Raw genomic sequence first — 55,539 nt, 5'->3', positions numbered from 1 at the left:
AGATCCGCGCCCTCACCGGCAGGCAGGGCGTCGACGTCGCCATCGAGTGCGTCGGCCGCGCCGTCACCATCCGCGCCGCCTGGGACGCCACCCGCCGGGGCGGCCGGACCACCGTCGTCGGCATCGGCGGCAAGGACCAGGAGGTCACCTTCAACGCCCTGGAGATCTTCCACTGGGGCCGCACCCTCTCCGGCTGCGTCTACGGCAACTCCGACCCGGCCCGCGACCTGCCCGTACTCGCCGACCACGTCCGCGAGGGCCGCCTGGACCTCTCGGCACTGGTCACCGACCACATCTCCCTGGATGACATCCCGACCGCCTTCGACACCATGCTCGCGGGCAAGGGCGGCCGGGCCCTGGTCGTCTTCTGAGCCCCCGCGGCCGCCCTGCTCCGCCCCCTGCCGAAACCGCCCCCGCCCCCCAGCGGCTCTGCCCCCTAAACGCCCTGCCCCGCCCGCCCGTACTGCTGCGCAAGCCCCTCCAGCAGCGCCGACAGCCCCGCCTCGAAGGCCCGCTCGTCGATCTTCTCCTGCTGCTCGGCGAGCAGATGGGCCTGCCCGAGGTGGGGATAGTCGGCGGGGTCGTACGCGCTCGCGTCGTCCACGAAGCCCCCGGCGAACGAGCCGAGCGCGGAGCCCATGATGAAGTACCGCATCAGCGCGCCGATCGAGGTGGCCTGCGCCGGCGGCCAGCCCGCGTCGACCATCGCGCCGTACACCGCGTCCGCGAGCCGGAGGGCGGCCGGGCGGCGGCCGGGCCCCCGGGCCAGCACCGGGACGATGTTCGGGTGGGCGCGCAGCGCGGCCCGGTAGGAGACCGCCCAGTCGTGCAGCGCGGTCCGCCAGTCCCGGCCGCCGTCGAACATCGACAGGTCGACCAGCGCGCTCACCGAGTCCGCGACCGCCTCCAGGATCTCGTCCTTGGTGCGGAAGTGGTTGTAGAGCGAGGGCCCGCTCACCCCCAGCTCGGCGGCGAGCCGGCGCGTGGAGAGTGCCGCCAGGCCCTCGCGGTCCACGAGTTCCCGGGCCGTCTCGACGATCCGGTCGGTGCTGAGCAGGGGCTTGCGCGGTCGGGCCATGGCGCACATAGTAGGGTCCCGAACTGAAACTAGCAGTGCTAATTTAAATGTACGGCTTTCAAAGACGTACCGCTGCCAAGAACCGTCCGTGTGGGGTGATCACGTGGTGAACCTGGGTCTCAGCGAGGAACAGGCGGCCGTACGACGGCTCGCCCGGGACTTCGTGACGCGCGAGATCGCCCCGCACGTGATCGCCTGGGACCGCGCCGAGGAGGTCGACCGGGGCATCGTGAGAAAGCTCGGCGAGGTCGGCTTCCTCGGGCTGACGGTCCCCGAGGAGTACGGCGGCTCGGGCGGCGACCACCTGTCGTACTGCCTGGTCACCGAGGAACTGGGCCGAGGCGACTCCTCCGTGCGTGGCATCGTCTCCGTCTCGCTCGGCCTCGTCGCCAAGACCATCGCCGCCTGGGGGAGCGAGGAGCAGAAGCGGCGGTGGCTGCCGGGGCTGACGTCCGGCGCGTACGTCGGCTGCTTCGGCCTCACCGAACCGGGCACCGGCTCCGACGCCGGCAACCTCACCACCCGGGCCGTACGCGACGGCGACGACTACGTCCTCGACGGCACCAAGATGTTCATCACCAACGGCACCTGGGCCGATGTGGTGCTGCTCTTCGCCCGCTCCACCGACGCCCCCGGCCACCAGGGCGTGACCGCCTTCCTGGTGCCCGCCGACACCCCCGGCCTGACCCGCCGTACCGTCCACGGCAAGCTCGGGCTGCGCGGCCAGGCCACCGCCGAACTGGTCCTGGAGGGCGTGCGGATACCCGCCTCGGCGATGCTCGGCGAGGAGGGCAAGGGCTTCTCGGTCGCCATGTCCGCGCTCGCCAAGGGCCGGATGTCGGTGGCCGCCGGCTGCGTCGGCATCGCCCAGGCCGCGCTCGACGCCGCCGTCGGCTACGCGGGGGAGCGCGAGCAGTTCGGCAAGCCCATCGCCCGCCACCAGCTGGTGCAGGAGCTGATCAGCGACATCGCCGTCGACGTGGACGCGGCCCGGCTGCTGACCTGGCGGGTCGCCGACCTGATCGACCGGGGCGAACCCTTCGCCGTGGAGTCCTCCAAGGCCAAACTGTTCGCCTCCGAGGCGGCCGTGCGCGCCGCGAACAACGCGCTCCAGGTCTTCGGCGGCTACGGCTACATCGACGAGTACCCCGTCGGCAAACTCCTGCGTGACGCCCGCGTGATGACCCTCTACGAGGGCACCAGCCAGATCCAGAAACTGCTCATCGGCCGCTCCCTGACCGGGGTTTCGGCGTTCTGAGTACCCCGTCTGAGTACCCGCGCGGATGTGCGGCGCGCTCCGGCGGCGGATGCTCGGTGCCATGAGTGAGACACCGGTCAAGCAGCAGAGCACGGCCGCCTTCTACGGCCAGTCCGTCGCCTCCTTCGCGGTCGCCATGGCCGCCGCCGCCATCGGCATCTACCGGCTGGACGCCAACGCCTGGGTGCGGGCCTTCCTCGCCATCGCCGTCCTCTACCTCGTCACCTCCGCCTTCACCCTCGCCAAGGTGATCCGGGACCGGCAGGAGGCCGGCCAGATCGTCAGCCGCGTCGACCAGGCCCGGCTGGAGAAGCTGCTGGCCGAGCACGACCCCTTCGAAAAAACCCCTGAGCGGCCACACTAAGCGCTCGCTCACCGTCGGCGGTATGGTGGTGCCTCTGTCAAGTGGTGCTTCTGTCACCGAGAGGGGCCGAGCGAGCGATGAGTACGGCGGAGGAGACGACCGGCGGCGAAGTGGAGCCGTGGGAACAGGTCACCCCTGACGCGGCCCGGCGGCTGCTGGTCGCCGCCGTGGAGGCCTTCGCCGAGCGCGGCTACCACGCGACGACCACCCGCGACATCGCCGGCCGGGCCGGGATGAGCCCGGCCGCGCTCTACATCCACTACAAGACCAAGGAAGAGCTGCTCCACCGGATCAGCCGGATCGGGCACGACAAGGCGCTCGACATCCTGCGCACGGCCGCCCGCCGCGAGGGCACCGCCCGGGAGCGGCTGGCCGACGCCGTCAGCTCCTTCGTCCGCTGGCACGCCGGGCGGCGCACCACCGCGCGGGTCGTGCAGTACGAGCTGGACGCGCTCGGCCCCGAGTCCCGCGCGGAGATCGTCGCGCTGCGCCGGCAGGTGGACGCCGAGGTGCGCGGGATCATCGAGGACGGCGTCGCGGCCGGCGAGTTCGACGTGCCCGACGTGAAGGGCACCACGCTCGCGGTGCTGTCACTCTGCATCGACGTGGCCCGCTGGTTCGACGTCAACGGCCCGCGCACCCCCGAGCAGGTCGGCGAACTCTATGCCGGCCTGGTGCTGCGGATGGTGGGCGCGCGCTGAGACGCGCCCGCGCTCTGACGTATCAGAGGTAGTAGCGGGAGACCGACTCCGCGACGCACACCGGCTTGTCGCCGCCCTCGCGCTCCACGGTGAAGGCGACGGCGACCTGGACACCGCCGGTGACGTCCTCGACACCGGTGACGGTCGCGGTGGCGCGCAGCCGGGAGCCGACCGGGACGGGGGCGGGGAAGCGGACCTTGTTGGTGCCGTAGTTCACGCCCATGCGCACGCCCTCGACCCGGATCAGCTGCGGGCCGAACAGCGGGAGCAGGGACAGCGTGAGGTAACCGTGCGCGATGGTCGTCCCGAACGGGCCCTGGGCCGCCTTCTCCGGGTCGACGTGGATCCACTGGTGGTCCCCGGTGGCCTCGGCGAACAGGTCGATCCGCTTCTGGTCGACCTCCAGCCAGTCGGTGTAGCCCAGCTGCTCGCCGACCGCCGCCTTCAGCTCGTCGGGGGAGGTGAAGGTCCTCGGTTCTGCCATGTTCCCGGCCTCTCGCTCGCGTCTCTAAGCAACTGCTTAGCATGGTCGGGCGGGAGGGCGATGTCAACGGATGGCACGGGTGAGCGGATCGGTAGGCTCTGAGGAGTGCCCCAGATCCCCGAGAAGATCCACGAGCTGACCGTCGGCCAGCTCTCCGCGCGCAGCGGCGCCGCCGTTTCCGCCCTGCACTTCTACGAGTCCAAGGGCCTGATCAGCAGCAGGCGCACCACCGGCAACCAGCGCCGCTACACCCGTGACACCCTGCGCCGGGTCGCCTTCGTCCGGGCGGCCCAACGGGTCGGCATCCCGCTGGCCACGGTCCGCGAGGCCCTCGCGGAACTCCCCGAGGAGCGGACCCCGACCCGCGAGGACTGGGCCCGCCTCTCCGAGAAGTGGCGCTCCGAACTCGACGAACGCATCCGCCGCCTCAACCGACTCCGTGACCACCTCACCGACTGCATCGGCTGCGGCTGCCTCTCCCTGGCTACCTGCGTCCTCTCCAACCCCGACGACGCCACGGGCGCCCGCCTGACAGGCTCCCGCTTGCTGCCCGAGGGCCACTGAGGGCTGCGGGGCTCGGGCGGCGGGGTTCTGCCTGGTTCCGGCAGCGGTCCCGCCGCGAGCATGGACAAGGGCACCGCCCGCAAGACCGAGCGGGACGGCAGGGACGGAGGGGATCCCACAGCTGGCCACGTCCTTCGCGAACAAGAGGCAAGCGGATCAGCCGCTGGTAGAGTCGCGATCTTCGGCCGGCGGCGACGCCGTGCGCGGAGTACCGACGGGACCGAACTCCCTTGCGCTCACCCGCACTCACCGCGGCCCTCGCGGATATCGACACCGTCTTCGCCGGCTGCGTGAGCCCCGGCGAGAGCGGCTGTGGCCGCTGTCACCTCCCCGAGGAGGTCGCCTATCTGCGCACGCCGGACGTATCCGTCCCGGTGGACGTGGTCGAGATGTTCATGAGAGAGGTCTCCGACCACTTCGACGACAACGCGGCGGCCATGCGCCGCCTGCTTCCCCCGGCGGCACGCGCGCTGGCCGACGGCGCCTTCGACCGCCTCGGCTGGGAGGCGCAGGGCCTGCACCAGGTCGACTGGCGCTCCTGGCCCGCCGAGCAGGCCTCGGCCGTGGAGAACTTCGTGTTCGCCTGGTGGCAGGAGACCCTGGCCACCCCCGAGCCGCCGTACCCCGTCGCCGACGTCTTCGAGACCTGCACCGGCATCCTCTCCACGATGACCCCCCTGCTCGACCGGTGGCCCTCGGCTCCCGTCGCCGACGCCCACCTCGTCAGCTGTGCGGACTCCTGGCTCTACGACCTCCAGTGCGACGACTGGCCGTTCTCCTGGTGGCACGCCGACCAGGACGCCGGTGTCGCCGAACTCCAGGCGTGGTTCGCCCGGCACGCCGCGCCCCGGCTGCGCGCACGGGGCGAGCACGACCTGGCCAAGCGGGCGGAGCTGGTAGGGCTGCCCGATCCCCTCCGGTGGGACGACCCCTACTGGGCCAGCGCCTGAGCGACCAGCTCGGCGTTGGAGGCGGCCCGGCGGCCGTCCGGCAGCAGCAGGGTGTCCTCCACGCCGATACGGGTGTCCAGGCCCAGCCGGCCGGCCAGCCGCAGCACCGGCCAGGTGCCGCCCTCCTCGCCGTGCAGCAGCACCGGGCGGCCGAACGCCCGGCCCAGCTCGGCCAGCAGCGCCCACGCGGACTCCTCGGCGGTCGCCGGGTCCGGGTCGGTCACCTCGGCCAGCACCCTGAGCACCCGGGGCCCCAAGGGGGAGGCCCCGAAGCGGGCCGCGCCGTCCGTGCCCGACCAGATGCCCGCCTCCACACCGACGCCCATCTCCAGCAGCTCGGCGGCGATCGCCTCGGCGCCCTCCTCGTGCCAGTTGACCGAGGCGAAGTCGGGCCGCACCGCCCAACCGCGCACCCGCGCCAGCCGGTCGGCCGGATCGGGTTCGGCCCACGCGCCCGTGGTCACCCCGACGGGGACCCGCACCCGGGCGCGCACGGCCTCCAGCACCGGCGCCAGCACGCGCGGGGAGAGACTGTCCTCCCCGCACGGGTTCTTCGGATGGACGTGGACCGAGGTGGCACCGGCCGCGACCGCTTCGGCCGCCGCCCGCGCCAACTCACCCGGGGACGTCGGAACCGCCGCGCCGTCCGCTGCCGAACGCCGCCCGTTGAGACAGACCTGCACCATCCCTCGATGGTGCCAGCCCGCACCGCCCCACGGCCATGAGCCATGAGCCAGGAGCCACAAGCCCCCGAGCGGCCCACGCCCCGAGCCCTCAAGCCCCCGCAGCCCGAAGCGCACCCCCAGTCCGAAACGCGCCCCCAGCCACAGCCGCGCGCCCCCAGACACAGTCACGCGCGCCTCTCGCGCACCCCCTCCCACCAGCCCCGCACGGGCCCGTCACGCCGACATGAGCAACCGTTCCCGCCGAGCGAACGCCAGCGCCCGGTCCGTCAGCACCGGACGCGGGACCAGGATTCCGCAGTCCGCGCAGACCGGGCCGGAGGACGGATCGTGGTCCAGGCCGTACCGCCAGACCAGGTGCTCGCCGGCGCAGACCGGGCAGCAGGAGCCCGGGGCCCGCTCCAGGGCGGCGATCAGCCGGCGCAGGACCTCGGCGAGCGGCGCCCTCGGGTGCACGCGCGGGTCGTCGCACCAGGCGACCCCGAAACCGCCCCAGGTCATCCGGTGCCAGTCGTCCACACTGCCCGGCCGCCGCAGCCCGTCGTGCTTCTCCTTCCTGCGCCGCTCGGTGAACTCCGTCTCGTACGCCTGCCAGACCGAGCGGGCCTCCTCCAACTCCTCCAGCGCGGCCACGAGCCGCGCCGGTTCGGGGGAGCGGTCCTCGGGGCCGAACCCCGCCCGGGAGCACAGATGGTCCCAGGTCGCCCGATGCCCGTAAGGGGCGAACTTCTCAAGGCACTTGCGCAGTGAGTACCGCCGCAGTGCCAGGTCACAGCCCGGATCGCGTACCTGTCTCGCCAGACTCCGGAAACCTGCCATCGCCCTGCACCTCCGTCACACCTGCACCTGTACTCCGGTCACTTCGGCTTCGTCGCGCGGACGTCGTCGAGTAGACGTATCGACAGGCGAATCGGCTCCATCTCTTCTCGGGTCGTCCTGGGTCACGCTTCTTGAAAAGTGACGCATGTTCACCTTTTAACGTGGGGATACCGGCGGTAACGTTCGCGCACCCTTGTCCTAGGAGCTGCCATGCAACGGCGAACCCCACGTAACGCCTTCGACAGAGTGAGAACGTCCCGCAGACTCTTCGGGTTCCTGAAGACGGCGTCGGTATGCGTACTGATAACCGGTCTTCTCGTCCCGCTCACCCAGACGGCCGCGTCGGCGGCCGGCACCGCCGCCTCCAACGACTACTGCGGCGGCCAGTGTTCGGACATCCTGCCGCCCGGTGAGAACGGCAACGCCACCCTCGCGCAGATCCTCCTCAACCAGGCCTTCGGCACCCAGCCCGCGCACGCCGAGGACCAGCTCGGCCCGTACGCCAACCTCGCCACCGGCTACCCGGCCCTGACCGACGCGAAGATCAACACCTTCTTCAACGACGCCTCCTTCGGCGTCCCCGCCGACCAGATCGCCTCCACCGAGAAGCCCGGCGGGCGCTCCGACGTCACCATCGTCCGCGACAAGAAGACCGGTGTGCCCCACATCACCGGCACCACCCGCTACGGCACCGAGTACGGCGCCGGATACGCCGCCGGCGAGGACCGGCTGTGGCTGATGGACGTCTTCCGGCACGTGGGCCGCGGCCAGCTCACCGGCTTCGCCGGCGGCGCCGCCGCCAACCAGGGCCTGGAGCAGCAGTTCTACCGCAACGCCCCCTACACCGAGGCCGACCTCCAGGCGCAGATCGACAACGCCGTGGCGAACAGCGGCGACCGGGGCGCGCAGGCCCTCGCTGACGTCAAGGCCTACCTGGACGGCATCAACGCCTACATCGACGCCTCCGACAGCGGCCGCTACTTCCCCGGCGAGTACGACCTGACCGGGCACAAGGACGCCATCACCAACGCCGGCACCATCGAGCACTTCAAGGTGACCGACCTGGTGGCGCTCGCCTCCGTGATCGGCTCGCTGTTCGGCTCCGGCGGGGGCGGCGAGGTCGACAACGCCCTGTCCCTGATCGCCGCCCAGTCCAAGTACGGCGTCGAGGAGGGCACCAGGGTCTGGGAGTCCTTCCGTGAGCGCAACGACCCCGAGGCGGCCCTCACCGTGCACGACGGGCAGAGCTTCCCCTACGCCACCAAGCCCGCCGACGCCCAGGGCGAGGCCCTGCCCGACGCGGGCAGCGTGACCCAGGAACCCCTCGTCTACGACCGCACCGGCAGCGCGGCCACCGCCGCCGCCAAGGGCATGTCCACCTCGGCGGCCAAGGCCACCCTCGGCTCGGCCAGGCGCGGCATGTCCAACGCCCTGGTGGTCAGCGGCAAGCACACCGCGAGCGGCCACCCCATCGCCGTCTTCGGACCGCAGACCGGCTACTTCGCGCCGCAGCTGCTGATGCTCCAGGAGATCCAGGGCCCCGGCCTCAGCGCGCGCGGCGCCTCCTTCGCGGGCCTGAGCATGTACGTCGAACTCGGCCGCGGCCAGGACTACTCGTGGAGCGCCACCACGTCCGGCCAGGACATCATCGACACCTACGCCGTCGAACTGTGCCAGGACGACTACCACTACCTGTACCGCGGCACCTGCACGGCCATGGACAAGGTCGAGCAGAAGAACTCCTGGAAGCCCACCCTGGCCGACGGCACGGCGGCCGGTTCGTACACCATGCGGGTGTGGCGCACCAAGTACGGGCCGGTGCAGTACCGGGCCACCGTCGGCGGCAAGAAGGTCGCCTACACCACCCTGCGCTCCTCGTACCTGCACGAGGCCGACTCCATCATCGGCTTCCAGATGCTCAACGACCCCGACTACGTCAAGGGCCCGGCGGACTTCCAGCGGGCGGCGCAGCACATCAACTTCACCTTCAACTGGTTCTACGCCGACTCCCAGCACACCGCCTACTACAACAGCGGCGACAACCCGGTCCGGGCGACCGGCGTCGACGCCGAGTTCCCCGTCTGGGCGCGGCCGGCGTACGAGTGGAAGAACTGGAACGGGGACGGCAACACCGCCGACTACACCCCGCCCGCCGCGCACCCCAACTCCGTCGACCAGGACTACTACATCTCCTGGAACAACAAGCAGGCCCAGGACTACACCACCGCGTCCTGGGGCGACGGCTCGGTGCACCGCGGCGACCTGCTGGACGACCGGGTCAAGAAGCTCGTCGCGGCCGGCGGCGTGACCCGTACCAAGCTGGTGCAGGCCATGTCGGACGCGGCCGTCGCCGACCTGCGCGCCGAGGACGTGCTGCCCGAACTGCTGAAGGTGGTCGACTCGGCGGCGGTGACCGACCCCACGGCCGCCGCCGCGGTGAGCAAGCTCCAGGCGTGGGTCAGCTCGGGCGCCAAGCGCACGGAGACCTCGGCCGGCTCCAAGACCTACGCGAACGCCGACGCCGTCCGCATCCTGGACGCCTGGTGGCCGCTGCTCGTCAAGGCCGAGTTCGAGCCGGGTCTCGGCACCGACCTCTACACCGCCCTCACCCACAACCTGCCGGTCGACGAGGCACCCTCCGCCGGTCACGGCCCGACCGGCTCGCACGCCGGAAGCTCCTTCCAGTACGGCTGGTGGAGCTATGTCGACAAGGACATACGGGCGGTGCTCGGCGAGAACGTCCAGGGCGGGCTCGCGCACACCTACTGCGGCGGCGGGAGCCTCACCGCCTGCCGTGACACCCTGATCAGCACCCTCAAGCAGGCGGCCGGACTGACCGCCGCCCAGGTCTACCCGGGCGACGACCAGTGCTCCGCCGGCGACCAGTGGTGCGCCGACTCGATCGCCCAGCGCACCCTGGGCGGCATCAAGCACGGCAAGATCAGCTGGCAGAACCGGCCGACCTTCCAGCAGGTCGTGGAGTACACCTCGCACCGCTGAGGCGACCGATGAGGTGACCGCCGGCGGACACCGGCGTGACACCGGCGGCGGGCCGTCCGGCACGGCCCGCCGCCCCGCGCCTCACCGGTACAGCAGGTACTCCTTCCGGACCCGCCGGAACGCGTCCAGCTCCGCCCGCCAGGCGCCGGTCACCTCGTCGGTGCCGGCGCCCGCGTCGATCATCGTGCGCACCCGCGTGGAGCCGGTGAGTTTGTCGATCCAGTCGTCCGAGCGCCACGCGAAGCCGTCCCACACCTCGCGGGCGGTCACCAGCAGCGCGATCCCGGTGCGTACGGGGTCGAAGGCCGCCCGGTCGTGCACATGGACCTGCACCCCGCCGACCGTCTTCCCCGCGAACTTGGAGAAGGTGGGCGCGAAGTACGCCTCCCGGAACCGGACCCCGGGCAGCCCCAGCCCGTTCGTGGCGGCGGCCCAGCGCCCGTCGATCCCCTCGGCGCCGAGCAGTTCGAAGGGCCGGGTGGTGCCCCGCCCCTCGGAGAGGTTGGTGCCCTCGAACATGCCGGTGCCCGCGTACACCAGCGCCGTGTCCGCGGTGGGCATGTTCGGGCTCGGCGGCACCCACGGCAGCCCCGAGGCGTCGTGGAAGTCGCCGCGCCGCCAGCCGGTCATCAGTACGGTGTCCAGCTCGGCCGGCGTGCCCAGGAACTCCCCGTTGAACAGCCGGGCCAGCTCGGCGACCGTCATCCCGTGCGCCTGCGCGATCGGCTGCCGGCCGACGAAGGTGGCGAACTCCTTGTGCAGCACGGGCCCTTGGGCCGCGCGTCCGGTCACCGGGTTCGGCCGGTCCAGGACGACGAAGCGCTTGCCCGCGAGCGCCGCCGCCTCCATGCAGTCGTACAGCGTCCAGATGTAGGTGTAGAAGCGGGCGCCCACGTCCTGGATGTCGAAGACGACCGTGTCGACTCCGGCGGCGGTGAACACGTCGGCCAGCGGACGGCCGCTCTTGAGGTAGGTGTCGTAGACCGGCAGCCCGGTCGCCGGATCGTCGTAGCGGCCCTCGGAGCCGCCGGCCTGGGCGGTGCCGCGGAAGCCGTGCTCCGGGCCGAAGACCGCCGTCAGCCGGACCCGGGAGTCGCGGTGCATGACGTCGACGATGTGCGCGGAGTCCCGGGTGACGCCGGTCGGGTTGGTGACGACACCCACCCGGTCGCCCGCCAGCAGGGCGTAGCCGTCGGCCGCGAGCCGCTCGAAGCCGGTGCGCGGTCCCGTGCGCGGTGCCGCGCGGTGCCGGGGCTGCGGAGCCGCCGCCAGGGCGGAGGTGGCGAGCACACTGCGTCGGGACAGGTCCATGGATGCCTCCGATGGGGGGAAGGTGCCGTGCGTGACCCGGGCGCGCCCGCGCTGAGGCGCCCCTTGAACGTTGGTGCGGTCGGCCTTCCTTTACACATACCGACTGGTTAGTCTGTCGGGGCTGAGCCGAGTCGCGTCGTGTCGACGTCGCGTCGACGCCGTGTCGAAGGAGACCGATGGTGGAAGCCGTGCGGGATGCGGGAGTGGTCGTCACCGGGGCCGGAGGCGGGATCGGGGCCGCGCTGGCCCGCCGGTTCGCCGCCGAGGGCGCCCGGGTCGTGGTGAACGACCTGGACGCCGAGAAGGCCAAGGCGGTGGCGGCGGAGATCGGCGGGACCGCCGTACCGGGCGACGCCTCCGCGATCGTCGCCGAGGCCCGCGACGCGCTCGGCGGCACCGTCGACGTCTACTGCGCCAACGCGGGCGTCGCCTTCGAGGACGGCGGCACCGGCGGACCGCTGGACGAGCGGTCCTGGGCCCTGTCCTGGGACGTCAACGTGATGGCCCACGTCCGCGCCGCCCACGAGCTGCTGCCCGGCTGGCTGGAGCGTGGCAGCGGCCGGTTCGTGTCCACCGTGTCCGCCGCCGGCCTGCTCACCATGATCGGCGCCCCCTCCTACAGCGTCACCAAGCACGGCGCGCTGGCCTTCGCCGAGTGGCTGTCCCTCACCTACCGCCACCGGGGCGTCAACGTGCACGCCATCTGCCCGCAGGGCGTGCGCACCGACATGCTCGCCGCCACCGGCAGCGCGGGCGACCTGGTGCTCCAGCCCACCGCCATCGAACCCGAGGCCGTCGCGGACGCCCTCCTCAAGGGCATCGAGCAGGACCGCTTCCTGATCCTGCCGCACCCGGAGGTCGCCGAGTTCTACGAGGCACGGGCCGCCACCCCCGACCGCTGGCTGGCCGGCATGAACCACCTCCAGCGGAAGTGGGAGCAGGCCCGGTGACCGCCGCCCCCGCCCGCTACGCCGACAAGCCCTGGCTCGCCCTCCTCGACGACGCCCAGCGCGCCCCCGTCGCCCCCGCCGACTCCCTCGTGCACGCCCTGCGCCGCGCCGTCGCCGAGGCACCCGGGCGGACCTTCCTCGCCTACTTCGACGGCCGGCTGACCTACCGCGAGGTGGACGAGCTGAGCGACTCCGTCGCCGCCCACCTCGCCGCGCGCGGACTGGAGCCCGGCGACCGGGTGGCCGTACTGCTCCAGAACTCGCCGCACTTCGTGCTCGCCGTGCTCGGCGCCTGGAAGGCCGGGGCGACCGTCGTCCCCGTCAACCCCATGTACAAGTCGGCCGAGGTCGCCCACGTCCTGCGCGACGCGGAGCCGGCCGCGCTGGTCTGCTCCGACCGGGCCTGGGAGTCGTACCTCAGGGACACCGCGGCCGGCTCCCCGGTGCGGACCGTGCTCACCGCCTGCGAGCGCGACCTCCAGACCCGCGACGACCCCCGGGTGCTGTCCTTCGCACGGCTGCCCGAGGCGCCCGACGCCGACGACCTCGTGACCGTCGCCCGCCGGGGCGGCACCGCACCCGGGGGCCGCGCCCCGCGCCCGGACGACATCGCGCTGATCAGCTACACCTCGGGCACCAGCGGCACCCCCAAGGGCGCCACCAACACCCACCGCAACATCATGTACAACGCCGAACGGCAGCGCACCGGACTGCGACTGCCCGAGGCACCCGTCTACTACGCGCTCGCGCCCCTGTTCCACATCACCGGCATGGTCTGCGAGTTCGGCGCCTGCCTGAACAGCACCGGCACGCTGGTGCTGACCTACCGCTTCGCGGCCGGTGTCGTCCTGGACGCCTTCGCCGAGCACCGGCCGCACTACACGGTCGGCCCCTCCACCGCGTTCATGGCCCTGGCCGCCCACCCGGACGTCACCCCGGACCACTTCGCCTCCTTCCGGGCCGTCTCCTCCGGCGGCGCCCCGCTGCCGCCCGCCCTCGTGGAGAAGTTCCGGGCGGGCTTCGGGCCGTACATCCGCAACGGCTACGGCCTCACCGAGTGCACCGCCCCCTGCGCCTCCGTACCGCCCCATCTGGAGGCCCCGGTCGACCCGCGCTCCGGCACGCTGGCCGTCGGGGTGCCCGGTCCGGACACGGTGGTGCGGATCGTGGACGACACCGGCGCCGAGGTGCCGTTCGGCGAGCAGGGCGAGATCGTCGTCGGCGGACCGCAGGTCGTCCCCGGCTACTGGCGGCGCCCCGACGCCACCGCCGAGACCTTCCCCGGCGGCGAACTGCGCACCGGCGACATCGGGTTCATGGACGAGCACGGCTGGCTGTACGTCGTCGACCGCAAGAAGGACATGATCAACGCGTCCGGTTTCAAGGTGTGGCCGCGCGAGGTCGAGGACGTCCTCTACACCCACCCGGCGGTCCGCGAGGCCGCCGTCGTCGGCGTCCCCGACGGCTACCGCGGCGAGACCGTCCGCGCCTACATCAGCCTCCGCCCGGGCGCGGCGGCGGACCCGGACGAACTCGCGGTGTACTGCGAGGAGAGACTGGCCGCCTACAAATACCCGCGCCAGGTGGAGATCCTGCCCGACCTGCCGAAGACGGCGAGTGGCAAGATCCTCCGACGGGAACTGCGTTCCCGCGCGCACGACGACAACGACGCCGGTCAGTAGGCGACGAGGAAAGGCAGGTGGCGGCTGTGCCCAGGACCACGGACAAGGACGGCACGCCCGTCCCGCAGCGGCTGCTGGCCGCCGCCACCCGGCTCTTCGCCGAGCAGGGCTACGACCGCACCTCCGTGCAGGAGATCGTGGAGGCGGCCGGCGTCACCAAGGGGGCGCTGTACCACTACTTCGGCTCCAAGGACGACCTGCTGCATGAGGTGTACGCCCGCATGCTGCGTGTCCAGCAGGAGCGGCTCGACGCGCTCGCCGACGCCGACGAGCCGGTGGAGAAGCGGCTGCGGGCGGCGGCGGCCGACGTCGTCGTCACCACCATCGAGCACCTCGACGACGCGATGATCTTCTTCCGGTCCATGCACCACCTCAGCCCGGAGAAGAACAAGCAGGTCCGCGCCGAGCGCCGCCGCTACCACGAACGCTTCCGCGCCCTGATCGAGGAGGGCCAGCAGGCCGGTGTCTTCGCCACGGCCACCCCGGCCGACCTGGTCGTGGACTACCACTTCGGCTCGGTCCACCACCTGTCGACCTGGTACCGCCCCGACGGCCCCCTCACCCCCCAGGAGGTGGCCGACCACCTCGCCGACCTCCTCCTGCGGGCACTGCGCCCCTGAGGGCACCGGCTCCTACCTCAGACGTACTTCTTCAGCTCCCGGCGCGCCAGCGACCGCTGGTGCACCTCGTCCGGACCGTCGGCCAGCATCAGGGTGCGGGCGCTCGCGTACAGCTCGGCCAGCGGGAAGTCCTGGCTCACCCCGCCCGCGCCGTGCAGCTGGATCGCCCGGTCCAGGATGCCGACCACCGCGCGCGGGGTGGCGATCTTGATGGCCTGGATCTCGGTGTGCGCGCCCCGGTTGCCGACGGTGTCCATCAGCCAGGCCGTCTTGAGTACCAGCAGCCGCAACTGCTCGACGGTGACCCGGGCGTCCGCGATCCACTCCTGCACCACGCCCTGCCGGGCCAGCGGCTTGCCGAACGCGGTACGGGAGACCGCGCGCCGGCACATCAGCTCGATCGCCCGCTCGGCCATGCCGATCAGCCGCATGCAGTGGTGGATGCGTCCCGGGCCGAGCCGGGCCTGGGCGATGGCGAAGCCGCCGCCCTCCTCACCGACCAGGTTCGCGACCGGCACCCGCGCGCGGTCGAAGACGACCTCCGCGTGCCCGCCGTGCGAGTGGTCCGCGTAGCCGAAGACGTGCATGGCGCGCTTCACCGTGACGCCCGGGGTGTCGCGCGGCACCAGCACCATGGACTGCTGACGGCGGATGTCCGGGCCGTCCGGGTCGGTCTTGCCCATCACGATGAAGATCGCGCAGTCCGGGTTCATCGCCCCGGAGATGTACCACTTGCGGCCGGTGATGACGTACTCGTCGCCGTCCCGCTCGATCCGCGTGGTGATGTTGGTGGCGTCCGAGGAGGCCACCTCCGGCTCGGTCATCGCGAACGCCGAGCGGATCTCACCCGCCAGCAGCGGCTCCAGCCACTGCTTCTTCTGCCGCTCGTCACCGAACTGCGCCAGCACCTCCATGTTCCCCGTGTCGGGCGCGGCGCAGTTCGTCGCGGGCGGCGCCAGGTGCGGGGAGCGGCCGGTGATCTCGGCGAGCGGCGCGTACTGGAGGTTGGTCAGCCCGGCGCCGTACTCGGCGTCCGGCAGGAACAGGTTCCACAGGCCCTGCCGGCGCGCCTCCGCCTTCAGCTCCCTCGCCACGGCCGGGGTGTCCCAGGGCGAGGCCAGCGCGGCCCGCTGCTCCTCGGCGACCGGCTCGGCCGGGTACACGTACTCGTCCATGAAGGCCAGCAGCCTGGCCCGCAGTTCCTCGGTGCGCGCGTCGAACGCGAAGTCCATGGGGCTCAGCCTTCCTGGAGGGTGGTCAGTCCGTGGTCGATGAAGACGGGTACGAGTTCGCCGATGCGGTCGAAGCCGCGCCCGACCGTCTGGCCCAGCGTGTACCGGTAGTGGATGCCCTCCAGGATCACGGCGAGCTTGAACCAGGCGAACGCCGTGTACCAGGAGACCTGGGAGACGTCGCGCCCCGAACGCGCGGCGTACCGCTCGATCAGCTCGCGTGGGGCGGGATGGCCCGGTGCCTCGGCGGTGGTGGAGACGGGAGAGGTGGGCATGCCGAGCGATTGGCTGTACATCACCAGCAGGCCGAGGTCGGTGAGCGGGTCGCCGAGGGTGGACATCTCCCAGTCGAGGATCGCGTTGATCCGGTCGTCCTCACCGATCAGCACGTTGTCGAGCCGGTAGTCGCCGTGCACCACGGTCGCGGCGGGGGAGGGCGGCAGGTCCCGGCCGAGCGCCGCGTGCAGCTCGTCGATGCCGGGCAGCTCGCGGTCGCGGGAGGCGTCGAGCTGCTTGCCCCAGCGGCGCAGTTGCCGGTCGAGGAACCCCTCCGGGCGGCCGAAGTCAGCGAGGCCCACCTCGGCGGGGTCCACCGCGTGCAGCTCGACCAGCGTGTCCACCAGCGACAGCACCGCGTCCCGGGTGCGCTCCGGGCCGAGCGGGACGAGCTGATCGGCGGTGCGGTACGGGGTGCCCTCGACGAACTCCATCACGTAGAACGGCGCCCCGAGCACCTCCTCGTCCTCGCACAGCAGCACCGGCCGGGGGACCGGTACGGAGGTGGGGTGCAGGGCGCTGATCACCCGGTGCTCGCGCCTCATGTCGTGCGCGGTGGCCAGGACATGGCCGAGCGGAGGGCGCCGTACGACCCAGCGGCCGGTGCCGTCGGAGACCGCGTAGGTGAGGTTGGACCGTCCGCCCTCGATCAGCCGGCCGCTCAGGGGGCCGGCGACCAGCCCGGGGCGTTCCCGGTCGAGCAGGGCGCGCAGCCGGTCCAGGTCGAGGCCGGGCGGGTGGTCGGCGCTCATACATCACTCCTACGAACGGGTGAACACGACGCCCCTCATGATGCCGACCGGTCGGTATGTCGTCCAGTGGGTGACGCGAACGCGACCGGAAACGTGACCGGGGCCACCCCGGCCGGCCGCCCCTGGGGGAGCCGGCCGGTGCGTTCCGGGCGGGTCAGTGGTCGTCCCAGTGGTCCCCGTGCTCGGCGTGCCGGTGCCCGTCGTGCAGATAGTCGACGTGGTCGCCGTGCGGCACCCACGCGTGCCCGCACTCGTCGTGGTGCACGTGCTCGTGACCCTCGTGCGCGCTGTGCCCGGCCGGCTCGCACTCGTCCCAGTGGCCGCCGTGCTCCCGGTGCAGATGACCGTCGTGCGCGTAGTCGACGTGGTCGCCGTGCGGGACGGCGGTGTGCCCGCAGTCGGGGCCGTGGCGGTGTGTCCCGTGGTCCGTGTGTTCCTGGTGCGGGGCGGTCATGGTGCTCACCTTCGGGGTACGGGGAGTTGGCACGCGGAGTTGACGACGCACAGGCTGCCACGCGAAAGGGATGTATCGGGGCACCCTGGTTGCGTGGCGGTCGCGTACCCGCGAGGTCTCGCCGATCCGCTCGCCCCCGAGGGCCGTCACCATGGCGTGGTCGGACGCCCGGGACCCGACGGCCTAGCCTGCGGCTCCCGCCGCGCGTACCTCGGCGAGCGCCTGTCGTGCCAGCGGGCCGAAGCCCTCGCCGTTGCCGGCGTCGATCCACTGGTCGAAGGCGATCTCCCAGGTGAGCGTGCCCAGTTGCGCGGCCACGCGCGCGGTCAGGTCCGGGACTCCCCGGTGCCTGAGGGCCTCGATCATCGAGGCGGTGAGGCCGATCCGTTTCAGGGCTTCGCGTTCCCGCAGTTCCGTATGGGCGTTCAGCACGGCCTGGCGCCGGCGGCTGAAGTCGCGGTGGTCGGCGGTGAAGAACGTCCGGCCGAGCGCGTCGAGGGCCTCCGCCACCGTGTCGAGCGGCCCGGCCCCCGGCGGCGCCGAGGCGATCCCCTCGACGAGCAGGCCGGCCACCGTACCCCCGCCGAAGAGCACCTCGCGCTTGTCCGGGAAGTGCCGGAAGAACGTGCTCTTGGTGAGCCCCGCGCGCTCCGCTATCTCGATCACGGTCGTGTTCTCGTAGCCGTTCTCCTCGAAGAGGTCGAGGGCGGCGGCAGCGAGTCGTCCTGGTGCGTCGGGTTGCCAGCGAGCCATGCGAACAGTGTACGGGACTTGGTCCCATCGCTTGCTGTAGGGTCGATGAGACCAAGTCCCATCACTGGCCAGGAGAGGTCATCGATGAGTAAAGCTGTGCGTTACGAGCGGTTCGGCGGTCCGGAAGTACTCGAAGTGCGGGACATACCCGAGCCGCACGCCGCGCCGGACGAGGTGCGCGTCCGGGTCACCGCGGCCGGGCTGAATCCGATGGACTGGCAGATCACCACGCAGCCCGACATGGCGGCGCGGTTCGGCATCACCCTGCCGGCCGGATTCGGCAGCGACTTCGCGGGAGTGGTGGACGAGGTCGGCGCCGAAGCGACGGGATTCGCGGTCGGCGACCGGGTGTACGGGGCCGCGATCGGCCGCTCCGTCGCCGATTTCGTGCTGGTCGAGACACCCGCGCCGAATCTGTGGCACACCCCGGAGGGCATCGCCGACGAGGTGGCGGCCACGCTTCCGGTGTCCGGCCTGACGGCCTCCGCCGCGCTCGCCGCGATCGGGCTCCGCGCCGGGGACACCGTCCTGATCGGTGGAGCGGCGGGCGGCGTAGGCATCTTCGCCGTGCAGCTGGCGAAGCTCGCCGGCGCCCGGGTGCTCGGCACCGCCTCCGAGGGCACGTTCGGATTCCTGCGCGGGCTCGGCGCCGAACCCGTGGCGTACGGCCCCGGCCTGGCGGACCGGGTGCGGGCCCTGGCCCCCGAGGGGATCACCACCGCCGCCGACCTGTTCGGAAGGGAGGCGGCCGAGACCGCGCTCAAGCTCGGCGTGGCACCCGACCGCGTCACCGTCGTGGCCGACGGCCCCGCCCCGCCGCCCGGTGTGCACAAGGCGGGCGCCGTCGACGCGGGTCCGGGCGCCATGGAGCGGATCGCCGAATTGATCAACTCCGGCGAGATCACGGTGCCGATCGCGGCGACCTACCCGGTCGAGCGGATCCGGGAAGCCGTGACCACGCAGGCCGAGAGGCACGCGCACGGCAAGATCGTGATCGCGCTGTGAACCGGCGCACGGGGGACTCGGCGGACGCCGCTCCAGCCGCCTCAAGGGTTTCCGCGGGATAACCCCTGGCCACCACGGATCCGGGTCGCTCGGGCGGTCACACCACCAGTACGGCCGCGCACACCGCCAGTGCCACCGCGCACAGCACCGCCGCCGTCGCCCGCCGGGCGGCCAGTGCCGGCGGCGGGGACCCGGCGGACAGCACCCGGATCCGGCCATGCGCCAGGCCCAGGAAGCACAGCCACAGCAGACAGCACAGCGCGGCCATGGTCACCCCGAGGGCCGACCCGTCGCGCAGTGCCGTCCGCACCGCGAGCACCGCGGCCACGACCGCCGACAGCGTCGTACGCCGCCACGCCAGCCGGGTCCGCTCGGGCTGGAGCCCGGGGTCCCGCCCGGCGCGCTGGAGCTCCGGGTCCCGCCCGGCCCGCTGGAGCCCCGGGTCCCGCCCGGCGCTCACTTCTCCCATCCGGCCAGCACCACGACCACCATCGCCACCGCCACCACCGCGACGACCACGCCCAGCAGCGCCGGGAACCGGGACGCCGGCAGGTCCTCGCCGCGCCGGATCGCCCGCTCGCAGCGCACCCAGTGGTTCACCGCGCGCAGCGCGCACAGCACCCCGGCCGCCAGCAGCGCGAGCGCGAGACCGGCCCGCCACGCCCAGCGCAGGTCCGGCAGGAACTGGTCCACCGCGAACCCGCCGCCGATCAGCGCCAGGGCCGTCCGCAGCCAGGCGAGAAAGGTGCGCTCGTTGGCCAGCGAGAACCGGTAGTCGGGCGTGTCGCCCTCGTCCCGCACCCGCTCCGGCGCGAACCACAGCCGGACGTTGTCCACGAATCCGCTCACGCCGCCGACCCTACCGGCGCCTCACCGCCCGGCCCGGAACGCCCGCAGCCGCTCGTACGCGGCCAGCCCGTCCGGCACCCACTCCCAGCTGCCGAGCCGCCGCTCGACCTCGTCCTCGGGCAGAAAGTCGTACCACTGGACCTCCTCCGCCTGAGGCCGTACCGGCAGCTCGCAGCGCACCTCGTAGACCGCGGACCACCAGGTGCGCCCGGCGCCGTCGTCGTACAGGAACTTGAAGAGGAACTCCGGCCGGGGCAGGCCGGACACGCCCAGCTCCTCCTCGGCCTCGCGCAGGGCGGCCTCGTCGTAGGACTCGCCCGCCCCGACGACCCCGCCGACGAACATGTCGTACAGGGCCGGGAAGACCAGCTTGGTGGCCGTGCGCCGGTGCACGAAGAGCCGGCCGGAGGCGTCCCTGACCTCGATGAACGCGCACCGGTGGCGCAGCCCGCGGGCGTAGGCCTCGCCGCGCGGATACCGCGCGATCACCCGGTCGTGCTCGTCGACGATGTCGAGGATCTCGTGTGCGGGGTCGTGTGCGGGGTCGTGTGCGGGGTCGTGTGCGGGGTCGGCTGGGTTCATGCCGTCATCCAAGCAGGCGGCGCCTCAGCGGCCGGTCCAGGACCCCGGGCCGGGGCTCAGCGGCGTTGCAGGTCCCGGGCCGGGGGCTCGGACTCCGCGCCGCCGCAGGGCATCGCCGGGTGCATCCCGAGCAGCACGATGCCCGCGACCACGGCCGCGAGTCCGGCCGCCTCCCAGGCCAGCGCCCCGGTGTCGGTGCGCAGCCGGTCGCCGAGGAAACCCACCCCGCACAGGATCCCGGCGAGCGGCTCGGCGGCGGTGAGCGCGGGCAGCGACATGCGCAGCGGCGCCGTCTCGAACGCGCTCTGCACCAGGACCAGACCGGTGACCCCGCAGGCCAGCACGCCGTACGGCTGCCAGCTGGTCAGCAGCCCGGTGAGCCCGTCGGCGCCGAAGAGCGTGCCGCTCACCCGGGTCAGCGCGTCCTGCACGCCGTAGAGCAGCCCGGCGGCGGTGGCCAGCAGGACCGGGCCCCAGCTCAGCCGGGAACGCTTGCCGTACGCCGTGAGCAGCAGCGCCACCCCCACCATCGCGCCGACGATCAGCCAGTGCCGCAGCGGGTCGGCGACGGCGCTGCCCCCGCGCGGCTCACCCGCCAGGATGAACGCGCTCACCCCGCCCGCGAGCAGCAGCAGACCGGCCCAGCCCTGACGGCCGAGCGGCTGTCTGGTCCGATACCGCGACAGGGCCAGCGCGAACAGCAGGTTGGTCGCCAGCAGCGGTTCGACCAGGGAGATCTCCCCCTTGCCGAGGGCGATCGCGCCGAGCACCATGCCGGCGATCATCAGCCCGAGGCCGCCCAGCCAGCGCGGCACGCGCATCAGGTCGAGCAGCAGCCGGAAGGACAGGAAGTCGCTCAGCGGCGCCCGCTGCGCGGCGTCCTGCTGGAGCACGAACCCGAAGCCCAGACAGCAGGCCGCGCTGACGGCGAGAAGGAGAACCAGAACGGACACGCTGCGTACCTCGATCATCCGGCCGGACCACGGACGCGCAGTGGCCGACTGTAGTGCTCCGGGGACGGCATTGACCCGGAGAGTACCCGGAACCGGCCGGTTGTCCCGGTCACGCCGCCACCGGGCGGCCGGCCGGGGGACCGTCCCGCCATGGTGGGTGCCCGGTGCGTCCCCCGCCATGGCGTACGCCACAGGGCCCGCCGGAGAGGTGCCCGGGCCGACCTGGAGTCACCTCAAGTGCCGCTTCCTCCAAGGCAGTTGAATCCAGTAACATCACCGTTCCGCTTGACGCGACCCTTGGCTCAGGGTTGGCTGTGCGTGATCGGTCGATGACAGCCCGAAAACAGGAAGACCCGCGGTGACCTCACTCCCGCCTCTGCTCGGCGCGCGCCGCGCCCCCGCGGAACGACCCGGCGGCACCACCCCGCACGACCCGGAGGCCCTGGACGACACGTCCGGCGAAGCCCCCGGCGACGTGCGCGAGGGCATCGCCGACAACGCCGCAGGCGACGTCCTCGACGACGCTCTGGACGACACCGAACTGCGCGCCGCCCGCAGCGCGTTGGCCCAGGGCAGACACCAGGCCGCCCGCTCCCTGCTGCTCCGTACGGGTGACGACTGGGACCGCCGCGGCCACCGGCTCACGGTCCTCGCCGCCCGGCCCCACGCCGCCGCCCGGGCCCGGCAGTGGTCAGCCGCCGAGCCCGAATCCGCCGACGCCGCCGCCCTGTACGCCCTCGCCCAGGTACGGCGCGCCCTGCACGGCGAGGAGGATCCGGACCTCGCCCGGGCGGCCTGCGCCACGGCGGCCGCTCGCGCCCCCGCCGACCCCACCCCCTGGCTCGGCCTGCTCCAGCTCGCCCGGGACCTCGGCACCGACCAGGAGGTGCTCGGCGTCTTCGCCGAGGTGCGCCACCGCCACCCCGAGCACCATCACGCCCACCATCTGCTGGTCGCCCGGCTCGCCGAGCGCCCCGCCGGCCGCCGTCCCGAGTCCCACGAGGTGTACGACCTCGCCGAGCTGGCCGCCGCCCGCGCCCCCGCCGACTCCCCGCTGGCCGTCCTGCCGGTCGTCGCCTACGCCGAGCGCCACCGCGTCCTCGCCGCCGCCGGCCTCGCCCCCGCGGACCCGGCCGCCGGCGGCCACTGGACCGGCCCCCGCGCCCGCCGGATGCTGCGCGCCGCCTTCGACTGGTGGCTGGAGTGGGAGCACGACGACCACCCCCGACGCCACCTCGACCTCAACCACCTCGCCTTCGCCCTGTGCCGCGCGGGCCGCCACGCCGAGGCCGCCGCCCTCTTCCGGCGCATCGGCGAACACGTCACCCCGGCACCCTGGTCGTACACGCACGACGACCCGCCGGCCGCCTTCCGCGCCGCCCGCGCCCGCGCGCTGGGGGAGGAGTGCCCCACGAGATCCGGCGGCGAGTGATGACGGAAGTCTTACCGCGCGCCCCATTTCCTGGCCCCGCCAGCTCCCGGGTGCTCGAATGGGACCGTGAACGCTGAACGACCCGAGGACCCGGGACAGTCCGAGGACCCGGAGCGACCCAAGGAACCGGAGCGACCCAAGGAACCGGAGCGACCCAAGGAACCGGAACGATCCGACGACCCGGAGCGACCCAAGGAACCGGAACGATCCGAGGACCCGGGAGGCCGCCCGATCGGCCGCCGTGTCTTCCTCGGCACCCTCGGCCTCGGCGCGCTCGGCCTGGTCACCGCGCCCGTGGTCCAGCGCGGCCTCGAAGGCTTCCTGGGCGCGGTCGCCGGCGAGGACCCCACGGGCCTGACCGGACTGCTGCCCAACGGCGGCGGCTTCCGCTACTACTCGGTCGCCGCCTCCGTCCCGCACCGCACCGCCGCCGACTACCGTCTCACCGTGGACGGCCTGGTCGACCGCCCGCGCGGCTACGGCCTCGCCGACCTGCGCGCCCTGCGGCAGACCCGGCTGGTCCGGGACGTCCAGTGCGTCACCGGCTGGCGGGTGCCCGGCACCCCCTTCGAGGGCGTCCGCCTCGCCGACCTGCTCGACGCCGCCGGGGTCCGCTCCTCCGCGAAGGCCGTCCGCTTCACCTGCTTCGACGGCACCTACAGCGAGAGCCTCACCCTGGAGCAGGCCCGGCGCCCGGACGTCCTGGTCGCCCTGCGCATGCAGGACAAGGACATCGGCCACGACCACGGCGGCCCGGTCCGCCTCTACGTCGCCCCCATGTACTTCTACAAGTCCGCGAAATGGCTGTCCGGCATCACCGTCACCGACCGGGTGCGGCCCGGCTACTGGGAGAACCTGGGCTACGACGTCGACGCCTGGGTCGGCCGCTCGAACGGACGGTCCGATGACCCCACCGGCTGAGACCCCGGCCCCGCCGGACGCCCGGATCCGCCGGTTCAGCCCGGCCGAACGGTGGGTGCACCGGCTGACGGCCGCGCTGATGGGCGTCTGCGTGCTGACGGCGGCCGTCCTCTACATCCCGCAGCTCGCGGTCCTGGTCGGCCGCCGGGACCTGGTCGTCCGGGTCCACGAACTGGCCGGCGTCGCTCTGCCGGTGCCGGTGCTGCTGGGCCTGGCCTCCCGCGCCTTCCGGGCCGATCTGCGTTTCCTCAACCGCTTCGGCCCGCACGACCGGCTCTGGCTGCGCGCCGCACTGGTCCGCGACAAGCGCCGTTCCTCGCGCCCCGCGGGCAAGTTCAACGCCGGGCAGAAGGTCTACGCCGCCTGGATCGCCGGCGCGAGCCTGGTGATGCTGGGCACGGGCCTGCTGATGTGGTTCACCCACCTGACCCCGCTGGTGTGGCGCACCTCGGCCACCTTCGTCCACGACTGGCTGGCCCTCACCATCGGCGTCGTCCTGGCCGGCCACATCGGCATGGCCCTGGCCGACCCGGAGTCCCGCAGGGGCCTGCGCACGGGGACGGTGTCGCGACAGTGGGCGAAGCGGGAACACCCCCTGTGGCGCCCCTAGGGAAGCCCTCCCCAGGGGCGCCGCGGGCGTCGTACGTGCCCTCGCCCCGCTAGATCACCAGCGACAGCAGCAGCACCAGACCGCCGGCGACCACCGAGATGATCGTCTCCATCACCGACCAGGTCTTCACGGTCTGCCCGACACTCAGCCCGAAGTACTCCTTCACCAACCAGAAACCGGCGTCGTTGACATGGCTGAAGAAGAGCGAGCCGGCGCCGATGGCGAGGACCAGCAGGGCGGTATGGGTGGTCGACATGTCGGCCGCGAGCGGGGCCACCAGACCGGCCGCCGAGACAGTCGCCACCGTCGCCGAACCGGTCGCCAGCCGGATCGCCACCGCGATCAGCCAGGCCAGCAGCAGCGCGGGGATCGACCAGTCCTTGGAGATGTCCAGGATCATCCGGCCCACACCGGAGTCGATCAGCGTCTGCTTGAAACCGCCGCCCGCACCGACGATCAGCAGGATGCCGGCGATCGGCATCAGGCCCTTCTCGACGGTCTGCTGCAACCGGTCCCGGGTGAATCCGGCGGGCCGGCCCAGTGTGAAGAAGCCGACCAGGACCGCCGCGAGCAGCGCGATCAGCGGGGAGCCGATCACGTCGAAGACCCGCTGCGTGGAGTTCGCGGGGTCGTCCACGACGATGTCCACCAGGGCCTTCGCCAGCATCAGCACCACCGGCAGCAGCATCGTGGCGAGCGTCGCGCCGAAGCGCGGGCGGCGCTCCAGCTGCTCCGAGGCACGCTGCGGCACCATCCGGTCCGGCGCCGGGACGTCCACCCAGCGGGCGGCGACCTTGGAGAACAGCGGACCGGCGATGATCACCGTCGGGATGGCGACCAGGATGCCGAGCGCGAGCGTCACGCCCAGGTTGGCGTGCACCGCGTCGATCGCGACCAGCGGGCCGGGGTGCGGCGGGATCAGGCCGTGCATCACGGACAGTCCGGCCAGCGCCGGGATGCCGATGCGCATCACGGAGTAGTTGCCGCGCTTGGCGACCATGAGCACCACCGGGATCAGCAGCACGATGCCGACCTCGAAGAACAGCGGCAGACCGATCACGGAGGCGATCAGCACCATCGCCCAGGGCATGGTGCGCCCGCTCGCCTTCGCCAGGATCGTGTCCACGATCTCGTCGGCGCCCCCGGAGTCGGCGAGCAGCTTGCCCAGGATCGCCCCGAGCGCGATCAGGACGCCGACGCCGGCCACCGTGGCGCCGAGCCCGGTGGTGAAGCTGGTGATGACCTTGTCCAGCGGGGCGCCGGCGACCGCGCCGAGCACCAGGGAGCCGATGGTCAGGGCCAGGAAGGCATGGAGCTTGAACTTCGTGATGAGCAGGACGATCACGGCGATGCCCACCAGGACGGCGATGCCCAGCTGGGCGTGTCCGGCGGAGGTGATCGGCGGAGGCGCGTCCGCTGCCAGCATCTCGACGCTGAGTCTGGTCACGGGGGTTCCCTTGCGGTTACGGGGGACGGGGGTGCGGGCCACCCGGATGCGGTGTTATCCGGGTGCGGTGCTACACGGGGTGCTACACGGATGCGGAGGGAAGCGCGTCCAGCGCCCGGACGGCGCGTTCGGTGATCTCCTCGGGGCTGCCGGCGACGTCCACGGCGACTCCCGCCTCGTCCGCCGCCAGCGGCTGGAGCGTGGCGAACTGGGAGTCCAGCAGCGCGGTCGGCATGAAGTGCCCCTGCCGCTGCCGCATCCGGTCCCCGATCAGCTTCCGGTCACCGGTCAGGTGCACGAACACCACACCGGGGGCGACCGACCTGAGCCGGTCGCGGTAGGCCCGCTTCAGCGCCGAGCTGCTGACCACCCCGCCGAGCCCGGCCCGCCCGTGCGCCCAGTGTCCGATGGCGTCGAGCCATGGCCAGCGGTCGCTGTCGTCGAGCGGGACACCGGCCGACATCTTGTCGATGTTGGCCCGCGGATGGAAGTCGTCGCCCTCGGCGTACGGGACGCCCAGTCGCGCGGCGAGCAAGGGACCGATCGTGGTCTTGCCCGTCCCCGCGACGCCCATCACGACGACGACCTGGGGGGTACGCATCTCTGCCTCGCTGTCTTCCTCGACATCCGACGCCACGGCGGCGTCGCCACACTGAAACCCATTAGGTACGACGAATTCAAGAGTCTGTGACATATAAGTCTGACTTTTTGGCTCTGTGATCCAGGCCGTACGCTGAGTGCATGAGCACACCGGGCCGAGGGCTGCACGGACGCGTACTGGACACCCTCGGACCCGCGATCACAGCGGGCGAGTACCCTCCCGGCAGCGTTCTGCGCACCGACGAACTCGCCCAGCACTTCGAGGTGTCACGCTCCGTGATGCGTGAGGCGGTCCGGGTCCTCGAATCCATGCACCTGGTCGAATCCCGCCGCCGCGTCGGCGTCACCGTCCGCCCCAAGGCCGAGTGGAACGTCTACGACCCGCAGGTCATCCGCTGGCGCCTGGCCGGCGCCGACCGCCCCCACCAGCTGCGCTCCCTGACCGTGCTGCGCTCCGCCGTCGAACCGGTCGCCGCGGGACTCGCCGCCCGGAACGCCACCGCCGACCAGTGCGCCGAACTCACCGAGTGCGCGCTCGGCATGGTCGCCAACTCGCGCGGCCACCGGCTGGACAAGTACCTGGTCCACGACATGGCCTTCCACCGGGTCATCCTCACCGCCTCGGGCAACGAGATGTTCGCCCGCCTCGGCGACGTCGTCGCGGAGGTCCTGGCCGGCCGCACCCACCACGAGGTCATGTTCGAGGACCCCGACCCCGCCGCCGTCACCCTGCACGTCCGGGTCGCCGAGGCCGTCCGCGCCCGCGACGCGGCCCGTGCCGAGGAACTGACCCGGGAGATCACCACGGGCGCCCTCCAGGAACTCGACATCCTGGCACCGTGACAGGGGTCTGAGGGGTCTGAAGACCGACGCACCTCAGTCCAGAAGACCGACGCACCTCAGCCCCGTCAGTCCAGGAAGTCCCCGTCCACGTACACCCACGCCCCGCCCACCCGCTCGAACCGGCTGCGCTCCACCAGCTCACCACCCCGGTACGAGGCCCGGAACGTCACCGTGCCCGCCGCGTGGAACGCCGAACCGTCCGCGCTCTCCAGGATCTCCAGCCCCGTCCACCGCGTGCCGGGGTCCAGCTCCAGCCGCTCCGGCCGGGTCCGCGGATGCCAGGTCCGCAGCAGATACCCGGCGTCCCCCTTCACGAACGCGCAGTACCGCGACCGCATCAACAGCTCGGCGCTCGGCGCGCTCGCCGCGCCCGAGTGGAACCGGCCGCAGCAGGCGTCGTAGGTCGCAGGGAGTCCGCAGGGGCAGGTACGCGAGGTCATGGGCCCCATTCTGCCCGTGGCAGGACGGGCGCCCGCCGCCGCCCGGGTGCACAGTGGAAGGGCCGTACCGACGCGCCCCGCCGGACGACCCGCGCGACGCCGGGAGGAGAGACGGACGATGACCCGACCCCTGAGCAGCCGTCCGCCGGCCGTCAAGGAATGGCGGCTGAACCTCTACCTGTCCGAGCGCGACCCGGACACCACCGCCCGGATCGTCCTCGACACCGGCGACAACGTCCTGGAGAGCTGCGCCGAGGCCCGCCGCAGCCCCTACGACTCCGACAACCCCGACATCGGCGACGAACTCGCCGCCGGCCGCGCCCTCATCGCCATGGGCCGCACCCTCCTGCGCGCCGCCGCCGGCGACATGAAAGCCACCGGCGCCACCGAGACCGACGGCCCCTCACCGCTGTGGCTCACCCGCGAGTGACCACACCGGGGACGGAGCAGGAGGGCTAGTTCAGTGCCTGCGAGGGCCTGCCGGCGTTCTTCGGCGTGCGAAGCGCCATGTACAGGGCCACGCCCCAGCCGATGATCGATCCGCCCAGGAAGACGTTGATGACCAGAATCAGCCATCGGTCCTTGGCGCCCCGCGTGAAAGCCAGGTACGACGGCAGCAGGTAGAGCAGGGCCAGCACAATCACGACTGCCATGGTCAGCAGGATCTTCACGGTGCGCTCCAAAGACAGCGGACAGACTGGCGCCACCCTACCGGGACGGCGAAGTGCTCAGCCGGGCACGTCACTTCACGCGTGGCCGCCCGCAGGTTCGCCGGGAAATGTGAGGAAGCTGTCAGGCGGACATGAGCGACCGGTCAGCGCGCCCGCTTTCTCTCCTGCCATTCCCGGCAGGCTGCCTATCCTCGTTCGCGTGTGCGCACATGTGATGGTTGCCGAGGACGATGAGAAACAGGCGCGGCTCGCGCGCGTCTACCTGGAGAGCGAGGGGCATCACGTCGTGGTCGTCCCGGACGGCCGGGACGCGCTGGAACACATCCGGCGGACCACGCCCGACCTGCTCGTCCTCGACGTGATGATGCCGCGCGTGGACGGCCTGGACGTGCTCCGCATCCTCCGTTCGTCGAACGAGGACCTGCCCGTCCTCATGCTCACCGCGCGGTCGACCGAGGACGATCTGCTCCTCGGCCTCGACCTCGGCGCCGATGACTACCTCACCAAGCCCTACAGCCCGCGCGAACTCGTCGCCCGCGTGCGGACACTGCTGCGCCGGACGGCACGGCGGCACCAAGCCGGCCCCTCGTCCGTGCTGTCCGTCGGCGCGGTCACCGTCGACCCGGTCCGTCATCTGGTGACCGTGGAAGGGCGGCCGGTCGAGTGCACGCCGGGGGAGTTCCGGCTGCTCGCCGCGCTGGCGGACCAGCCGGAAAGGGTGTTCAGCCGCCAGCAGTTGCTGCAGGAACTGCACGGCATCGACCGGTTCGTCTCCACCCGCACCGTGGACGCGCACGTCGTGAACCTGCGCAAGAAGATCGAGACGTCTCCGGGCCGGCCGTCCCGGCTGCTCACGGTGTACGGCGTCGGCTACAAGCTCACCGCGGGCCTTGACCGTGCGTAGGGGCCGGGACGAGGGCGCCGGAGGCTGGAGGGCCGCCGGCCCGCTGCGGCGCAGGGGCCTGCTCATGCGGATGCTGGCCGTCACGGTGCTGGTCGCCGCCTGCTCGGTCGCCGCCACCGCCTGGATCGCGGTCCGGACGACCTCCGGCGCCATTGACAAGCAACAGGGTCAGGTCCTCGCCGACGACACCCTGCTGCTGGACACCCTGACCGGTTACGCGGCCACCCACCGGACCTGGGACGGCGTACGGCCCGTGATCCGTGACCTCGCCCGGAAGACCCACCGCCGGATCGCCCTCACCACGCAGGGCGGCACCCCCGTGTCGGACAGCGCACCCCGGCCCGGCGGGCTGCCCGGCCGGGCCTGGGCCGTCATCGACCCGCTGTCCGTCAACCGCGCCGATCCCATCGACCCGCGCGCCACCGGCCCGTTCCGGCTCACCGCCGCCGAGGAACGCACGCTGGACGCCTACGCGACCCGCCAGGTCGGCTGCTTGCGCGAGCAGGGGGTGGAGGCCACCGTGGTCACCACGCCGAGCGGACGCCCCGAGGTCCGCACCTTCACCGGCTCGGACGACCAGCGGGCCACGGCCTGCGACGGCTCCCAGCTGGCAGAGCCCACGCCGACCGAGCGGGCCGCACTGCACGATCTCGACGCACGGGTCGCCGAGTGCCTCAAGGACACCGGGCTGAACGGCGTCCAGGTGGCACCGGACTTCACCTGGCGTCTCGTCGCCGCCGAGGCGTCCCCCCGCAGGCAGGGCGCAGAGCGGCGGGTCCCGGCCTGCATCACCCAAGGACGCCGGGCGCTGCTCAAGTCGAGCGTGGCACCGCCGGCCCAGCTCTTCGTCGGTCCCGAAGGCCCGGCCACCCAGAGGTTCCATCTCTCCGGCACCGGCATCGCCCAGGTCGCGGGCGCCGCGGGACTCGTCCTTGCCCTGGCCGTCGGCGTCAGCGTGCTCGCCGCCACCAGGCTGGCCCGGCCGCTGCGGGCGCTGACGGACGCGGCCCAGCGCATGAGAGACGGCGGCAGCGCCCTGGTCCCGGTCACCACCGGCGACGAGATCGGGCAGCTCACGAGGACGTTCAACGACATGGCCGTCCACCGCGACCGCCTGGAGAGACAGCGCCGCGTCATGGTCGGCGACGTGGCGCACGAACTGCGCACCCCGCTGAGCAACATCCGGGGCTGGGTGGAGGCGGCTCAGGACGGCCACGTACCGGCCGACGAAGACCTGCTCGCCTCGCTGCACGAGGAGGCCGTCCTGCTCCAGCACGTCATCGACGACCTGCAGGACCTGGCCGCGGCCGACGCGGGCGAACTGCGCACGCATCCCGAGCAGCTCGACGTGGCCGAGCTGGCGCACCAGGCGGGCTCCGCCTACCGGGCCCGCGCCGAGGCGGCGGGCGTGCGGATCACCGTCGAAGCGTCGCGGGAACACTGGATCGAGGGCGATCCGGTACGGCTCCGGCAGATCGTGGGCAACCTGCTCTCCAACGCGATCCGGCACACTCCGGCCGACGGCTCGGTGGAACTACGGGTCACGGCCGCCGGCGACCTGACGGTGATCGAGGTCGCGGACACCGGGACGGGCATCGCCGCCGAGGACCTGCCCCACGTGTTCGACAGGTTCTGGCGTGCGGAGAAATCCCGTAACCGCACTACCGGCGGCAGCGGACTGGGGCTGGCGATCGTCCGGAAACTGATGGAAGCGCACGGCGGCACCGTCTCGGTCGACAGCACCGTCGGGGCGGGGACGACGTTCACCCTGAGACTCCCCAACTGACCACATGAGGGGCGGCTGGAACTGTGCGGGTCGAGGCCCACAAGATCCTGACAGGACCCGCATAACGCTCTGCCAGCATGCGCCGCATGAGACTTCACACGCGCGGCCTCCTGCTGACCGGCATCATGACCGCCGGGGCTCTGGGGCTGGCCGTCCCCGCCGCGGCCGCCGGCGCGCCCGTCGCCGAACTCCTCACGGACCAGCCGAAGGCCGCCGGACCCGACCTGCTCTTCCTGCCGAACATCGACGACGACGCGGGTGTCTGCCGCTCCCGCGCCCGCACACTGGTCGACCAGGCCGTGGACCGGGAGGACGCCAATGACGAGGCGTTCGACAAGAAGCGCGCGGAGCTGGAGGACGAACCCGACCGCGCGAAAGCCGAAGCGGAATGGGCCGAGCTGATCCGCACCCACCGCTGGGAGCAGAACAAGACCGACCGCGACCTGGCGGCCTGCAACGACGCCGCGGACGACGTGGTCAACGGCAGCGACGACGAAGCCGACCTCAGTCGCTTCCGCACCCGGGCCTGGCCCGAAGCCCCCGCCTCCGCGAGCGCCCGCGTCACCGTCCCCGCACGCGACGCGGACCGGATACGGCTGTTCGTCCACCGGCCCGGCGGTTCCGCACCGCGCGGCTGGGAGGCCGTCGGCCCGGAAACCCGGCTCACCGCACAGGAGCTGCGGCGCGGCGTGGAGTTCGGCGTGGAGGGCCGCGACGTGGTCAGGGACGCCGCCGGGTGGCAGGGCCGTACCAGCGTCACCCTGGCCGTGACCGCGGACGGCACCGGTTCCTCGGCCGTCCTGAAACTGCGTCAGGCCCCCGTGCTGACCCAGCTGAACACCGCTCCCGTCCAGGAGGTGCTGCGGGCCGGAACCGACGACGGCGACACCTACGGGGAGGCGTTCACGAAGGAACTGGACGCCGCGCTGCCCGCCGGCGGAGTGCGCCGTCCCTCCCGTGTCCTCGACACGAAGGGAGACGCCTGGGCCCAGGACATCTTCGAACCGGGCTACGTCTCCGTCCCCGGCCGGGACGGCCGCCCGCACGGCATGCGCGTCCTGATCACCTCGGTCAACGACGACCGGCGCGTCGCCACGCGGACCGCCTTCACCGAACTCGCCGGACACGACGTAGCGGCCGTCCACATCGGCCACGTGCCCGACGTCGACGAGAACAGCAGCTACGACTCGATGGGCAATCTGGAGACGGTACCGCCGAGCCCCGGCAACCCGCACGGCCGCATCGTCATCGGCGGTGACGGGACCGCCCCCGGCAAGAACGGTCCCGCGCCCGAGATGCTCGCCTTCCTGCGGGCCCAGGGCACGCAGGACCCGGTCTCCCTCGACACCTCGTGGCTGACCGTCGGCCACGTCGACGAGTTCGTCCAGTTCCTGCCGGCACCCGGAAGCCGACTGGGCTGGCGCGCCGTGGTCGCCGACCCGCGGGCCGGCCTCGCCCTCCTGCGCGACGTGCGGAAGAAGGGCCACGGCTCGGACCCGCTGCACGGCGGACTGCCCAAGCTGGAGTGGCCGTACGACGGACGGATCGACCAGCGCAGCGTCGACGCCTTCCTCGGCGACGCCCAGTTCACCGGCACCAACGAACGAGCCGCCGAACGCATCGACGCCAACCTCGCCGTACTCAAGGCGAAAACGGGCCTGACGGACGCCGAGATCGTCCGGGTCCCCGCCCTGTACACCGCCCGGTCCCTGGACTACGCCGTTCTGGAGACCGAGATCCGCGGTATGAAGGACGGCCCGGAGAAGGACGCCAAGCAGAAGCAGCTGGCGGCGATGCGGGACGCCGTCGCCGAGATCCCCGGCACCGTCAACGGCCTCGTGCTGAACGGCGGGCACTACGTCGCCCCCAAGCCCTACGGCCCGGTCGTGGACGGCAAGGACGTCTTCGCCGAGGCCATCACCGCCGCCTTCCACGCCACCGGATACCGGGTGAGCTACGTGGACGACCTCATCAGCACACACGTCAGCGAGGGCGAGATCCACTGCGCCACCAACACCCTCCGCGACGTCTCCGGCCCCGAAGCCCGCTGGTGGCGGAAGCACTGAGCGTGCGCGCCCGCACCGGATCCCCGACGGCGTACACCGCCACCCCCGCCAACCCCCCTTGGAGCATTGACGTGAAACACAGGACAAGAACCTCCGCCCGCCTCCGGCACCGCGCGTGCCGGGGTGCCGTGGCCGCCGCCACCGTGCTGGTGGTGTCCGCCGGAGGAGCCGCCCAGGCCGACGCGCCCCGCCACACCGCGGCACACGAGGGCCGTTACGCGGTGGGAGTCGTCGGCTACGACCTCGGCTCGAAGGCCTACACCCTGCCGGGAACCGGCGAACCCGTGGAGATGGCCGCGACCGTCCACTACCCGAAGGCCTCTCACGACGAGGCGCGCCACCCACTGGTCCTCCTGCTCCACGGCCTGCACGAGACGTGCGCCGACCGGCAGGCGGCGACGGCGCGGGACGCGGCCGAGAAGGCCGCCGACTGGGACGCCTACAACGCGGCCGACCGGAAGCTGTACAGCTGGCCGTGCGCACCGGGCATACGGCCGCTCGCCAACAACCGCGGCTACGACTACCTGGCCCGCGACCTGGCGGCGCAGGGCTTCGTCGTGGTGTCCGTGAGCGCCAACGGCATCAACGCCTCGTCCGCCAGCGGCGACGAGAACGCCTCCACCCGCGCCGATCTCCTCAACCGCCACCTTGCCCTGTGGCAGCGACTCGACGCGACCGGCAAGGGCGGACTGAGCGGCCACTTCGTCGACCCCGCCACCGGCAAGCCGGCACATGTCGACTTCCGCCACCGCGTCGACATGAGCCGGGTCGGCACCCTGGGCCACTCACGGGGAGGCGCCGGGGTGACCTGGCAGGCCGCCGACGCCCACAAGAACAAGTGGCCCACGGGTGTGAAGGTCAAGGCGGTGCTGGCCCTGGCGCCCGCCTACAACGTCATGACCGAGGACATGGCCGCCTACCGCATCGACAGCACACCGCTGGCCGTGCTCCGTGGCACCTGCGACGGACAGGTCGGCGAGGAAGTCTTCTCCTTCGCCGACGACGCGACCGCCCACAGCACGGCCGACCACTACGGCTACGCCGTACCCGGCGCCAACCACAACTTCTTCAACACCCGATGGTCGCCGGACAGCGGTGAAGTGGCCGCGTGGGACGACGCGAAGCACTTCCCGGACCGGCCGGGCAGGTGCGGCGACCGCAGCGCCGCCACCCCCTCCGACGCACAGCTCACCGAGCCGCAGGAGCGGAAAGTCCTGCGCGTCTTCGCCGGCGCCTACTTCCGCAAGTACCTGATGGGCGGAACGAGCAACCCGAAAAACAGAAAAACCCCAGATCAACTGGGGTCTCTGCTGGTGTCCGAGGGGGGACTTGAACCCCCACGCCCGATAAAGGGCACTAGCACCTCAAGCTAGCGCGTCTGCCATTCCGCCACCCGGACCAGGTGTCTGTCGTGCGAGTCTTTCCCTCGGCGGGGTTTTCCTCGCGGCGACGAAGGAAACATTACCAGGCTTTCCGGGGTGGCTGATCACCCCCCGTCCCCGGCACCGGCCCGGCGTGAACGGCCTGTGACGGGCCGGGACCCGTCTTGGGCCACGGGCCGGGGCGGAGAGAGGATGAGGAGACCAGCGGCGGTACGGCCCCGGTACGAGTACGGAAGCGGGGCCGTACCGCGTACGGCACGTAGGACAGCGGAGGGAAGCAGCGTGAGCGACACGGACACGGCCAGGAGCGTCACCGGCGAGGACGAGGTCGTGGACCTCTGCCGCGACCTGATCCGGTTCGACACCAGCAACTACGGCGACCACTCCGGACCCGGCGAGCGCAAGGCCGCCGAGTGGGTCGCCGAGAAGCTCGCCGAGGTCGGGCTCGAACCCGAGATCTTCGAGTCCCACCCCGGCCGCGCCTCCACGGTGGCCCGCATCGAGGGCGAGGACCCGTCCCGGCCCGCGCTGCTCATCCACGGCCACCTGGACGTCGTACCGGCCAACGCCGACGACTGGACCCACCACCCCTTCTCCGGCGAGATCGCCGACGGGTGCGTGTGGGGGCGGGGTGCCGTCGACATGAAGGACATGGACGCCATGACGCTCGCCGTCGTGCGCGACCGGCTGCGCAGCGGGCGCCGGCCCCCGCGCGACATCGTCGTGGCCTTCCTCGCCGACGAGGAGGCGGGCGGCACCTGGGGCGCCCGCCACCTGGTCGACAACCACCCCGGGCTGTTCGAGGGGGTCACCGAGGCGATCAGCGAGGTCGGCGGCTTCTCCTTCACCGTCAGTGAGGAGCGGCGGCTCTACCTGATCCAGACGGCCGAGAAGGGCATGCACTGGATGAAGCTGACCGTGGCCGGCACCGCCGGGCACGGCTCGATGATCCACCGCGACAACGCCATCACCGAGCTGTCCGAGGCCGTCGCCCGGGTCGGCCGGCACAAGTTCCCGGTGCGGGTCACCAAGACCACCCGGGCCTTCCTCGACGAACTGGGCGACGCGCTCGGCACCCCGCTCGACCCCGAGGACATGGAGTCCACACTCGCCCGGCTCGGCGGCATCGCCAAGCTGATCGGCGCGACCCTCAGCAACACCGCCAACCCCACCCAGCTCAACGCCGGCTACAAGGTCAACGTGATCCCGGGCGAGGCCACCGCGCACATCGACGGGCGCTTCCTGCCCGGCCACGAGGAGGAGTTCCTCACTGACCTCGACCGGCTGCTCGGCCCCCATGTGCGCCGCGAGGACGTGCACGCCGACAAGGCCGTCGAGACCACCTTCGACGGCGCCCTCGTCGCGGCCATGCAGTCCGCGCTGCTCGCCGAGGACCCCGCCGCCAAGGCCATCCCCTACATGCTGTCCGGCGGCACCGACGCCAAGTCCTTCGACGACCTCGGCATCCGCGGCTTCGGCTTCGCCCCGCTGAAGCTGCCGCCCGAGCTGGACTTCGCCGGCATGTTCCACGGCGTGGACGAGCGGGTCCCGGTCGACGGGCTCCGGTTCGGCGTGCGGGTCCTGGACCGCTTCATCGACGCGTCCTGACCTGCCGGAGCCGGGTAATCGGGCGTCCGTACGAGACCCACCGGGACGGGTGAATCCGACCATAAGCTCGTAGCTCCATTACTCCCTCCTCGTTACAGCTGACGTGATCCCCGCACCTTGGGATCGCATTGCCAACTAGGAGGAACAATGATCAAGAAGGTCGTCGCCGCCGCGGCTGTCACCGGTGGACTGGTTCTCGCGGGCGCGGGTCTGGCCGTCGCCGACTCCGGCGCCCAGGGTGCCGCCGTCGGTTCCCCCGGCGTCGTCTCCGGCAACGTCGTCCAGGTGCCCGTGCACGTCCCGGTGAACGTGTGCGGCAACACGATCAACGTGATCGGGCTCCTGAACCCCGCCTTCGGCAACACCTGCGTCAACAACTGACGCCGGCTCCCCGAGGGGCGTCTTTTACGAGCCGTCGGCCCCGGAGCGCGCGCCATGCGCTCCGGGGCCGACCGGCCTTTCCGGATCGAAATCCGGACCGAAGGACCGAAGGATCGAAGGCAGGGGGGAACTCAGCATGCGACAGGGCACCCGTAAGGGTCTGATGACCATGGCCGCGGCGACCGGCGTGATCGCCGCCGCGAGCGGCTACGCACACGCCGACTCGGGCGCGGCCGGCAGCGCCGCCGGCTCACCCGGCGTACTGTCCGGCAACACCGTGCAGGCACCGGTGCACGTGCCGGTGAACGTCTGCGGCAACACCGTCGACGTCGTCGGACTGCTCAACCCGGCGGCCGGCAATAAGTGCGCCAACGACTCCGGGAGTCACGGGCACACCGGCGGCTCCGGCTCGGGCTCCGGTGGCGCGCACGCCGGCGGCCACACCGGGGGCTCGCCGGGCGTCGGCTCCGGCAACACCGTGCAGGTGCCGGTCGACGTCCCGGTGAACGTGTGCGGCAACAGCGTCGACGTCATCGGCGTCGGCAACCCCGCCACGGGCAACGACTGCGCCAACGGCGGGCACGGCGGCGGACACCACACCCAGCCGCCCGGCCACGGCCACGGCAACCCGCCGAGCACGCCGGGGCACCCCGGGCATCCGGGTCACCCCGGTCAGCCGAGCAATCCGGGCACCCCGGGCACTCCCGGCAAGCCCGGCACCGGCGGTACCGACACCCCGCCGGCCAAGGGCGGCGGCCACCCGTCAGGCGGTTCATCCCATGGCGGAACGACCCAGGTCAGGGCGGCGGGCGGCGGCTCGGACAGCTCCGTGAGCACCGAGCGGCAGCTCGCCCACACCGGCAGCGAACTGCCGCTGGGCCTCGCGCTGCCGGCCGGCGCGGGCGCGCTGCTCGCGGGCGCGGTGCTGTACCGCAAGGCGCGGGCAGCCGCGTAAGGAGACGGAAGCGGGCCCCGCCGTCTCGGCGGGGCCCGCTTCCGGTCATGCGTCCCGTCCGGCGGGGCTCACCACGTGGCACGCACCTGGCGGATGATCCGCCGCCGCAACCGCACCCTGCGGCTGCCGTCGCGCAGCAGGCTCAGTCGGTCCAACTCCCAGTGTCCGTACTCGGCATGGTCCGTCAGCAGACGTGTGGCGTCCTTGCGGGACACCCCGCGAGGCACATACACGTCGACAAATTCGTATTCCGGCATCGCATCTATTGTGCGGGCTGGTGCCCGGTACGGATAGCGTCTGCACTATGTCTGATGCTGCGCAGCCCACCGCTGCCGAGGTACGCGCCGCCGCCGAGGCGGTCAAGACCGCGCTCGACCGTCATCTCGCGGCGGTCGAACGCAGGTCGGGAGAGGACGACCCGGCCGTCTCCGAGGCCTTCAACGAGCTGGCCGCTGCCGCCGAGGCGTACGACGAGCTGCTCTACGACCGCTACGACGAGGTGACCCCCTTCGAGATCCCGGGTGCCGAGGACGTGCTCCCGCCGTACACGGGCCCCGAGGAGCCGAACGCGATCAGCGTGCTGATCCGCCGCGACTACACCGTGGCCGAACCCCAGCGGCTGCGGGCCCAGGCCCAGCGGGTCGAGGCCGCGGAGGAGTACGAGGAACTGGGCGGCGACGCGGACGGGGCGGCCGGCACGGTCCCCGGCGCGCTCGGCATCCTCTTCGGCGAGTTCGAACCCGACGAAATCGCCTCCCGGCACAAGGAGTTCGGCCTGGAGGAGGGCGACTCCACACTCTGGGTCACCGCGGCGGACGAGGCCCCCGAGGCCGGGGAGTGGCTGGAGGCGCCGTTCGAGCACGCCGACTCGCAGCAGTTGGTGTGCCGGTTCGACGTCAGCGCGGTCTTCGACGACGAGGACGACGACGCCGATCCCGCCGACTCCGACGGGGACGAGGAGGACGACCTCGATTTCGTCGGCGACGAGGACGAGGAACTGGAACCGCTCGACACCGAGAAGTGAAACCGGCGCCGGCGGTGCCGTACGGCCCGGGGCCGGCACGGCACCGCCGCCGCGGGGAACCTCAGCCCGCCGCCGGCACCTGCGTCCGTAGCAGGGCCTGAAGCCGGGTCGTGCGCGGCTTGGCCGGCACCTGGGCCACCGCCTCGGGCAGCGCCTGCTCCACACCGTGCACCACGGACAGGTGCCGTTCCGCCCGGCCGAACGCCGTGTACACCCACGGCCTGCTGAGCGCCTGCGCGGCGTCGCCCGGCAGCACCACGACCACCGCGGGCCAGCGCGCGCCCACCGCCTGGTGCGCGGTCAGCGCCCAGCCGTGCCGCACCTGGCCCTCCACCCGCTCGCGGGGTACGACCACGGCCTCGCCCGCGCACGTCAGATGCAGCCCGTCGGCGTCGGCCCGCACCACCACGCCCGGCACCGAGCGGCCCGGGGCGGGGGAGTGGACGATCCGGTCGCCCGGGTCGAAGCCGCCGAAGCGTCCCGGTCCGGGGTTGAGGCGTTCCTTCAGGGCGGTGTTGAGCGCGCGGGTGCCCACGGCGCCGCCATGACCGGGGGTGATCACCACGGTCTGCTCGGCCGGGACCTCGATCGCCCGCGGCACCGAGTCCGCGACGAGCTGCACGGTGCGGTGCACGGCCTCGCCCGCGTCCCGCACCGGGACGATCACGATCTCCTTGCCCGGCGCCGCCACCTGGTTCAGCTCGCCGACGCCGATCCCCGAGACCAGCTCGCCGAGCGGGCCGGGGTCAGGGGTCCGGGAGGCGACCTGGGGGCAGGCGCGGGCGGCCAGGAGGTCGGCGAAGACCCGGCCGGGCCCGGCCGACCACAGCGTCGCCGGGTCGCCGCCGAGCACCAGCCGGGCGCCGTCCGGCAGCGACTCCACCAGCATCGCGGCGCCCTCCACATCGAGCTGGGGGGCGTCCAGGACGATCAGCAGGTCCAGTGCCAGCGCACCTTCCGCGTCCCGGCCGGGGCCCTCGGCACCGGACAGCAGCCCGGCCACCGTGCCCACGCCACCCTCCGCCGCCGCGCCCGGCAACGCGGCCAGGCGGTCCCGGCCGTCCGGCGTGTGGCAGACGGCGAAGGCCCGCAGACCCGCGGAGCGGGCGGCACCGAGCAGCGCGGCAGGCTCCGCACGGGCCGCCTCGCCACCGGTGTGCAGCACCAGGCCGTGCCCGGCGACCGCGCGGACCAGCTCGGCCGCCCCGCCGGTCACCTTGGCGGCCGCCGTCCGCCAGGCCTCCTGGGTCTCCTCCGTCTCCTCGGCGAGCGAGTTGACCAGCCGGGCCAGGCCGTCGGCGAGGCTCTCCTCCGCCAGCGCGTACCGCTCCAGGCCGACGAGGACCCGGACCGGGCGCTCCGCCTCGCCGTCCTCGCCGTCCTCGGCGTCCTCCACCTGCGGAGCGGGTGCGCCGGGCTCGTCCAAGGCGTCCTGGAACACCAGCGCGTCGCCCTCCGCGAGGGCGCTCTGCACCGCCGCGTCCGGGTCCGGCACGCCCTGCCGGCCCAGGGCCGTGACGAGCGCGGTCAGTTCCAGGGCGGTGTGGCCCGCCACGGCGGCCTGCTCCAGCAGCCGGCCGGTGAGGGCACGGCCGCGCCGCTCGTCGTCCGGGCCCGACTCCGCTCCGAGCAGCGCCCGCGCGAAGCCGTCGGCCTGCTCGGGCCGCACCCCGCCGATCCGGAGCAGCCGCCAGGGGTCCTCCCGGAGCGCCTCGGCCGCGCCCTCGCCCAGGGCGGCGGCCACCTGCGGGGCCAGCGCGTCGGGCGCGCCGCCCTCGGTCAGCACCTGGCGCACGGCCCCCACGGTCTCCGGCGCGGGGGCGGCGGGGGTGACGGGGGCGGGGGCCAGCTGCGGTGGGCGCGCCGGCTCCGGGGTCGGGCGGCGCGGGGCGGGTGCCGGCTCGGCGAACACGGTGGCCGCCGGCTTGGCGCCGCCCTCCACGGCCCGCACGGCGGCGAGCAGGTCGGCGGCCGTGCCGCTCAGCTTGGCGCCGCTCTCGATCGGGTCCTTCTTCTCGGCCTTGCGCCGCGCGATCCGCTCCCGCTCCACCCGCTGGGCGGCCAACTCGGCCTCGGCCTCGGACGGCCCGGGAGCACCACCCTCGGCACCGTCCGTAGCCTCAGCACCGCCCGCAGCGCCCTCGGTACCGTCCGCACCGCCCCCGTCCGCGGCCTCCACACTCCCGTCCGTCCCCGAGTCACCGCCCTCCCCGACGCTCTCCCCGGAGGCGGACGCGGCCTCCGGGACCTCCGGTGTCCCCGGCCCGGCGTTCTCCGTGGTCTCCGGCTCCGTGCTCACAGCGTGCTCCAGTCGTGATCGGGATAGCGGTGCACGGGCGCCGACACATCGTCCAGCGCCCGGCAGATCTCATCGGGAAGACTAAGCGCCTCCACTGACAACGCCGCCGTGAGCTGCTGCGCGTTGCGCGCGCCGACGATCGGCGCGGTGACGCCCGGCCGGTCCCGGACCCAGGCGAGGGCCACCTGGAGCGGGGTGACGGCGAGCCCGTCGGCGGCGGTGGTGACCGCGTCCACGATGCGGGTCGCCGTGTCGTCCAGGTAGGGCTCGACGAAGGGCGCGAGGTGTTCGGAGGCGCCGCGCGAGTCCGGGGGAGTGGTGTGCCGGTACTTCCCGGTCAGCACGCCCCGCCCCAGCGGCGAGGAGGGCAGCAGCCCCACGCCCAGGTCGAGGGCGGCCGGCAGCACCTCGCGCTCCACACCCCGCTGGAGCAGCGAGTACTCCAGCTGCGTGCTGGCCAGCCGGGTGCGCGTGCCCGGCGCCGCGAGCTGCCAGGTGGCCGCCTTCGCGAGCTGCCAGCCGCAGAAGTTGGCCACGCCCGCGTACCGCGCCCGGCCGCTGGCGACCGCCAGGTCGAGGGCCTGGAGCGTCTCCTCCAGAGGCGTGCCGGGGTCGTAGACGTGCACGTGCCACACGTCGACGTGGTCGGTGCCCAGGCGCTCCAGGGAGGCGTCCAGCGCGGCCAGCAGATGGCCCCGGGAGCCGTCGCAGCGGCGGTCGGGATCGGCGACGCTGCCGGCCTTCGTGGAGATCACCAGGTCCCGGCGCGGCACCAGTCCGTCGACGAGTCGGCCGAGCAGGTACTCCGACTCCCCGTCGCCGTACACGTCGGCGGTGTCGACGAGGGTGCCGCCGGCCTCCCAGAACGTCTTCAGCATGTCCGCGGCGTCGTGCTCGTCGGTGTCCCGGCCCCAGGTGAGGGTGCCGAGCCCGATGCGGGACACGCGCAGGCCGGTACGGCCGAGATGCCTCTGCTCCATGCGGGCGAGATTACTGGCCAGAACCTGTGCCGTGGGTTGCCTGTGGATAACCCCGGCCGCCCGGATCCCGGCCCCCGCCTGCCCCGATCCCGGCCCCCGCCCGCCCTGCCGCCGGCCCCGTCCGCGCGCTAAGGTCACCCGCACAGGGACGTTACTCATGGGTAAGGGGAATCGGCCATGCAGCTCGGGATCAACCTCGGCTACTGGGGTGCCGGAATGGACGGGGACAATCTGGCCGTGGCCCAGGAGGCCGACCGGCTCGGGTTCGCCGTGTGCTGGGCCGCCGAGGCCTACGGATCGGACGCGGCCACCGTGCTCAGCTGGGTCGCCGCCCAGACCGAGCGCATCGACGTCGGCTCGGCCATCTTCCAGATCCCGGCCCGGCAGCCCGCGATGACCGCGATGACGGCGGCCACCCTGGACTCCCTGTCCGGCGGCCGGTTCCGGCTCGGCCTCGGCGTCTCCGGACCGCAGGTCTCCGAGGGCTGGTACGGCGTCACGTTCGACAAGCCGCTGGCCCGCACGCGCGAGTACGTGGAGATCGTCCGCAAGGCGATGACCCGCGAACGGCTGACGTACGAGGGCGCGCACTGGACGCTGCCGCTGCCCGGCGGCCCCGGCAAGCCGATCAAGCTGACCGTCCACCCGCAGCGCGAGCACATCCCGCTCTACATCGCGGCGATCGGCCCCAAGAACCTGGAGCAGACCGGCGAGATCGCCGACGGCGCCCTGCTGATCTTCCCGGCCGCCGAGCACCTGGAGGAGACCACCCTCAAGCACCTGCGCGCGGGCCGCGAGAAGGCGGGCAGGACCCTCGACGGCTTCGACGTGTGCCCGACCCTGCCGCTCGCCGTCGGCGACGACAAGGACGTGGCCCGCCTCGCCGACACCTTTCGCCCCTACACCGCGCTCTACGTCGGCGGCATGGGCAGTGCCAAGCAGAACTTCTACAACCAGCTCGCCCAGCGCATGGGATACGAGAAGGAAGCCGCCGAGATCCAGCAGAAGTACCTGTCCGGGGACAAGCAGGGCGCCGCCGCCGCGGTCCCGCAGGACCTCATCGACAAGACCACGCTGCTCGGCTCCGTCGACCGCATCGCCGACCGGATGAAGGCCTACGCCGCCGCCGGCGTCACCACCCTGAGCCTGGCGCCGGCCGGCTTCACCCTGGAGGAGCGGCTCGCCTCCCTGCGCGCCGGCAGCGAGGCCCTGGAGCGCGCCGGACTGGCGTGAGCGGCCGACCGTAGGAGAAGTTCCGCGGCCGTGGTGGGGGCTCGGGGGGTCTTCCCCGCCACGGCCGTCACAGGGAACAACGCGCCGGACGCCGCCCGGTTACGACCCGCGCGGGTCCTTCTTTCGGCCGAACGCGCCCGCACCCCTGGTGCGGCCCCCTCCGCGGAGAGGCGGCCGCCATGCTTTCGGCCACGAACCGGTTCCGGAAGATCCTCGCCCACGACGAGGACCACCACCTCGCCCACACCCACGAGGAACCGCCGCGCCCGGCCACCGCCGGACGCGGCAGCACGTCTGAGCCGCCCCTGCCGAGATCACAGCCAGCCGCGCCGCTTGAACAGCCGGTACAGCAGCACCTCCAGCGCGGCCATCGCCACGATCACCACCGGGTACGACCACAGCCAGTGCAGCTCGGGCATGTGGTCGAAGTTCATGCCGTAGATCCCCGCGATCATCGTCGGGACCGCCGCCATCGCCGCCCACGCCGAGATCTTCCGCATGTCGTCGTTCTGCCGCACGCTCATCTGCGCCAGATGCGCCGACAGGATGTCCGACACCAGGCGGTCCAGGCCGTCCACCGACTCGTTCACCCGCATCAGGTGGTCGCTGACGTCCCGGAAGAACGGCCGCGCCTCGTCGTGCACGAACGGCACCTCGCCGCCGAGCTGCCCGGTCCCCGCCAGCCGGGCCATCGGCACCGCCAGCGGCCCGGTGGCCCGGCGGAAACGCAGCACCTGCCGCTTGAACGTGTAGATCCGCGACGCGGTGTGCCGCGAGCCGCCGGTCTCCGGCTGGAACACCTCCGCCTCCAGCTCCTCCAGATCCGTCTGCAGCTCCGTCGCCACCTCCAGATAGTGGTCGACCACCGCGTCCGCGATCGCGTACAGCACCGAGGTGGGGCCCTTGTCCAGCATCTCGGGCTCCTTCTCCAGCCGGTGCCGCACGGCAGCCAGCGGCGAACCCTCACCGTGCCGGACGGTCACCACGAAGCAGTCCCCGATGAACACCATGATCTCGCCGCTGGAGACGGCGTCGCTCTCCGGCTCGTACACCACCGGCTTGAGCACCAGGAACAGCGAGTCGTCGTACACCTCGAGCTTGGGCCGCTGATGGGCCTTGAGGGCGTCCTCCACGGCCAGCGGATGCAACCCGAACTCGCGGGTGACCAGGTCGAACTCCCGCTCCGACGGCTCGTGCAGCCCGATCCACACGAAGCCGCCCGCCGCCCGCGCCTCCGCCAGCGCGTCGGACAGGTCCTCCGGGCCCTCGCTGCGCTGCCCGTGCCGGTAGATGGCGCAGTCCACGATCACGCGGCCCACTCTCCCTTCGCCCGCCCGCCACCGCACGGTGGCGAACACCTACCCTTGCCGCATGCCCACGTTGATCCTCGTAAGGCACGGACGTTCCACCGCCAACACCTCCGGCCTGCTCGCCGGCTGGACGCCCGGCGTCGCCCTGGACGAGCGCGGCACCGCCCAGGCCGCCGCCCTGCCCGGCCGGCTCGCCGCCCTGCCGCTCGCCGAGGTCGTCACCAGCCCGCTCCAGCGCTGCCAGGAGACCGTACGCCCCCTCCTCGACGCCCGCCCGGAGCTGCGCGTCCACACCGACGAACGCATCGGGGAGTGCCACTACGGCGACTGGTCCGGCCGCAAGCTCGCCGAGCTGAAGGACGAACCGCTGATGGAGGTCGTCCAGGCCCATCCGTCGGCCGCCGCCTTCCCCGGCGGCGAGTCGATGCGGGCCATGCAGACCCGCGCCGCAGAGGCCGTCCGCGAGTGGAACGCGCGGATCGAGCGCGACCACGGCGCCGACGCCGTCTACCTGATGTGCTCCCACGGCGACATCATCAAGTCCCTCGTCGCCGACGCCCTCGGGCTGCACCTCGACCTCTTCCAGCGGGTCTCCGTGGAGCCGTGCTCCGTCACCGCGATCCGCTACACCCGGCTGCGGCCCTACCTCGTCCGCCTCGGCGACACCGGCGACTTCGCCTCCCTCGTCCCGCGCGAGGAGACCGGCGAAGGTGACGCACCGGTCGGGGGCGGTGCGGGCGCACCGTGATCGTCGCGCGCAGTAGGGTGAAGCGGTCCGCACCGCCGCGAGCCCGTACCGCCCGCATCGCCCACACCCTCGATTCCACTGGAGACAGGACGTGTCCCGTCAGGTGTTCCTCTACGACCAGCCGGACCGCTTCGTGGCCGGCACGGTCGGACTGCCCGGACGCCGTACCTTCTTCCTCCAGGCCACCGCAGGCCCCCGGGTGACCAGCGTGGCCCTGGAGAAGACCCAGGTCGCCGCACTCGCCGAGCGTATGGACGAACTCCTCGACGAGGTCGTACGGCGCAGCGGCGGCAGCGCCGCCGTGCCCGCCATGGCGCCCTCCGAGATCGCCGACAGCGCCCCGCTGGAATCCCCCGTCGAGGAGGAGTTCCGCGTCGGCACCATGGCCCTGGCCTGGGACGGCGAGGACCAGCGCATGATCGTCGAGGCACAGGCCCTCGTCGAACTGGACGCCGACACCGAGGAGGACCTCGCCGAGGCCGAGGAGCGGCTGCTCCAGGACGAGGAGAACGGGCCCCCGATGCTGCGGGTCCGGCTGACCGGCGCGCAGGCCCGGGCCTTCGCCAAGCGCGCCCTGGACGTCGTCAACGCCGGGCGGCCGCCGTGCCCGCTGTGCAGCCTCCCGCTCGACCCGGAAGGACACGTATGTCCGCGCCAGAACGGATACCGCCGCGGAGCGTGACCGCCACCGACGCGGACCTCGTCGACCTGGTCGCACGGGGTGAGCTGACCGTGCGCGGCCGGATCCGCGAGGCGTCCAACGCCGCCCTGTTCTGCACCGTCGCGCTGGACGGCCGGGAAGCCTCCTGCGTCTACAAGCCGGTGGCCGGCGAACGCCCCCTGTGGGACTTCCCCGACGGCACCCTCGCGGGCCGCGAGGTGGCCGCCTACGAGGTCTCCGAGGCCACCGGCTGGGGACTCGTCCCGCCGACCGTGCTGCGCGACGGCCCCTACGGCGAGGGCATGTGCCAGCTGTGGATCGACGTCGACGCCGAGGCCGAACTGCTCGCCCTGGTCGACGGCGAGGAACCCGAGCCCGGCTGGAAGGCGATCGGCCTCGCCGAGGTCGGCGAGGACCGCACCGCGCTGCTCGTGCACGCCGACGACGAACGGCTGCGCCGGCTCGCCGTCCTGGACGCCGTCGTCAACAACGCCGACCGCAAGGGCGGCCACCTGCTGCCCACCGCCGACGGCCGGCTCTACGGCATCGACCACGGCGTCACCTTCAACGTCGACGACAAGCTGCGCACCCTGCTGTGGGGCTGGGCCGGCGAACCCCTCACCCCGGAGGCCACCGACGTCCTCAAGGGCCTCAGAGACGCCCTCAGCGGGCCGCTGGGCGACCGGCTGGCCCCGCACCTCACCGTGGCCGAGATCGCCGCCACGCGCGCGCGGGTGGACGCCCTGCTCACCACGGGCCTTCACCCCGAGCCGAGCGGCGAGTGGCCCGCCATCCCCTGGCCCCCCGTCTGACCCCCGCGCCCTCCCTGCCACACCGGCGCCCGGAGACGCAAGAACGCCCCGTCGGCCATCCGTCCGATCCCGTTCGTCTGCGCGGCTCGGCGCCGGGTTAGGCTCATGTACATGCATGCCTGGCCCGCTTCCGAGGTCCCCGCCCTGCCTGGTCAGGGCCGCGACCTGAGGATCCACGACACCGCGACCGGCGGCCTCGTCACCCTCGACCCCGGTCCCGTCGCCCGTATCTACGTCTGCGGCATCACCCCGTACGACGCGACCCACCTGGGTCACGCGGCGACCTACAACGCGTTCGACCTCGTGCAGCGCGTGTGGCTCGACACCAAGCGGCAGGTCCACTACGTCCAGAACGTCACCGACGTCGACGACCCGCTGCTGGAGCGCGCGGACCGGGACGGCGTCGACTGGGTCGCCCTCGCCGAGCAGGAGACCGCCCTCTTCCGCGAGGACATGACCGCCCTGCGGATGCTCCCGCCCCGGCACTACATCGGCGCCGTCGAGGCGATACCCGGCATCGTCCCGCTGGTGGAGCGGCTGCGTGACCTCGGCGCCGCCTACGAGCTGGAGGGCGACGTCTACTTCTCCGTCGAGTCCGACCCGCACTTCGGCGAGGTCTCGGGCCTCGACGCCGCCGCCATGCGGCTGCTGTCCGCCGAGCGCGGCGGCGACCCGGACCGCCCGGGCAAGAAGAACCCGCTCGACCCGATGCTGTGGATGGCCGCCCGCGACGGCGAGCCCAGCTGGGACGGCGGCTCCCTCGGCCGGGGCCGGCCCGGCTGGCACATCGAGTGCGTCGCCATCGCCCTCGACCACCTCGGCATGGGCTTCGACGTCCAGGGCGGCGGCTCCGACCTCGCCTTCCCGCACCACGAGATGGGCGCCTCGCACGCCCAGGTGCTCACCGGCGAGTTCCCCATGGCCAAGGCGTACGTGCACGCCGGCATGGTCGGCCTGGACGGCGAGAAGATGTCCAAGTCCAGGGGCAACCTGGTCTTCGTCTCCACCCTGCGCCGCGACGGCGTCGACCCGGCCGCGATCCGGCTCGCGCTGCTCGCCCACCACTACCGCACCGACTGGGAGTGGACCGACCAGGTGCTCCAGGACGCCGTGGCGCGCCTGGACCGCTGGCGCGCGGCCGTCTCCCGGCCCGACGGGCCGTCCGCCGACGCGCTCGTCGAGGAGATCCGCGCGGCGCTCGCGAACGACCTGGACGCCCCCACCGCGCTGACCGCCGTGGACCGCTGGGCCGCACGGCAGACGGCCGAGGGCGGCACCGACACCGGCGCCCCGGGCCTGGTCAGCCGGGCCGTGGACGCACTGCTGGGCGTGGCCCTCTAAAGCGGGCGCGTGGCCCTCTAGAGCGGGCGAGCACACGAGAGGGGCGGTTCCCCGGCCGGGGAACCGCCCCTCCCACACGCACCGCTCAGTCCTGCGAGCCGTCGCCCTCGTCCTCGTCGCCGTCGCCCTCCCTCGGACCGCCGGAGGTGTCCGGCCTGGGCGGACGGTTGCGCCCGGCCGGACCCGCGGGACCGGCCGGGCTGTCCCGCAGGAACGAACCGCCCTCCCCGCCGTCCGCCGTCGCGTGGCCGCCCGGCGCGGGCGGGCCCACGTCCCGGCGCCGCAGATACCGCTCGAACTCGCGAGCGATCGCCTCACCCGAGGCCTCCGGCAGCTCCGCCGTGTCCCGGGCCTCCTCCAGCGTCTGCACGTACTCGGCGACCTCGCTGTCCTCGGCGGCCAGCTGGTCCACGCCCACCTGCCAGGCCCGCGCGTCCTCCGGCAGCTCACCCTGCGGGATCCGCAGGTCCAGCAGGTCCTCCAGACGGTTCAGCAGCGCCAGGGTGGCCTTCGGGTTGGGCGGCTGCGACACGTAGTGCGGGACGGCCGCCCACAGCGACACCGCCGGCACCCCGGCGTGCGTACAGGCCTCCTGGAGCACCCCGACAATGCCGGTCGGCCCCTCGTACTTCGTCTCCTCCAGGTCCATCCGCTCGGCCAGATCCGGATCGGACGTCACCCCGCTGACCGGCACCGGACGCGTGTGCGGGGTGTCACCGAGCAGGGCGCCCAGGACGACCACCAGCTCCACGCCCAGCTCGTGCGCGAAACCGAGCAGTTCGTTGCAGAACGACCGCCAGCGCATGGACGGTTCGATCCCGCGCACCAGCACCAAGTCGCGGGGCTTGTCACCGCCGACGCGGACCACGGACAGCCGGGTCGTCGGCCATGTGATCTTGCGCACGCCGCCGTCCATGAAGACCGTGGGGCGGTTCACCTGGAAGTCGTAGTAGTCCTCGGCGTCCAGCGCCGCGAACACCTCGCCCTTCCATTCGCGTTCCAGATGCGCGACCGCCGTGGAGGCGGCGTCACCGGCATCGTTCCAGCCCTCGAACGCGGCCACCATGACTGGGTCGATCAGCTCGGGAACCCCCTCCAGCTCGATCACCCAGTGCCTCCTTCCGACGTGCCCTCGCTTGACTCACCAACCTTACGGCGTCCGGCGGGGGCGCCCGCAGCCCGTTGCCGGGGCAGTGAACGGATCACTGCCCCGATCCCCGCCGGTGAACACCCCCGGCAGCCGCCGCGGCCACGACCAGGCGTGACGCCGCCTCACCTGCGGGCCAGCTCCAACTCCAGCAGCCACTCGACCACTTCGGTGTGATGCCGGGCCCGCACCGGATCCTCCCCCCACGCGTACAGCCCGTGCCCCGCGACCACCACCGCCGGCATCCGCGGGTTCCGGGCGGCCTCCAGACGGTCACCCAGTTCCGCCATGTCCTGGCTGTTGGCGATGACCGGCAGCACCACCTCCACGTCGTGCGCGGGCTGTCCCACCCCCTTGAGCATCTCCAGATCCCGGAACACGATCCCGCCCGGCTCCCGGCGGCCCATCGCCACCGACGCCACGGTGTGCACGTGCACCACCGCGCCCGCGCCGGTCAGCGCGGCCACGCGCGCGTGCAGCGCGGCCTCCGCCGACGGCCTGCCGCCCTGCACGGCCGCCCCCCGCCCATCGACCAGCACCACGTCCTCGGCCGTCAGCTCACCCTTGTCCAGCCCGCTCCCGGTCACCGCGAGCCGCAGCGGGTCACGCGACAGCACCAGGGACAGGTTCCCGGAGGTGCCCCGCATCCAGCCGAGCGAGGCGAACCGCGCCGACTCGGCGGCGAGCACCGCCCCCGCCTCCCGCAGGCCCGCCGTCACCGGCCGCCCCCGCCCACCCTGATCCCGGCGAACGTGCCCGCCTCGGGATGGTCCCCGACACCCACCGCGTAGTACGGCTCCCCGGGCCGCCGTACCCCGACCGTGTGCCAGCCCGCCGCCCGCGCCGCGTCCAGCTCACCCCGGCGGTCGGACAGGAACACCAGCCGGTCCGGCGCCGCACCCGCCGCCGAGGCGATACGGCGGTACGACGCCGGCTCCAGCTTGGGACCGGCGTTCTCCGTGTCGTACAGCCCCGCGAGCAGCGGCAGCAGATCGCCCTCGGGCGTCGCGGAGAACCACGCCCGCTGCGCCGCCACCGACCCGGAGGAGTACACGTACAGGCGCACCCCGGCCGCGTGCCAGGCGCGCAGCGCCGGGACGACGTCGGCGTAGAAGTGCGCGACCAGGTCGCCGCGCGCGAAGCCCTCGGACCAGACGACGCCCTGGAGGACCTTCAGCGGGGCCGCCTTGCGGTCCTCGTCCAGCCAGGCGTTCAGCGTCTTCTCGATCCGGGCGGCGTCGGCGTCCGGCTCGCCCGTCAGCTCGCGCACCCCCGCCATCGCCCGGGCCACCTCGGGCTCGCCGGCCCGCTCGGTGAGCAGCGCCGCGAACCGGGAGCGCGCGTAGGGGTAGAGGACGTCCACCACGAAGGCCGTCGCACTCGTGGTGCCCTCGATGTCGAGCACCACCGCGTCCGCGTCCACCCGCGGGCTCACACCGTGCCCCCGTCCCGCCGGTGACCGGCGGCGAGGCTGTCGAAGTCCGGGAAGCGGGAGGAGATCGCCGAACCGGTGAAGTTGCCGATCCAGCCGTCCTCCTCGTGGAAGAAGCGGATCGCCGTGAACGACGGCCGGGTGCCCATGTCGAACCAGTGGGTGGTGCCGCGCGGCACGCCCAGCAGGTCGCCCCGCTCGCACAGCACCGCGTGCACCTCGGCGCCGACGTGCAGGTAGAAGACGCCGGAACCGGAGACGAAGAAGCGGACCTCGTCATCGTCGTCGTGGGTGTGCTCCTGGAGGAACTTCTCCCGGGCGGCCTTGGCCCGCACCGGGTACTCCGGGTCGTCGCCCGGGTGCAGGCCGAGCACGTCGACGGTGGTGAAGCCCTCCTCGGCGCTCAGCCGGTCGATCTGCGGGCGGTAGGCGGCCGACACGCGCTCGCCGTCGGCGTCGTGGGGCAGGTCCTCGCGGACCGGCCACTGCTCGTAGCGCACCCCGAGCGGCTTGAGGGCCGCCGCGATCTCGGCAGGGTCACAGGTCCGGCGGAGCACGGTGGCGGGGCCGCTGTCGGGCCAGCTCGTCAGTAAGGTCATGCCCCCGAGACAAGCACCGGAGGGACCGCTTCGGAAGGGGGCGTACCCGGTGCCGCGAGCCGCGAGGGGGGCGGCTCCCGAACGGGAACCGCCCCCCTCGAAGGGACCGCGCCTACTTCTTGTCGAGCAGGTCCTGCACCTTGCCGCGCACCTCGTCCGTGGCGAGGCCGCGGATCGTCAGCGTCGTACGGCGGCGCAGCACGTCGTCCGCCGTCTCGGCCCACTCGTGGTCGCGGGCCCACACGACCTGCGCCCAGATCTCCGGGGCGTCCGGGTGGACGCGCCCGGCCAGCTCCGGGTGCTCGTTCGCCAGACGGGCGATGTCGAACGCCAGGGAGCCGTAGTGGGTGGCCAGGTGCTTGGCGGTGTCGGCGGCCATGCGCGGACCCGGCGCCGGGTTGTCCACCAGCAGCCGGTGCGCGACCGCGCGCGGGTTGGCGACACCGGGCAGCGGCAGCTTCTTCGGCAGCGAGGCGATCGGCTCGAAGTCGTCGCCGAGCGGGTGGCCCGGCAGCGCCTCCAGCTTCTTCATGATCGTGCGGCCGATGTGGCGGAACGTGGTCCACTTGCCGCCCGCGACGGACAGCATGCCGCCCGTGCCCTCGGTGACCACCGTCTCGCGCTTGGCCTTCGCGGTGTCGCCGGGGCCGCCCGGCAGCACCCGCAGACCGGCGAACGCGTAGGTGATCAGGTCCCGCTGGAGCTGCTGGTCCCGGACGGAGAACGCGGCCTCGTCCAGGATCTGGGCTATGTCCTTGTCGTTGACGGACACGTCCGCCGGGTCGCCCTCGTACTCCTCGTCGGTGGTGCCGAGCAGCAGCATGTCCTCCCAGGGGAGGGCGAAGGTGATGCGGTACTTGTCGATCGGGGTGGCCAGCGCGGCCTTCCACGGCGCGGTCCGCTTCAGGACCAGGTGCGCGCCCTTCGACAGCCGGATCGACGGCGCCGCGTCCGGGTCCTCCAGCCGGCGCAGGTGGTCCACCCACGGCCCGGTCGCGTTCAGCACCAGGCGGGCGCTGACCCCGAACTCGTCACCGGACATCCGGTCCTTCAGCTCGGCACCGGTCACCCGGCCCCGGGTGAAGCGCAGCCCGGTCACCTCGGCGTGGTTGAGCACGACGGCGCCCGCCTCGACGGCCGCGCGGACCGTCATCAGCGCCATCCGCGCGTCGTTCATCTGGTCGTCGCCGTACACGGCCACGGCCTTCAGGTTCTCGGTGCGCAGCTCGGGCACGTCCTGCGCCGCCTTGGCCGGCGAGAGCAGGTGGCCCACGCCGTCGCCGAACGCGGACAGCGCGGAGTAGGCGAAGACGCCCGCGCCGAGCTTCGCCGCGCCGTGCGGGCCGCCCTTGTACACGGGGAGGTAGAAGGTGAGCGGGTTCGCCAGGTGGGGGGCCACCTGGCGGGAGACCGCACGGCGCTCGAAGTGGTTCTCCGCCACCAGCTTCACCGCGCCGGTCTGCAGGTAGCGCAGACCGCCGTGGAGCAGTTTGGAGGAGGCGGAGGAGGTGGCGCCGGCGAAGTCGCCGGCGTCGACCAGGGCCACCCTGAGGCCGGACTGCGCGGCGTGCCAGGCGGTGGAGATGCCCAGGATGCCGCCGCCGATCACAAGGAGGTCGTACGACGCCTTGGAGAGCTGCTCCCTGGTCTCGGCCCGGCTCGGGTTGGAGCCGGAGGCCGGGTGCGTGCCCAGGGCAGGTACGGACTGCAGGGTGGACTGACTGGTCATGTCGGGTACTTACTCCTCGTCAGAGCGGTCTGTGCGGTGTATGACCGCTCAGCTCTCGTCCTCGTCGAGCCAGCCCATGGTCCGCTCGACGGCCTTGAGCCAGTTCTTGTATTCACGGTCGCGGGTGGCCGCGTCCATGCGGGGGGTCCATTCGGCGGCCCGGCGCCAGTTGGCGCGCAGTTCGTCGGTGCTGGACCAGAAGCCGACGGCGAGGCCGGCGGCGTAGGCGGCGCCGAGGCAGGTGGTCTCGGCGACCATCGGGCGCACCACCGGCGCGTCGAGCACGTCGGCGAGCGTCTGCATCAGCAGGTTGTTGGCGGTCATGCCGCCGTCGACCTTCAGCGCCACCAGCTCGTCGCCGGAGTCCTTCACCATGGCGTCGGCGATCTCCCGCGTCTGCCAGGCGGTGGCTTCCAGGACGGCGCGGGCCAGGTGCGCCTTGGTGACGTACCGGGTCAGGCCGGCGATCACACCGCGGGCGTCGGAGCGCCAGTGCGGGGCGAACAGGCCGGAGAACGCCGGGACGAAGTAGGCACCGCCGTTGTCCTCGACGGAGAGCGCGAGCGTCTCGATCTCGGCGGCGGTGGAGACCAGGCCCATCTGGTCGCGCATCCACTGCACCAGGGAGCCCGTGACGGCGATCGAGCCCTCCAGGGCGTACACCGTCGGCTCGTCACCGATCTTGTAGCCGACCGTGGTCAGCAGGCCGGCGTAGGAGTTGATGATCTTCTCGCCGGTGTTCATCACCATGAAGGTGCCGGTGCCGTAGGTGGACTTGGTCTCGCCCTCGGAGAAACAGGTCTGGCCGAACAGGGCCGCCTGCTGGTCGCCGAGCGCGGAGGCGACCGGGATGCCGCCGAGCAGGTCGCCCAGCTTGCCCCCGGTGATCTCGCCGTACACCTCGGCGGAGGAGCGGATCTCCGGCAGCATCGCGAGCGGGACGCCGATGGACTCGGCGATCTTCGCGTCCCACCGCATGGTGTGCAGGTTCATCAGCATGGTGCGGGAGGCGTTGGTGACGTCGGTGACGTGCTCGCCGCCGTTGACGCCGCCGGTCAGGTTCCAGATGACCCAGGAGTCCATGGTGCCGAAAAGGATGTCGCCGGCCTCGGCGCGCTCGCGCAGCCCGTCGACGTTGTCCAGCAGCCAGCGCGCCTTGGGGCCGGCGAAGTAGGAGGCCAGCGGCAGGCCGGTCTCGCGGCGGAAGCGGTCCTGGCCGACGTTGCGGCCCAGCTCCCGGCACAGGGCGTCGGTGCGGGTGTCCTGCCAGACGATGGCGTTGTGGACGGGCTCACCGGTGTTCTTGTCCCACAGCACGGTGGTCTCGCGCTGGTTGGTGATGCCGATGGCCTTGATGTCGTCGCGGGTGATGCCGGCCTTCTCGATGGCCCCGGCGACGACCTCCTGGACGTTGGTCCAGATCTCGTTGGCGTTGTGCTCGACCCAGCCCGGCTTGGGGAAGATCTGCTCGTGCTCCTTCTGGTCGACGGAGACGATCCGGCCGTCCCGGTCGAAGACGATGCAGCGCGAGGAGGTCGTGCCCTGGTCGATCGCGGCGATGAAGGGGCCTGCGGTGTGGGCGTCGGTCACTGTGTGCTCCTGAATCCTTGTGTGGGGCCTGTACGTACGGCGCGTGTGCGACTCGGTGCCTGCGAAGCGGTTTCTCAGGCGAATGCGACGTTGTAGATGCCTGCCGCGATGGCGCCGCCGATCAGCGGACCGACCACCGGGATCCAGGCGTAGCTCCAGTCGGAGCCACCCTTGTTGGGCAGGGGCAGCAGGGCGTGCACGATGCGCGGACCCAGGTCACGGGCGGGGTTGATGGCGTAGCCCGTGGGGCCGCCGAGCGAGAGGCCGATGGAGACGACGACCAGCGCGGTGATCAGGCCGCCGAGGACGCCCAGGCCGTTGCCCTTGTCGTTGAGGCCCTGCGTGAGGACCGCGAGGATCAGCACCACCGTGCCGACGATCTCCGTGGCCAGGTTCTGCACCACGTTCCGGATCTCCGGACCGGTGGAGAAGATGCCGAGCACCGGGCCCGCGGCCTGCTCCTGCGCCTCCACGGCCTTGGCCGTGGTGTCCTGCGCGCCCGGCCCGCCGACGATCTCCCGGTCGGTCAGGTGCGCCTGGAACTGCCCGTAGTACGCCACCCAGACGAGCGTCGCGCCGATCATCGCGCCGAGCAGCTGGCCGGCGAAGTAGGTCGGGACGTTCGTCCAGGTGCCGTCCTTGATGGCCAGGGCGACGGTGACGGCCGGGTTGAGGTGGGCCCCGGAGAGCGGTCCGGAGATGTAGACGGCCGTCATGACGGCGAAGCCCCACCCGAAGGCGATGGCGAGCCAGCCGGCGCCTCGGGCCTTGGAGGCCTTGAGCGTGACGGCGGCGCAGACGCCACCGCCGAGCAGAATGAGTATGGCGGTACCGATGGTCTCGCCGATGAAGATGTCGGAGCTGGACACCCGCGACTCCTTTGTCCTTCGTCCAGGGGTAGCCGAACCCCGGGTCCCTCCGGGGATCTGGCGCCCTCAGGGGGGTGAGAGCGATCTGCTGGCCCTTGGCGTTGTCACACTCTAACGCGTATTGCCGGTAGGTGTTCGACAATGCCGACCGATGGACGGGAGTCTTGCTTCGGCGTTACGCGTGCGTCAAGAGTTCTGCTATCGAAAGTGCGATCGTTATTGATCGCTACCGGTTATCGCTCTTCAGGTGTCGACATACCTTCTCGCCCTGTATGTCCGTATATGCCGGTGTAGGGCAACTTCAGGGTAGATCGAAGACCGGAACGCCGCCCGGCGTCCCGGTCCTCCCAAGGGTTTCGGCGCGCGTGCGCTCAGAAGCGGCCCGCGCTCAGAAGCGGC

General features: G+C 72.5%; 57 protein-coding genes and 1 tRNA gene (2 of these 58 cut by a window edge). 28 read left to right on the top strand and 30 right to left on the bottom strand.

Annotated features, from left to right (window positions below):
- Window positions 1–371, top strand: the end of a protein-coding gene (locus NX794_RS12475; protein ID WP_258778528.1) for a Zn-dependent alcohol dehydrogenase. Its footprint begins 712 nt before the window's first position; 371 of the gene's 1,083 nt are visible here — the last part of the coding sequence; the start codon falls outside the window, past its left edge; it ends in the stop codon at window positions 369–371.
- 65 nt (window positions 372–436) lie between these two features.
- Here NX794_RS12475 and NX794_RS12470 read toward each other — a convergent pair whose 3' ends face one another.
- Window positions 437–1,078, bottom strand: a complete 642-nt coding sequence (locus NX794_RS12470) for a TetR/AcrR family transcriptional regulator (protein WP_258778527.1) — start codon at window positions 1,076–1,078, stop codon at window positions 437–439.
- Window positions 1,079–1,184: 106 nt separating this feature from the next.
- On the opposite strand from NX794_RS12470, the gene NX794_RS12465 reads away from it, so the two are divergent.
- From NX794_RS12465 to NX794_RS12455, 3 genes are all read left to right on the top strand, one after another.
- Window positions 1,185–2,336 (top strand): acyl-CoA dehydrogenase family protein, encoded by a 1,152-nt coding sequence (locus tag NX794_RS12465; RefSeq protein WP_258778607.1) that lies wholly within the window; start codon window positions 1,185–1,187, stop codon window positions 2,334–2,336.
- Between the two features lie 61 nt (window positions 2,337–2,397).
- Complete coding sequence (locus NX794_RS12460) at window positions 2,398–2,700, top strand: YiaA/YiaB family inner membrane protein (RefSeq protein ID WP_258778526.1); 303 nt, start codon at window positions 2,398–2,400, stop codon at window positions 2,698–2,700.
- 77 nt (window positions 2,701–2,777) lie between these two features.
- The gene (locus NX794_RS12455) at window positions 2,778–3,401 is read left to right on the top strand and encodes a TetR/AcrR family transcriptional regulator (RefSeq protein WP_258778525.1); all 624 of its coding nucleotides are present in this window, start codon (window positions 2,778–2,780) and stop codon (window positions 3,399–3,401) included.
- Between the two features lie 22 nt (window positions 3,402–3,423).
- Here the strand turns inward: NX794_RS12455 and NX794_RS12450 are convergent, their stop codons facing one another.
- Window positions 3,424–3,885 carry a MaoC family dehydratase gene (locus NX794_RS12450; protein ID WP_258778524.1) on the bottom strand — a complete coding sequence of 154 codons (462 nt, stop codon included), beginning with the start codon at window positions 3,883–3,885 and terminating at the stop codon, window positions 3,424–3,426.
- Between the two features lie 105 nt (window positions 3,886–3,990).
- On the opposite strand from NX794_RS12450, the gene soxR reads away from it, so the two are divergent.
- Window positions 3,991–4,449 carry a redox-sensitive transcriptional activator SoxR gene (gene soxR, locus NX794_RS12445; protein ID WP_258778523.1) on the top strand — a complete coding sequence of 153 codons (459 nt, stop codon included), beginning with the start codon at window positions 3,991–3,993 and terminating at the stop codon, window positions 4,447–4,449.
- A 230-nt stretch (window positions 4,450–4,679) separates the two neighbouring features.
- Entirely contained in the window at window positions 4,680–5,399 is a 720-nt protein-coding gene (locus NX794_RS12440; RefSeq protein WP_258778522.1) for a hypothetical protein, read from the top strand.
- Here the strand turns inward: NX794_RS12440 and NX794_RS12435 are convergent.
- Window positions 5,381–6,085 carry a 3-keto-5-aminohexanoate cleavage protein gene (locus tag NX794_RS12435; protein ID WP_258778521.1) on the bottom strand — a complete coding sequence of 235 codons (705 nt, stop codon included), beginning with the start codon at window positions 6,083–6,085 and terminating at the stop codon, window positions 5,381–5,383. The genes NX794_RS12440 and NX794_RS12435 overlap by 19 nt on opposite strands.
- Window positions 6,086–6,298: 213 nt before the next feature.
- A complete protein-coding gene (locus NX794_RS12430; protein WP_258778520.1) occupies window positions 6,299–6,901 on the bottom strand; it encodes a hypothetical protein in 603 nt (200 codons plus the stop codon).
- Between the two features lie 210 nt (window positions 6,902–7,111).
- Here NX794_RS12430 and NX794_RS12425 point away from each other — a divergent pair, with 210 nt between their 5' ends.
- Entirely contained in the window at window positions 7,112–9,901 is a 2,790-nt protein-coding gene (locus tag NX794_RS12425) for a penicillin acylase family protein (RefSeq protein WP_258778519.1), read from the top strand.
- Window positions 9,902–9,982: 81 nt separating this feature from the next.
- On the opposite strand, the gene NX794_RS12420 is transcribed toward NX794_RS12425, so the two are convergent.
- Window positions 9,983–11,212 (bottom strand): exo-beta-N-acetylmuramidase NamZ family protein, encoded by a 1,230-nt coding sequence (locus NX794_RS12420; protein WP_258778518.1) that lies wholly within the window; start codon window positions 11,210–11,212, stop codon window positions 9,983–9,985.
- 176 nt (window positions 11,213–11,388) lie between these two features.
- Between NX794_RS12420 and NX794_RS12415 the strand changes: the two genes are divergently transcribed.
- From NX794_RS12415 to NX794_RS12405, 3 genes are read left to right on the top strand one after another with little or no spacing between them, the layout of a single operon-like run.
- Entirely contained in the window at window positions 11,389–12,162 is a 774-nt protein-coding gene (locus NX794_RS12415) for an SDR family oxidoreductase (protein ID WP_258778517.1), read from the top strand.
- Window positions 12,159–13,844: a class I adenylate-forming enzyme family protein gene (locus NX794_RS12410; RefSeq protein WP_258778516.1), complete on the top strand. Its 1,686-nt coding sequence runs from the start codon at window positions 12,159–12,161 to the stop codon at window positions 13,842–13,844. The genes NX794_RS12415 and NX794_RS12410 overlap by 4 nt, the downstream gene beginning before the upstream one ends.
- 26 nt (window positions 13,845–13,870) lie before the next feature.
- Window positions 13,871–14,464, top strand: a complete 594-nt coding sequence (locus NX794_RS12405; protein WP_258778515.1) for a TetR/AcrR family transcriptional regulator — start codon at window positions 13,871–13,873, stop codon at window positions 14,462–14,464.
- A 17-nt stretch (window positions 14,465–14,481) separates the two neighbouring features.
- Here NX794_RS12405 and NX794_RS12400 read toward each other — a convergent pair whose 3' ends face one another.
- The 4 genes from NX794_RS12400 to NX794_RS12385 form a co-directional block, all read right to left on the bottom strand.
- Complete coding sequence (locus NX794_RS12400; protein ID WP_258778514.1) at window positions 14,482–15,696, bottom strand: acyl-CoA dehydrogenase family protein; 1,215 nt, start codon at window positions 15,694–15,696, stop codon at window positions 14,482–14,484.
- Between the two features lie 5 nt (window positions 15,697–15,701).
- Window positions 15,702–16,724: a phosphotransferase family protein gene (locus tag NX794_RS12395; RefSeq protein ID WP_258778513.1), complete on the bottom strand. Its 1,023-nt coding sequence runs from the start codon at window positions 16,722–16,724 to the stop codon at window positions 15,702–15,704.
- Window positions 16,725–16,878: 154 nt separating this feature from the next.
- A complete protein-coding gene (locus NX794_RS12390; protein WP_258778512.1) occupies window positions 16,879–17,178 on the bottom strand; it encodes a hypothetical protein in 300 nt (99 codons plus the stop codon).
- A 183-nt stretch (window positions 17,179–17,361) separates the two neighbouring features.
- Window positions 17,362–17,931 carry a TetR/AcrR family transcriptional regulator gene (locus NX794_RS12385; protein ID WP_258778511.1) on the bottom strand — a complete coding sequence of 190 codons (570 nt, stop codon included), beginning with the start codon at window positions 17,929–17,931 and terminating at the stop codon, window positions 17,362–17,364.
- An 84-nt stretch (window positions 17,932–18,015) separates the two neighbouring features.
- Between NX794_RS12385 and NX794_RS12380 the strand changes: the two genes are divergently transcribed.
- Complete coding sequence (locus NX794_RS12380; RefSeq protein WP_258778510.1) at window positions 18,016–18,936, top strand: NADP-dependent oxidoreductase; 921 nt, start codon at window positions 18,016–18,018, stop codon at window positions 18,934–18,936.
- 97 nt (window positions 18,937–19,033) lie between these two features.
- Here NX794_RS12380 and NX794_RS12375 read toward each other — a convergent pair whose 3' ends face one another.
- From NX794_RS12375 to NX794_RS12360, 4 genes are read right to left on the bottom strand one after another with little or no spacing between them, the layout of a single operon-like run.
- On the bottom strand, window positions 19,034–19,405 hold the full coding sequence (locus NX794_RS12375; protein WP_258778509.1) for a DUF202 domain-containing protein: 372 nt from the start codon (window positions 19,403–19,405) through the stop codon (window positions 19,034–19,036).
- The gene (locus NX794_RS12370; protein WP_258778508.1) at window positions 19,393–19,785 is read right to left on the bottom strand and encodes a YidH family protein; all 393 of its coding nucleotides are present in this window, start codon (window positions 19,783–19,785) and stop codon (window positions 19,393–19,395) included. The genes NX794_RS12375 and NX794_RS12370 overlap by 13 nt, the downstream gene beginning before the upstream one ends.
- Window positions 19,786–19,806: 21 nt before the next feature.
- A complete protein-coding gene (locus NX794_RS12365; protein ID WP_258778507.1) occupies window positions 19,807–20,367 on the bottom strand; it encodes an NUDIX hydrolase in 561 nt (186 codons plus the stop codon).
- A gap of 56 nt (window positions 20,368–20,423) precedes the next feature.
- Entirely contained in the window at window positions 20,424–21,320 is an 897-nt protein-coding gene (locus NX794_RS12360) for a DMT family transporter (RefSeq protein WP_258778506.1), read from the bottom strand.
- 358 nt (window positions 21,321–21,678) lie between these two features.
- Here NX794_RS12360 and NX794_RS12355 point away from each other — a divergent pair, with 358 nt between their 5' ends.
- The 3 genes from NX794_RS12355 (at window position 21,679) to NX794_RS12345 (ending at window position 24,283) form a co-directional block, all read left to right on the top strand.
- Window positions 21,679–22,752, top strand: coding sequence for a hypothetical protein (locus NX794_RS12355; RefSeq protein ID WP_258778505.1), 1,074 nt, complete (start codon window positions 21,679–21,681; stop codon window positions 22,750–22,752).
- A gap of 231 nt (window positions 22,753–22,983) precedes the next feature.
- Entirely contained in the window at window positions 22,984–23,673 is a 690-nt protein-coding gene (locus tag NX794_RS12350; RefSeq protein WP_258778606.1) for a molybdopterin-dependent oxidoreductase, read from the top strand.
- A complete protein-coding gene (locus NX794_RS12345) occupies window positions 23,657–24,283 on the top strand; it encodes a cytochrome b/b6 domain-containing protein (RefSeq protein WP_258778504.1) in 627 nt (208 codons plus the stop codon). Before NX794_RS12350 ends, NX794_RS12345 begins: the two co-directional genes overlap by 17 nt.
- 49 nt (window positions 24,284–24,332) lie before the next feature.
- On the opposite strand, the gene NX794_RS12340 is transcribed toward NX794_RS12345, so the two are convergent.
- Together NX794_RS12340 and NX794_RS12335 are read right to left on the bottom strand one after the other, a co-directional pair.
- Complete coding sequence (locus NX794_RS12340; RefSeq protein ID WP_258778503.1) at window positions 24,333–25,730, bottom strand: GntP family permease; 1,398 nt, start codon at window positions 25,728–25,730, stop codon at window positions 24,333–24,335.
- Between the two features lie 82 nt (window positions 25,731–25,812).
- A complete protein-coding gene (locus tag NX794_RS12335; RefSeq protein WP_258778502.1) occupies window positions 25,813–26,331 on the bottom strand; it encodes a gluconokinase in 519 nt (172 codons plus the stop codon).
- A gap of 140 nt (window positions 26,332–26,471) precedes the next feature.
- Here NX794_RS12335 and NX794_RS12330 point away from each other — a divergent pair, with 140 nt between their 5' ends.
- The gene (locus NX794_RS12330; RefSeq protein WP_258778501.1) at window positions 26,472–27,173 is read left to right on the top strand and encodes a FadR/GntR family transcriptional regulator; all 702 of its coding nucleotides are present in this window, start codon (window positions 26,472–26,474) and stop codon (window positions 27,171–27,173) included.
- 65 nt (window positions 27,174–27,238) lie between these two features.
- Here NX794_RS12330 and NX794_RS12325 read toward each other — a convergent pair whose 3' ends face one another.
- Entirely contained in the window at window positions 27,239–27,613 is a 375-nt protein-coding gene (locus NX794_RS12325; protein WP_258778500.1) for a YchJ family protein, read from the bottom strand.
- A gap of 118 nt (window positions 27,614–27,731) precedes the next feature.
- Between NX794_RS12325 and NX794_RS12320 the strand changes: the two genes are divergently transcribed.
- Window positions 27,732–28,043, top strand: coding sequence for a DUF1876 domain-containing protein (locus NX794_RS12320; RefSeq protein ID WP_258778499.1), 312 nt, complete (start codon window positions 27,732–27,734; stop codon window positions 28,041–28,043).
- A 25-nt stretch (window positions 28,044–28,068) separates the two neighbouring features.
- On the opposite strand, the gene NX794_RS12315 is transcribed toward NX794_RS12320, so the two are convergent.
- A complete protein-coding gene (locus tag NX794_RS12315) occupies window positions 28,069–28,284 on the bottom strand; it encodes a superinfection immunity protein (RefSeq protein WP_258778498.1) in 216 nt (71 codons plus the stop codon).
- Between the two features lie 214 nt (window positions 28,285–28,498).
- Between NX794_RS12315 and NX794_RS12310 the strand changes: the two genes are divergently transcribed.
- The 3 genes from NX794_RS12310 to NX794_RS12300 all read left to right on the top strand — a co-directional run bounded on the left by NX794_RS12310 (window position 28,499) and on the right by NX794_RS12300 (window position 33,040).
- A complete protein-coding gene (locus NX794_RS12310; protein WP_258778605.1) occupies window positions 28,499–29,188 on the top strand; it encodes a response regulator transcription factor in 690 nt (229 codons plus the stop codon).
- The gene (locus tag NX794_RS12305; RefSeq protein WP_309505985.1) at window positions 29,181–30,974 is read left to right on the top strand and encodes a sensor histidine kinase; all 1,794 of its coding nucleotides are present in this window, start codon (window positions 29,181–29,183) and stop codon (window positions 30,972–30,974) included. The genes NX794_RS12310 and NX794_RS12305 overlap by 8 nt, the downstream gene beginning before the upstream one ends.
- Window positions 30,975–31,060: 86 nt before the next feature.
- Complete coding sequence (locus NX794_RS12300; protein WP_258778497.1) at window positions 31,061–33,040, top strand: protein-arginine deiminase domain-containing protein; 1,980 nt, start codon at window positions 31,061–31,063, stop codon at window positions 33,038–33,040.
- Between the two features lie 1,311 nt (window positions 33,041–34,351).
- On the opposite strand, the gene NX794_RS12295 is transcribed toward NX794_RS12300, so the two are convergent.
- Window positions 34,352–34,439 (bottom strand) — tRNA-Leu (locus NX794_RS12295).
- Between the two features lie 265 nt (window positions 34,440–34,704).
- Between NX794_RS12295 and NX794_RS12290 the strand changes: the two genes are divergently transcribed.
- The 3 genes from NX794_RS12290 (at window position 34,705) to NX794_RS35885 (ending at window position 37,366) form a co-directional block, all read left to right on the top strand.
- Complete coding sequence (locus tag NX794_RS12290; protein ID WP_258778496.1) at window positions 34,705–36,030, top strand: M20/M25/M40 family metallo-hydrolase; 1,326 nt, start codon at window positions 34,705–34,707, stop codon at window positions 36,028–36,030.
- 147 nt (window positions 36,031–36,177) lie between these two features.
- Window positions 36,178–36,411 carry a chaplin ChpH gene (gene chpH, locus NX794_RS12285; protein WP_258778495.1) on the top strand — a complete coding sequence of 78 codons (234 nt, stop codon included), beginning with the start codon at window positions 36,178–36,180 and terminating at the stop codon, window positions 36,409–36,411.
- 136 nt (window positions 36,412–36,547) lie between these two features.
- Complete coding sequence (locus NX794_RS35885; protein WP_309505982.1) at window positions 36,548–37,366, top strand: chaplin; 819 nt, start codon at window positions 36,548–36,550, stop codon at window positions 37,364–37,366.
- Window positions 37,367–37,434: 68 nt separating this feature from the next.
- Here the strand turns inward: NX794_RS35885 and NX794_RS12270 are convergent, their stop codons facing one another.
- A complete protein-coding gene (locus tag NX794_RS12270; protein ID WP_005485166.1) occupies window positions 37,435–37,623 on the bottom strand; it encodes a DUF5703 family protein in 189 nt (62 codons plus the stop codon).
- A gap of 47 nt (window positions 37,624–37,670) precedes the next feature.
- Between NX794_RS12270 and NX794_RS12265 the strand changes: the two genes are divergently transcribed.
- Window positions 37,671–38,390, top strand: a complete 720-nt coding sequence (locus NX794_RS12265) for a hypothetical protein (RefSeq protein WP_258778489.1) — start codon at window positions 37,671–37,673, stop codon at window positions 38,388–38,390.
- 61 nt (window positions 38,391–38,451) lie between these two features.
- Here NX794_RS12265 and NX794_RS12260 read toward each other — a convergent pair whose 3' ends face one another.
- Both NX794_RS12260 and NX794_RS12255 read right to left on the bottom strand, forming a co-directional pair.
- Window positions 38,452–40,689: an ATP-dependent DNA helicase gene (locus NX794_RS12260; RefSeq protein WP_258778488.1), complete on the bottom strand. Its 2,238-nt coding sequence runs from the start codon at window positions 40,687–40,689 to the stop codon at window positions 38,452–38,454.
- Complete coding sequence (locus tag NX794_RS12255) at window positions 40,686–41,669, bottom strand: aldo/keto reductase (protein WP_258778486.1); 984 nt, start codon at window positions 41,667–41,669, stop codon at window positions 40,686–40,688. The genes NX794_RS12260 and NX794_RS12255 overlap by 4 nt, the downstream gene beginning before the upstream one ends.
- Window positions 41,670–41,846: 177 nt before the next feature.
- On the opposite strand from NX794_RS12255, the gene NX794_RS12250 reads away from it, so the two are divergent.
- Window positions 41,847–42,902 (top strand): LLM class F420-dependent oxidoreductase, encoded by a 1,056-nt coding sequence (locus NX794_RS12250; RefSeq protein WP_258778484.1) that lies wholly within the window; start codon window positions 41,847–41,849, stop codon window positions 42,900–42,902.
- Between the two features lie 314 nt (window positions 42,903–43,216).
- On the opposite strand, the gene corA is transcribed toward NX794_RS12250, so the two are convergent.
- On the bottom strand, window positions 43,217–44,212 hold the full coding sequence (gene corA, locus NX794_RS12245; protein ID WP_258778482.1) for a magnesium/cobalt transporter CorA: 996 nt from the start codon (window positions 44,210–44,212) through the stop codon (window positions 43,217–43,219).
- Window positions 44,213–44,273: 61 nt separating this feature from the next.
- Here corA and NX794_RS12240 point away from each other — a divergent pair, with 61 nt between their 5' ends.
- The 4 genes from NX794_RS12240 (at window position 44,274) to mshC (ending at window position 47,774) form a co-directional block, all read left to right on the top strand.
- The gene (locus NX794_RS12240; RefSeq protein WP_258778481.1) at window positions 44,274–44,960 is read left to right on the top strand and encodes a histidine phosphatase family protein; all 687 of its coding nucleotides are present in this window, start codon (window positions 44,274–44,276) and stop codon (window positions 44,958–44,960) included.
- Between the two features lie 91 nt (window positions 44,961–45,051).
- The gene (locus tag NX794_RS12235) at window positions 45,052–45,642 is read left to right on the top strand and encodes a DUF3090 domain-containing protein (protein ID WP_258778479.1); all 591 of its coding nucleotides are present in this window, start codon (window positions 45,052–45,054) and stop codon (window positions 45,640–45,642) included.
- Window positions 45,606–46,433: an SCO1664 family protein gene (locus NX794_RS12230; RefSeq protein WP_258778478.1), complete on the top strand. Its 828-nt coding sequence runs from the start codon at window positions 45,606–45,608 to the stop codon at window positions 46,431–46,433. Before NX794_RS12235 ends, NX794_RS12230 begins: the two co-directional genes overlap by 37 nt.
- Window positions 46,434–46,544: 111 nt before the next feature.
- A complete protein-coding gene (gene mshC / locus NX794_RS12225) occupies window positions 46,545–47,774 on the top strand; it encodes a cysteine--1-D-myo-inosityl 2-amino-2-deoxy-alpha-D-glucopyranoside ligase (RefSeq protein ID WP_258778477.1) in 1,230 nt (409 codons plus the stop codon).
- A gap of 85 nt (window positions 47,775–47,859) precedes the next feature.
- Here mshC and NX794_RS12220 read toward each other — a convergent pair whose 3' ends face one another.
- From NX794_RS12220 to NX794_RS12185, 8 genes are all read right to left on the bottom strand, one after another.
- Window positions 47,860–48,882 (bottom strand): PAC2 family protein, encoded by a 1,023-nt coding sequence (locus NX794_RS12220; protein ID WP_258778475.1) that lies wholly within the window; start codon window positions 48,880–48,882, stop codon window positions 47,860–47,862.
- A 164-nt stretch (window positions 48,883–49,046) separates the two neighbouring features.
- Window positions 49,047–49,640, bottom strand: a complete 594-nt coding sequence (mtnB, locus tag NX794_RS12215) for a methylthioribulose 1-phosphate dehydratase (protein WP_258778474.1) — start codon at window positions 49,638–49,640, stop codon at window positions 49,047–49,049.
- Complete coding sequence (gene mtnC / locus NX794_RS12210; RefSeq protein WP_258778472.1) at window positions 49,637–50,356, bottom strand: acireductone synthase; 720 nt, start codon at window positions 50,354–50,356, stop codon at window positions 49,637–49,639. The genes mtnB and mtnC overlap by 4 nt, the downstream gene beginning before the upstream one ends.
- Window positions 50,353–50,952: a 1,2-dihydroxy-3-keto-5-methylthiopentene dioxygenase gene (locus NX794_RS12205; protein ID WP_258778471.1), complete on the bottom strand. Its 600-nt coding sequence runs from the start codon at window positions 50,950–50,952 to the stop codon at window positions 50,353–50,355. The genes mtnC and NX794_RS12205 overlap by 4 nt, the downstream gene beginning before the upstream one ends.
- A gap of 112 nt (window positions 50,953–51,064) precedes the next feature.
- Window positions 51,065–52,681 (bottom strand): glycerol-3-phosphate dehydrogenase/oxidase, encoded by a 1,617-nt coding sequence (locus NX794_RS12200; RefSeq protein WP_258778469.1) that lies wholly within the window; start codon window positions 52,679–52,681, stop codon window positions 51,065–51,067.
- A gap of 48 nt (window positions 52,682–52,729) precedes the next feature.
- Window positions 52,730–54,271 carry a glycerol kinase GlpK gene (gene glpK / locus NX794_RS12195; RefSeq protein WP_258778467.1) on the bottom strand — a complete coding sequence of 514 codons (1,542 nt, stop codon included), beginning with the start codon at window positions 54,269–54,271 and terminating at the stop codon, window positions 52,730–52,732.
- 74 nt (window positions 54,272–54,345) lie between these two features.
- Window positions 54,346–55,140, bottom strand: coding sequence for an MIP/aquaporin family protein (locus NX794_RS12190; protein ID WP_258778466.1), 795 nt, complete (start codon window positions 55,138–55,140; stop codon window positions 54,346–54,348).
- A gap of 388 nt (window positions 55,141–55,528) precedes the next feature.
- Window positions 55,529–55,539 carry the end of an IclR family transcriptional regulator gene (locus tag NX794_RS12185; RefSeq protein WP_258778465.1) on the bottom strand. 754 nt of this gene lie beyond the right edge of the window, so only the last 11 of its 765 coding nucleotides appear in the window; its start codon lies off the right edge, out of view; the stop codon is at window positions 55,529–55,531.

Origin of the sequence: Streptomyces pyxinicus (genome assembly GCF_024753135.1) — a bacterium.
GTDB lineage: Bacteria > Actinomycetota > Actinomycetes > Streptomycetales > Streptomycetaceae > Streptomyces > Streptomyces pyxinicus.
The sequence above is the reverse complement of the archived record's forward strand: the minus strand, read 5'-3'. Positions and strand labels throughout refer to the sequence as shown.

What these genes read in the sequence shown, in the direction of transcription:
- NX794_RS12470 (WP_258778527.1), bottom strand. Translation starts at nt 1,078, where the DNA reads ATGGCCCGACCGCGCAAGCCCCTGCTCAGCACCGACCGGATCGTCGAG.
- NX794_RS12460 (WP_258778526.1), top strand. Translation starts at nt 2,398, where the DNA reads ATGAGTGAGACACCGGTCAAGCAGCAGAGCACGGCCGCCTTCTACGGC.
- NX794_RS12455 (WP_258778525.1), top strand. Translation starts at nt 2,778, where the DNA reads ATGAGTACGGCGGAGGAGACGACCGGCGGCGAAGTGGAGCCGTGGGAA.
- NX794_RS12450 (WP_258778524.1), bottom strand. Translation starts at nt 3,885, where the DNA reads ATGGCAGAACCGAGGACCTTCACCTCCCCCGACGAGCTGAAGGCGGCG.
- NX794_RS12435 (WP_258778521.1), bottom strand. Translation starts at nt 6,085, where the DNA reads ATGGTGCAGGTCTGTCTCAACGGGCGGCGTTCGGCAGCGGACGGCGCG.
- NX794_RS12430 (WP_258778520.1), bottom strand. Translation starts at nt 6,901, where the DNA reads ATGGCAGGTTTCCGGAGTCTGGCGAGACAGGTACGCGATCCGGGCTGT.
- NX794_RS12425 (WP_258778519.1), top strand. Translation starts at nt 7,112, where the DNA reads ATGCAACGGCGAACCCCACGTAACGCCTTCGACAGAGTGAGAACGTCC.
- NX794_RS12420 (WP_258778518.1), bottom strand. Translation starts at nt 11,212, where the DNA reads ATGGACCTGTCCCGACGCAGTGTGCTCGCCACCTCCGCCCTGGCGGCG.
- NX794_RS12415 (WP_258778517.1), top strand. Translation starts at nt 11,389, where the DNA reads ATGGTGGAAGCCGTGCGGGATGCGGGAGTGGTCGTCACCGGGGCCGGA.
- NX794_RS12400 (WP_258778514.1), bottom strand. Translation starts at nt 15,696, where the DNA reads ATGGACTTCGCGTTCGACGCGCGCACCGAGGAACTGCGGGCCAGGCTG.
- NX794_RS12395 (WP_258778513.1), bottom strand. Translation starts at nt 16,724, where the DNA reads ATGAGCGCCGACCACCCGCCCGGCCTCGACCTGGACCGGCTGCGCGCC.
- NX794_RS12390 (WP_258778512.1), bottom strand. Translation starts at nt 17,178, where the DNA reads ATGACCGCCCCGCACCAGGAACACACGGACCACGGGACACACCGCCAC.
- NX794_RS12385 (WP_258778511.1), bottom strand. Translation starts at nt 17,931, where the DNA reads ATGGCTCGCTGGCAACCCGACGCACCAGGACGACTCGCTGCCGCCGCC.
- NX794_RS12380 (WP_258778510.1), top strand. Translation starts at nt 18,016, where the DNA reads ATGAGTAAAGCTGTGCGTTACGAGCGGTTCGGCGGTCCGGAAGTACTC.
- NX794_RS12375 (WP_258778509.1), bottom strand. Translation starts at nt 19,405, where the DNA reads ATGGGAGAAGTGAGCGCCGGGCGGGACCCGGGGCTCCAGCGGGCCGGG.
- NX794_RS12365 (WP_258778507.1), bottom strand. Translation starts at nt 20,367, where the DNA reads ATGAACCCAGCCGACCCCGCACACGACCCCGCACACGACCCCGCACAC.
- NX794_RS12345 (WP_258778504.1), top strand. Translation starts at nt 23,657, where the DNA reads ATGACCCCACCGGCTGAGACCCCGGCCCCGCCGGACGCCCGGATCCGC.
- NX794_RS12335 (WP_258778502.1), bottom strand. Translation starts at nt 26,331, where the DNA reads ATGCGTACCCCCCAGGTCGTCGTCGTGATGGGCGTCGCGGGGACGGGC.
- NX794_RS12330 (WP_258778501.1), top strand. Translation starts at nt 26,472, where the DNA reads ATGAGCACACCGGGCCGAGGGCTGCACGGACGCGTACTGGACACCCTC.
- NX794_RS12325 (WP_258778500.1), bottom strand. Translation starts at nt 27,613, where the DNA reads ATGACCTCGCGTACCTGCCCCTGCGGACTCCCTGCGACCTACGACGCC.
- NX794_RS12320 (WP_258778499.1), top strand. Translation starts at nt 27,732, where the DNA reads ATGACCCGACCCCTGAGCAGCCGTCCGCCGGCCGTCAAGGAATGGCGG.
- NX794_RS12310 (WP_258778605.1), top strand. Translation starts at nt 28,499, where the DNA reads ATGGTTGCCGAGGACGATGAGAAACAGGCGCGGCTCGCGCGCGTCTAC.
- NX794_RS12300 (WP_258778497.1), top strand. Translation starts at nt 31,061, where the DNA reads ATGAGACTTCACACGCGCGGCCTCCTGCTGACCGGCATCATGACCGCC.
- chpH (WP_258778495.1), top strand. Translation starts at nt 36,178, where the DNA reads ATGATCAAGAAGGTCGTCGCCGCCGCGGCTGTCACCGGTGGACTGGTT.
- NX794_RS35885 (WP_309505982.1), top strand. Translation starts at nt 36,548, where the DNA reads ATGCGACAGGGCACCCGTAAGGGTCTGATGACCATGGCCGCGGCGACC.
- NX794_RS12270 (WP_005485166.1), bottom strand. Translation starts at nt 37,623, where the DNA reads ATGCCGGAATACGAATTTGTCGACGTGTATGTGCCTCGCGGGGTGTCC.
- NX794_RS12265 (WP_258778489.1), top strand. Translation starts at nt 37,671, where the DNA reads ATGTCTGATGCTGCGCAGCCCACCGCTGCCGAGGTACGCGCCGCCGCC.
- NX794_RS12255 (WP_258778486.1), bottom strand. Translation starts at nt 41,669, where the DNA reads ATGGAGCAGAGGCATCTCGGCCGTACCGGCCTGCGCGTGTCCCGCATC.
- NX794_RS12250 (WP_258778484.1), top strand. Translation starts at nt 41,847, where the DNA reads ATGCAGCTCGGGATCAACCTCGGCTACTGGGGTGCCGGAATGGACGGG.
- NX794_RS12240 (WP_258778481.1), top strand. Translation starts at nt 44,274, where the DNA reads ATGCCCACGTTGATCCTCGTAAGGCACGGACGTTCCACCGCCAACACC.
- NX794_RS12230 (WP_258778478.1), top strand. Translation starts at nt 45,606, where the DNA reads ATGTCCGCGCCAGAACGGATACCGCCGCGGAGCGTGACCGCCACCGAC.
- mshC (WP_258778477.1), top strand. Translation starts at nt 46,545, where the DNA reads ATGCATGCCTGGCCCGCTTCCGAGGTCCCCGCCCTGCCTGGTCAGGGC.
- NX794_RS12205 (WP_258778471.1), bottom strand. Translation starts at nt 50,952, where the DNA reads ATGACCTTACTGACGAGCTGGCCCGACAGCGGCCCCGCCACCGTGCTC.
- NX794_RS12200 (WP_258778469.1), bottom strand. Translation starts at nt 52,681, where the DNA reads ATGACCAGTCAGTCCACCCTGCAGTCCGTACCTGCCCTGGGCACGCAC.